This is a genomic window from Luteolibacter sp. (assembly GCF_039920825.1).
GTDB lineage: Bacteria > Verrucomicrobiota > Verrucomicrobiia > Verrucomicrobiales > Akkermansiaceae > Luteolibacter.
Map to the genome: position 1 here is coordinate 1 of NZ_JBDSCX010000016.1, position 57671 is coordinate 57671.

Annotated in this window: 46 protein-coding genes and 1 tRNA gene (1 of these 47 running past the window's edge); 15 read left to right on the top strand and 32 right to left on the bottom strand. The window is 59.1% G+C overall.

Annotated features, from left to right (window positions below; all coding sequences use genetic code 11):
• Positions 1–267 precede the first annotated feature (267 nt).
• From ABIQ96_RS03765 to rsmH, 14 genes are all read right to left on the bottom strand, one after another.
• The gene (locus tag ABIQ96_RS03765; protein WP_348213214.1) at positions 268–858 is read right to left on the bottom strand and encodes a hypothetical protein; all 591 of its coding nucleotides are present in this window, start codon (positions 856–858) and stop codon (positions 268–270) included.
• Between the two features lie 320 nt (positions 859–1178).
• Positions 1179–1760: a type II secretion system protein GspG gene (locus tag ABIQ96_RS03770; RefSeq protein ID WP_348213215.1), complete on the bottom strand. Its 582-nt coding sequence runs from the start codon at positions 1758–1760 to the stop codon at positions 1179–1181.
• Between the two features lie 42 nt (positions 1761–1802).
• On the bottom strand, positions 1803–3089 hold the full coding sequence (locus ABIQ96_RS03775) for a type II secretion system F family protein (protein WP_348213216.1): 1287 nt from the start codon (positions 3087–3089) through the stop codon (positions 1803–1805).
• A gap of 102 nt (positions 3090–3191) precedes the next feature.
• Positions 3192–4862 (bottom strand): GspE/PulE family protein, encoded by a 1671-nt coding sequence (locus ABIQ96_RS03780; RefSeq protein WP_348213217.1) that lies wholly within the window; start codon positions 4860–4862, stop codon positions 3192–3194.
• Positions 4863–4904: 42 nt separating this feature from the next.
• Positions 4905–6584 (bottom strand): ATPase, T2SS/T4P/T4SS family, encoded by a 1680-nt coding sequence (locus ABIQ96_RS03785; RefSeq protein ID WP_348213218.1) that lies wholly within the window; start codon positions 6582–6584, stop codon positions 4905–4907.
• A 269-nt stretch (positions 6585–6853) separates the two neighbouring features.
• Positions 6854–7993, bottom strand: coding sequence for a putative peptidoglycan glycosyltransferase FtsW (locus tag ABIQ96_RS03790; protein WP_348213219.1), 1140 nt, complete (start codon positions 7991–7993; stop codon positions 6854–6856).
• Positions 7994–8011: 18 nt separating this feature from the next.
• Positions 8012–8803: a LysM peptidoglycan-binding domain-containing protein gene (locus tag ABIQ96_RS03795; protein WP_348213220.1), complete on the bottom strand. Its 792-nt coding sequence runs from the start codon at positions 8801–8803 to the stop codon at positions 8012–8014.
• Positions 8804–8810: 7 nt separating this feature from the next.
• Entirely contained in the window at positions 8811–10121 is a 1311-nt protein-coding gene (gene murD, locus ABIQ96_RS03800; protein WP_348213221.1) for a UDP-N-acetylmuramoyl-L-alanine--D-glutamate ligase, read from the bottom strand.
• Positions 10122–10123: 2 nt separating this feature from the next.
• Complete coding sequence (gene mraY / locus ABIQ96_RS03805) at positions 10124–11323, bottom strand: phospho-N-acetylmuramoyl-pentapeptide-transferase (RefSeq protein WP_348213222.1); 1200 nt, start codon at positions 11321–11323, stop codon at positions 10124–10126.
• Complete coding sequence (gene murF, locus ABIQ96_RS03810; RefSeq protein WP_348213223.1) at positions 11323–12690, bottom strand: UDP-N-acetylmuramoyl-tripeptide--D-alanyl-D-alanine ligase; 1368 nt, start codon at positions 12688–12690, stop codon at positions 11323–11325. Before murF ends, mraY begins: the two co-directional genes overlap by 1 nt.
• Entirely contained in the window at positions 12687–14186 is a 1500-nt protein-coding gene (locus ABIQ96_RS03815; RefSeq protein WP_348213224.1) for a UDP-N-acetylmuramoyl-L-alanyl-D-glutamate--2,6-diaminopimelate ligase, read from the bottom strand. The genes murF and ABIQ96_RS03815 overlap by 4 nt, the downstream gene beginning before the upstream one ends.
• Positions 14183–16108: a penicillin-binding protein 2 gene (locus ABIQ96_RS03820; RefSeq protein WP_348213225.1), complete on the bottom strand. Its 1926-nt coding sequence runs from the start codon at positions 16106–16108 to the stop codon at positions 14183–14185. Before ABIQ96_RS03820 ends, ABIQ96_RS03815 begins: the two co-directional genes overlap by 4 nt.
• Positions 16109–16111: 3 nt before the next feature.
• Positions 16112–16468: a hypothetical protein gene (locus ABIQ96_RS03825; protein WP_348213226.1), complete on the bottom strand. Its 357-nt coding sequence runs from the start codon at positions 16466–16468 to the stop codon at positions 16112–16114.
• Entirely contained in the window at positions 16465–17619 is a 1155-nt protein-coding gene (gene rsmH / locus ABIQ96_RS03830; protein ID WP_348213227.1) for a 16S rRNA (cytosine(1402)-N(4))-methyltransferase RsmH, read from the bottom strand. Before rsmH ends, ABIQ96_RS03825 begins: the two co-directional genes overlap by 4 nt.
• On the opposite strand from rsmH, the gene ABIQ96_RS03835 reads away from it, so the two are divergent.
• The gene (locus ABIQ96_RS03835; RefSeq protein WP_348213228.1) at positions 17618–17794 is read left to right on the top strand and encodes a hypothetical protein; all 177 of its coding nucleotides are present in this window, start codon (positions 17618–17620) and stop codon (positions 17792–17794) included. The two genes, rsmH and ABIQ96_RS03835, sit on opposite strands and share 2 nt — an antisense overlap.
• 481 nt (positions 17795–18275) lie before the next feature.
• On the opposite strand, the gene ABIQ96_RS03840 is transcribed toward ABIQ96_RS03835, so the two are convergent.
• Positions 18276–18728, bottom strand: a complete 453-nt coding sequence (locus ABIQ96_RS03840; RefSeq protein ID WP_348213229.1) for a hypothetical protein — start codon at positions 18726–18728, stop codon at positions 18276–18278.
• Between the two features lie 612 nt (positions 18729–19340).
• On the opposite strand from ABIQ96_RS03840, the gene ABIQ96_RS03845 reads away from it, so the two are divergent.
• Positions 19341–20117, top strand: a complete 777-nt coding sequence (locus ABIQ96_RS03845; RefSeq protein WP_348213230.1) for a TPM domain-containing protein — start codon at positions 19341–19343, stop codon at positions 20115–20117.
• On the opposite strand, the gene ABIQ96_RS03850 is transcribed toward ABIQ96_RS03845, so the two are convergent.
• The gene (locus tag ABIQ96_RS03850) at positions 20114–20671 is read right to left on the bottom strand and encodes a DUF2062 domain-containing protein (protein WP_348213231.1); all 558 of its coding nucleotides are present in this window, start codon (positions 20669–20671) and stop codon (positions 20114–20116) included. The two genes, ABIQ96_RS03845 and ABIQ96_RS03850, sit on opposite strands and share 4 nt — an antisense overlap.
• Before the next feature lie 106 nt (positions 20672–20777).
• On the opposite strand from ABIQ96_RS03850, the gene ABIQ96_RS03855 reads away from it, so the two are divergent.
• Entirely contained in the window at positions 20778–21662 is an 885-nt protein-coding gene (locus ABIQ96_RS03855) for an undecaprenyl-diphosphate phosphatase (protein ID WP_348213232.1), read from the top strand.
• 273 nt (positions 21663–21935) lie between these two features.
• On the opposite strand, the gene ABIQ96_RS03860 is transcribed toward ABIQ96_RS03855, so the two are convergent.
• From ABIQ96_RS03860 to ABIQ96_RS03870, 3 genes are all read right to left on the bottom strand, one after another.
• Entirely contained in the window at positions 21936–23210 is a 1275-nt protein-coding gene (locus ABIQ96_RS03860) for a hypothetical protein (protein WP_348213233.1), read from the bottom strand.
• 214 nt (positions 23211–23424) lie between these two features.
• Positions 23425–24243, bottom strand: coding sequence for a hypothetical protein (locus ABIQ96_RS03865; protein WP_348213234.1), 819 nt, complete (start codon positions 24241–24243; stop codon positions 23425–23427).
• A gap of 106 nt (positions 24244–24349) precedes the next feature.
• Positions 24350–25213, bottom strand: coding sequence for an MYG1 family protein (locus ABIQ96_RS03870; RefSeq protein WP_348213235.1), 864 nt, complete (start codon positions 25211–25213; stop codon positions 24350–24352).
• A gap of 137 nt (positions 25214–25350) precedes the next feature.
• Here ABIQ96_RS03870 and ABIQ96_RS03875 point away from each other — a divergent pair, with 137 nt between their 5' ends.
• Positions 25351–26850, top strand: coding sequence for a hypothetical protein (locus tag ABIQ96_RS03875; protein WP_348213236.1), 1500 nt, complete (start codon positions 25351–25353; stop codon positions 26848–26850).
• Positions 26851–26974: 124 nt separating this feature from the next.
• The gene (locus tag ABIQ96_RS03880; RefSeq protein WP_348213237.1) at positions 26975–31828 is read left to right on the top strand and encodes a lamin tail domain-containing protein; all 4854 of its coding nucleotides are present in this window, start codon (positions 26975–26977) and stop codon (positions 31826–31828) included.
• Positions 31829–31979: 151 nt separating this feature from the next.
• Here the strand turns inward: ABIQ96_RS03880 and ABIQ96_RS03885 are convergent, their stop codons facing one another.
• Positions 31980–33098, bottom strand: a complete 1119-nt coding sequence (locus ABIQ96_RS03885) for an endo-1,4-beta-xylanase (protein WP_348213238.1) — start codon at positions 33096–33098, stop codon at positions 31980–31982.
• 108 nt (positions 33099–33206) lie between these two features.
• Here ABIQ96_RS03885 and ABIQ96_RS03890 point away from each other — a divergent pair, with 108 nt between their 5' ends.
• The 4 genes from ABIQ96_RS03890 to ABIQ96_RS03905 all read left to right on the top strand — a co-directional run bounded on the left by ABIQ96_RS03890 (position 33207) and on the right by ABIQ96_RS03905 (position 37458).
• Positions 33207–33458 (top strand): hypothetical protein, encoded by a 252-nt coding sequence (locus ABIQ96_RS03890; protein ID WP_348213239.1) that lies wholly within the window; start codon positions 33207–33209, stop codon positions 33456–33458.
• Positions 33459–33591: 133 nt separating this feature from the next.
• Positions 33592–35433, top strand: coding sequence for a translational GTPase TypA (typA, locus tag ABIQ96_RS03895; RefSeq protein WP_348213240.1), 1842 nt, complete (start codon positions 33592–33594; stop codon positions 35431–35433).
• A gap of 290 nt (positions 35434–35723) precedes the next feature.
• A complete protein-coding gene (locus tag ABIQ96_RS03900; protein ID WP_348213241.1) occupies positions 35724–36437 on the top strand; it encodes a DUF6036 family nucleotidyltransferase in 714 nt (237 codons plus the stop codon).
• Positions 36418–37458, top strand: coding sequence for a hypothetical protein (locus ABIQ96_RS03905; protein WP_348213242.1), 1041 nt, complete (start codon positions 36418–36420; stop codon positions 37456–37458). Before ABIQ96_RS03900 ends, ABIQ96_RS03905 begins: the two co-directional genes overlap by 20 nt.
• A 52-nt stretch (positions 37459–37510) precedes the next feature.
• On the opposite strand, the gene ABIQ96_RS03910 is transcribed toward ABIQ96_RS03905, so the two are convergent.
• Positions 37511–39718 (bottom strand): PQQ-dependent sugar dehydrogenase, encoded by a 2208-nt coding sequence (locus ABIQ96_RS03910; protein WP_348213243.1) that lies wholly within the window; start codon positions 39716–39718, stop codon positions 37511–37513.
• A 166-nt stretch (positions 39719–39884) separates the two neighbouring features.
• Between ABIQ96_RS03910 and ABIQ96_RS03915 the strand changes: the two genes are divergently transcribed.
• The gene (locus tag ABIQ96_RS03915; protein WP_348213244.1) at positions 39885–40730 is read left to right on the top strand and encodes an ion transporter; all 846 of its coding nucleotides are present in this window, start codon (positions 39885–39887) and stop codon (positions 40728–40730) included.
• Between the two features lie 10 nt (positions 40731–40740).
• Here ABIQ96_RS03915 and ABIQ96_RS03920 read toward each other — a convergent pair whose 3' ends face one another.
• Together ABIQ96_RS03920 and ABIQ96_RS03925 are read right to left on the bottom strand one after the other, a co-directional pair.
• On the bottom strand, positions 40741–43245 hold the full coding sequence (locus ABIQ96_RS03920) for a beta-L-arabinofuranosidase domain-containing protein (RefSeq protein WP_348213245.1): 2505 nt from the start codon (positions 43243–43245) through the stop codon (positions 40741–40743).
• 70 nt (positions 43246–43315) lie between these two features.
• Positions 43316–43780, bottom strand: coding sequence for a hypothetical protein (locus tag ABIQ96_RS03925; protein WP_348213246.1), 465 nt, complete (start codon positions 43778–43780; stop codon positions 43316–43318).
• 103 nt (positions 43781–43883) lie between these two features.
• On the opposite strand from ABIQ96_RS03925, the gene ABIQ96_RS03930 reads away from it, so the two are divergent.
• From ABIQ96_RS03930 to ABIQ96_RS03940, 3 genes are read left to right on the top strand one after another with little or no spacing between them, the layout of a single operon-like run.
• Positions 43884–44267: a PadR family transcriptional regulator gene (locus tag ABIQ96_RS03930; protein WP_348213247.1), complete on the top strand. Its 384-nt coding sequence runs from the start codon at positions 43884–43886 to the stop codon at positions 44265–44267.
• Entirely contained in the window at positions 44264–46846 is a 2583-nt protein-coding gene (locus tag ABIQ96_RS03935; RefSeq protein ID WP_348213248.1) for a PEP-CTERM sorting domain-containing protein, read from the top strand. The genes ABIQ96_RS03930 and ABIQ96_RS03935 overlap by 4 nt, the downstream gene beginning before the upstream one ends.
• Positions 46843–47346, top strand: a complete 504-nt coding sequence (locus ABIQ96_RS03940; RefSeq protein WP_348213249.1) for a hypothetical protein — start codon at positions 46843–46845, stop codon at positions 47344–47346. Before ABIQ96_RS03935 ends, ABIQ96_RS03940 begins: the two co-directional genes overlap by 4 nt.
• Before the next feature lie 307 nt (positions 47347–47653).
• Here the strand turns inward: ABIQ96_RS03940 and trxA are convergent, their stop codons facing one another.
• Both trxA and ABIQ96_RS03950 read right to left on the bottom strand, forming a co-directional pair.
• Positions 47654–47974, bottom strand: coding sequence for a thioredoxin (gene trxA, locus ABIQ96_RS03945; RefSeq protein WP_348213250.1), 321 nt, complete (start codon positions 47972–47974; stop codon positions 47654–47656).
• 194 nt (positions 47975–48168) lie between these two features.
• On the bottom strand, positions 48169–48801 hold the full coding sequence (locus ABIQ96_RS03950; RefSeq protein ID WP_348213251.1) for a hypothetical protein: 633 nt from the start codon (positions 48799–48801) through the stop codon (positions 48169–48171).
• 218 nt (positions 48802–49019) lie between these two features.
• Here ABIQ96_RS03950 and proS point away from each other — a divergent pair, with 218 nt between their 5' ends.
• On the top strand, positions 49020–50555 hold the full coding sequence (proS, locus tag ABIQ96_RS03955) for a proline--tRNA ligase (protein WP_348213252.1): 1536 nt from the start codon (positions 49020–49022) through the stop codon (positions 50553–50555).
• Positions 50556–50692: 137 nt separating this feature from the next.
• On the opposite strand, the gene ABIQ96_RS03960 is transcribed toward proS, so the two are convergent.
• Positions 50693–51577: a chitosanase gene (locus ABIQ96_RS03960; RefSeq protein ID WP_348213253.1), complete on the bottom strand. Its 885-nt coding sequence runs from the start codon at positions 51575–51577 to the stop codon at positions 50693–50695.
• 163 nt (positions 51578–51740) lie between these two features.
• On the opposite strand from ABIQ96_RS03960, the gene ABIQ96_RS03965 reads away from it, so the two are divergent.
• A tRNA-Arg gene (locus ABIQ96_RS03965) sits at positions 51741–51812 on the top strand.
• Between the two features lie 76 nt (positions 51813–51888).
• On the opposite strand, the gene ilvC is transcribed toward ABIQ96_RS03965, so the two are convergent.
• From ilvC to ABIQ96_RS03995, 6 genes are all read right to left on the bottom strand, one after another.
• Positions 51889–52935, bottom strand: coding sequence for a ketol-acid reductoisomerase (gene ilvC, locus ABIQ96_RS03970; protein WP_348213254.1), 1047 nt, complete (start codon positions 52933–52935; stop codon positions 51889–51891).
• A gap of 212 nt (positions 52936–53147) precedes the next feature.
• Positions 53148–55106, bottom strand: coding sequence for an autotransporter-associated beta strand repeat-containing protein (locus tag ABIQ96_RS03975; RefSeq protein ID WP_348213255.1), 1959 nt, complete (start codon positions 55104–55106; stop codon positions 53148–53150).
• An 85-nt stretch (positions 55107–55191) separates the two neighbouring features.
• The gene (locus tag ABIQ96_RS03980) at positions 55192–56172 is read right to left on the bottom strand and encodes an AAA family ATPase (protein ID WP_348213256.1); all 981 of its coding nucleotides are present in this window, start codon (positions 56170–56172) and stop codon (positions 55192–55194) included.
• Positions 56169–56822 carry a nicotinamide riboside transporter PnuC gene (gene pnuC, locus ABIQ96_RS03985; protein ID WP_348213257.1) on the bottom strand — a complete coding sequence of 218 codons (654 nt, stop codon included), beginning with the start codon at positions 56820–56822 and terminating at the stop codon, positions 56169–56171. Before pnuC ends, ABIQ96_RS03980 begins: the two co-directional genes overlap by 4 nt.
• The gene (pncA, locus tag ABIQ96_RS03990) at positions 56822–57418 is read right to left on the bottom strand and encodes a bifunctional nicotinamidase/pyrazinamidase (RefSeq protein WP_348213258.1); all 597 of its coding nucleotides are present in this window, start codon (positions 57416–57418) and stop codon (positions 56822–56824) included. Before pncA ends, pnuC begins: the two co-directional genes overlap by 1 nt.
• 9 nt (positions 57419–57427) lie before the next feature.
• Positions 57428–57671, bottom strand: the final stretch of a protein-coding gene (locus tag ABIQ96_RS03995; RefSeq protein WP_348213259.1) for an ADP-ribosylglycohydrolase family protein. The gene runs 791 nt beyond the window's last position; the window shows 244 of its 1035 coding nt (coding positions 792–1035); its start codon lies beyond the right edge, outside the window; it ends in the stop codon at positions 57428–57430.

Sequence of the window (57671 nt, forward strand, 5' to 3'; positions counted from 1 at the left end):
GAGAGCGGTCCGGAGTTCACGGTTTACCGTGCTCTTGAAGAGGCAATCTAAAGATTGAACTCCGGACAGCGAAACGAGGCTCATCACCGGGAACAGGTTTCGGCAATCTATTCTGGCAAACGGTCTATGTCACGGAAAAGGCCGCATTCGCGCGTCTTTCCCCGAGGTGAAAGCATCTCTATCACGGCGGCACGCCGTGCCAAAGCGGTCATCCTCACCGCAGTCCAAAGTTCCCCGGCAACAGGCGAAATGAATTTCGCGGCCCGTTCAGCGCCGCCGCGCCTGCTCTTCGATGAAGATTTCCGCCAGACGGAAACAACGGCGGGAAAGATCCTTCGCATCATTGTCACCGATGAGCGCGACACCTTCCTCGCTGACTTCCGCCAGATAGATTTTCCAAGCCATCTTCGCGAGATGCTCGGGATCGATTTTCGGACGCGGCTGCTGTGGCTGGGGATTCGGACGCGGTCCTTGTTCCCTCGGGGCATCGGCCGGCTTCGGCTCGACCATGCCGCCGGGTTGGAAATCTTCATTCTGCGAGCCACCCGCGTTCGGTGCCGAGGCCTGGCCCTTGCCCTTGCGGCGACGGCGTTTCCGTTTGCCGGACTCGGATTGGGGCGACGCTCCACCGTTGGAAGCGGCTTCGGGTTCCGGCCATTCGCCAGCGGACGGTGCGGAAGGTTCGGCAGGTGCTGACGGGGCGGGATCGGCGACGAGCGGCACGATCTCCTCTTTCGCCGGGGCTGCTGACTTGGCGGCTTTCTTGGGGCGCGGAGTAGCCACTTTGCGGGCACGCGGCGCGGCCTCGGCGGATGACTTCGGGGAAATTTCTGGGGAGGATTCTTGTTCGTCGCTCATGTTGTTGAAGAGAGAAAAGCCCGCAGTCGGACCATGAGTCGAGAACATTCAAGCGCCCGAATGGCGGTATCGCGGATGGTTGTTATTTCCATGCGTGTCACTTTCTCTCAGGTGTTCCCGGCGATAAGCTAACCTTCTTAAAAATGGCTCGAATCGAGCCCCTGTTCAACCCCGTCCCTTCAGGCTCTCTGGAAAATTTCCTGCGGAAGCACTATTTCCGGTATGAGTCGATATTTGTTCCCGGCCCTCGGAAAACCAAAAAAGCCCGCCGAGTGGCGGGCTTCTCGAAAAATGGGCGTTGGGATGTGGAATTCGTCGAATCAGAAATTCCGGATATCGTCGCGGTTCTTGGGGTCTTTGAGGTTTCCGGCGGTTGAACCTCCCTCGGTCACTCCGTCTTTACCAACGGACCAAAGATCGAAATCAGGATTGATGGTGTCGGCGTTGGCTGTCCCGTCAGCTTTCAGCGCCGACCGGTAGCGATATTCATTGCCCCAAGGATCGGTGATTTTCGTGGTATCACTGGGGGTTCCAGTCGTCCATCCTTGTTTGCTGGTGAGGGGATCGAGGTCCGCCAGGTAAATTTTCTGATCGGTATCCGCTGGGACTCCCGTGCCATCATCGTCAGAGTCCCAATACAGGGCCTTGAACAGAAATTTCGATTGGTTTTTCCCATCAGCCGAATTCTCGGACGCGGGGTAGGAGCCGTTACTCAGCTTGTAATCTTCGAGCGCCTTGGTGAGAAGCGCGATCTGAACCCTGGCTTTTTCCTTAGCCTGACGCTCGGTCACAAAGGAGAGTCCGGCGACGACAAGGGAAGCCAGAATGACGATGATGGTGATGACCGCCATCAACTCGATGAGTGTGAAGGCCGGCCTGCCGAAGCGACGGTTGGTTTTCATATTCCTTGGATTTTCAAGAGGATGACGGAGAGCCCCAGCGGATTACTGGTTGCCCATGGTCGAGATCATCTTAATCAATGGTAGGAACAATGCAAATACAACCGAACCGACAATCAGGGCCAGAATGACGATCATGATCGGCTCAAGAATCGAGGTAAGCGCGGTAACGGCGTTATCGACTTCGTCGTCATAAACATCGGCAACCTTGAGCAACATCTCGGGGAGCTGACCGGTTTCCTCACCGACGTCCACCATGGAAATGACCATGTTAGGGAAAACCCCCGACGCTTGGAGAGGAGTCACGATGGTTTCCCCTTCCTTGACGGCTTCGTGGACCTTTTCGATGGCGCGCGAAATAACGACGTTGCCAGCGGTGTCGCGGGTGATGTTGAGGGCTTGCAGGATGGGAACACCGGAGGTGACGAGCGTTCCTAGAGTCCGGGAGAAACGGGACACCGCGCTCTTGCGCTGGATGTCACCGAGGATCGGCATCTTCAGCTTCATCGTATCGATCGCCTTGCGGCCACCGGTGGTGCGTCCCCACATGTTGAAGAGAAAGACGGCGACGATGAAGGCAATGAAGACAAACAAGACGTTCGGCACGAATGGGATCGACTGATGAAGGAAGAACTCCGACATGCCGAAGACGATCTGCGAAATGAGCGGAAGCTCCTGATCCGTGCTGGAGAACATTTCCTTGAACTTCGGAACGATGAAAATCATCAGGAAGACGAGGATGGCGACGGCGATGAACATGACGATCACCGGGTAAACCATGGCGGAAACGATCTTGTTCTTCAGCTTCTGGGCCTTTTCCTGATACTCGGCGAGACGGTTGAGGACGATTTCCAAAACACCGCCCAGCTCACCGGCTTTCACCATGTTCACATACAGCTTGTTGAAAATCTTCGGGTGCTGGGCGAGCGACTCGGAGAAAGTGGAGCCGCCCTGGACGTTTTCAGCGAGGGCACTGACGGTCGCCTTGAGCACCGGATTGGGCTCCTGCTTTTCAAGAACAGTCAGACTGCGGAGCAATGGCAGCCCCGAATCGATGAGGGTTGCCAATTGGCGGGTGAAAATCATGAGGCTCTTCGGCTTGATGCTGCCGCCGGTCTTTCCCTTGGCGACGGTCTTCGCCTTGGCCTTGGCTTTGCTCTTGGCGGGAGCTCCCTTCCCCTTGCCCTTGGACTTTCCTTCTTCGTTGATTTGAGTCGGATAGAGGCCCTTGGAACGAAGCTGTTGGATCGCTTCAGCTTCGGTGGCGGCAGAGATCGCGCCGGTGGTCTGCTCGCCTTTTGCATCAAGAGCGGAATATTGGAAATTAGCCATGGGAATGGATTTTTTTTGGAGGTTTTGGAAAGTTCTGTAAAGGAAACAAGTGGAAGGCGCTGAAAAACGGCATGGCCGATCTCCTGCGCTGTCCGTGGATTATCAGGTATATTTAAGCACTTCTTCGATCGTCGTCGCGCCTTGATAGATGGCGCGCAGGCCGTCCTCGCGCAGGGTGTTCATTCCGAGTTCGACGGCCTTCTGCTTGAGAACGACTGAAGGCGCGCGCGACGTGATCAGTTCGCGGATCGGGTCGGTTACGTTGAGCAACTCATAGAGGCCGCGACGGCCCTTGTAGCCCGACTGGCCGCAGATGTCGCAACCGGCACCGGTGAAGAATTGCTTGTCACCAAGTTCGTGGGCGGAGACTCCAAGTTGATTGAGAATGGACTCGTTCGGCTCGTATGGAGTCTTGCACTCCTTGCAGATGGTCCGGACAAGACGCTGGGCCAGAATTCCTTCCAACGAAGCGGAAACAAGGAATGGCTCGCACCCCATGTCCACAAGACGGGTCACGGCTCCCGGCGCGTCATTGGTGTGAAGGGTGGAAAGCACTAAGTGACCCGTCAAAGCAGCTTGGATGCCGATGGTTGCGGTTTCCTTGTCGCGCATTTCCCCAATCATGATGCGGTCCGGATCCTGCCGCAGGAAGGCGCGGAGAACACGTGGGAAATCGAGACCGATGGCTTCGTTGATGGGGATCTGGATGATACCGTCGATGTCATACTCGACCGGATCTTCCGCAGTAAGAAGTTTGGCATCGATGGTGTTGATACGACGAAGCGCGGCGTAAAGCGTGGTCGTCTTTCCCGCACCGGTGGGGCCGGTGACGATGAAAATTCCGTTAGGCTTCTCGATCGTCTCGGTGATGTAGTTGTAAATGTGGTCGGTGAGGCCCAGATTTTCGAGCGAGAGATTGACCGATGACCGGTCGAGTACCCGAAGCACGATCGATTCGCCGTGGTGGGTGGGGAGCGAGGAAACCCGCATGTCCACCTGCTTGTCGCCGACCTGTTTGACGATCCGACCGTCCTGAGGAACCCGCTTCTCAGCAATGTTCATGTTCGACATGACCTTGACGCGGGAAATGATCGGCCCGGCCAGGTGAATCGGCGGGGGCGCCATTTCATAAAGCGCGCCGTCAACCCGGTAGCGGATCTTGAAGTCCTTTTCAAACGGCTCGAAATGGATGTCCGAGGCCTTTTCCTTGATGGCCTGATAGAGAACGAGATCGACGTAGCGGATGATGGGCGCCGAGTTGGCCTCGGCTTCGAGATCCGCGGCATTCATGCTGTCGCCGCCGACTTCAAGCTGGCTGAGGATGTCCTCCATCGCCTTGCCTTCGCCGCCGTAACACTCGTTGATTTTCGATTCGACCAAGTAATCCGGGGCGACGACGACATGGATTTCACGACCGAGCGCGAAACGAAGATCTTCCGGAGTCTGCGGATTGAGAGGATCCACCAAAGCCACGTAGAGGCCGGTTTCATCGAAACTGACGGGCAGTGCGCCGTGCAACCGGGCAGTTCCGGCAGGCACCAGCGCGAGCAAGGCTTCGGGCGGCGTCCAGTCACGCAGGTCCACCATGCTGGCCCCCAATTCGGAAGCGACTACAGGCCAAATATCATCGCGGCTCTGAATGACTTGGAAGTCCGCCAGGATCTCGGCGATCTCTTTGCCGCTGTGATCGACTTCCGCGAGAATGTCTTGGGCGAGGGACCTGTCGATGAGGCCGCGCGATTGAAAAAGTTCGAGAATCTGTTGATTGTCCATGGGACGAGAAGGTTTTTCGGAAAAGGTCGAGGGTTGGGGCGATCAGTCGAGGTCGGACATGGTGGCGTGAACCACTTCACTTCCGGAGGTAAGTCCGGACAACACCTTGCGGATGCCGTCTTCGCGAAGAGTGCGCATGCCAAGTTCGCGGGCACGGCGGCGGAGTTGGGTGGTAGTGAGTCCGGTGTTGATCATGCTGCGGACCTCGTCATCGATGATGAAGGTCTCGAAAATCCCCATCCGGCCCTTATAGCCATTGCCGCGGCATTTTTCGCAACCGACCGGCCCGAAAATGGTGGCTTCCGTCATCCGGGAGGAGTCGAGCGAAAGCGCGCGCATTTCCTTCTCGGTCAGTTCGGCGGGTCCTTTGCAAATCGGACAGAGTTTCCGCACCAGACGCTGGGCGAGCACCGCACGGACGGCAGAGGCGATGAGGAACGGCTTGACCCCGATGTCCGCGAGACGAGCGACAGCGGACGGCGCGTCATTGGTGTGGAGCGTGGAGAAAACCAAGTGACCGGTGAGCGATGCGTTGATGGCGATGTTCGCCGTTTCCGCATCCCGAATTTCCCCGATCATGATGATGTTCGGCGCTTGCCGCAACATCGCGCGGAGAGCCGCGGCGAAGGTCATGCCGATGTCGGCTTTCACCATGACCTGGTTGATTCCGGGAAGCTCATACTCGACCGGGTCTTCCACAGTGATGATCTTTTTGTCCGGCTTGTTGATGACGTTGAGACAGGCGTAGAGCGTCGTCGTTTTTCCGGAACCCGTCGGTCCGGTAACGAGGAGAATCCCGTCGGGAAGACCGAGGAGCCCCTCGAAAACCTTCTGGTCGTCCGAGAAAAACCCGAGCTCGGGCAAGCCTAACAACAGCGCGGTTTTATCCAGAATCCGCATGACGATGGATTCACCGTGATTCGAAGGAACCGAGGAAACCCGAAGGTCGACTTCCTTGTCGCCCATCTTGAGCTGGATCCGGCCGTCCTGCGGGAGACGCTTCTCGGCGATCGACATCGTGCCGCTCATCACCTTCAAACGGGCGATGATGGCTGGCAGAAGTTTCTTCGGATGGGTATCAACGTGAACCAATTTACCGTCGAGCCGATAGCGGACACGAACTGAGGTTTCCAGTGGCTCGATGTGGATGTCGGATGCCCGCAGCCGGAATGCATCGGTCAACAACTGCATGACCAGCCGGATGATCGGCGCGTCGTTGCTATCAACTCCGGCTTCCGCATCGCCACCGCTCACCGAGTAGCCTTCGGGTGCGGCATCGCCGGTTGAGGCACCAGCATGATAAAATTGTTTGAGGTGATCCTGAAGGTCCTGCTGGGTGACGCAAACGAGATTCAGCTCGCGGCCGATCACGTGCGGCAGACTGTCGAGGGTTTCGAAATCCAGCGGATCGGCGATCGCCACTGTGAGCGTTAAACCTTCGTCCTGCACCGGGATGACGCGATACCGCTTCGCGACGTCATCCGTGACCGTCTCGGTGATGCCCGGATCGAAGGCCACGTCCGCAAGCCGGATGAAAGGGATCCCCGCGTTGGCCGCCAGCGTTTTCGCGACATTGTCCTGCGTCAGCGCGCTGTGCGCCAGCAAGTGCTCGACGATGGTCTCGCCGCCGGAAAGTGAGGCGCGCGCATTGTCGATGTCTTCTGGGCTCACCATTCCGGCTTCGGCGAGCAATTCTGCGAGATAATCTTCGTTGGAAAACACTGGGCTTAGAGTCCTTAAAGGTGGTTTTTTCAGGGTGCAAACCGAGCCATCGCCCGTGTTGCGTCTTCCGCAGATTGGTCAACCCACCCCTCGCTTGTCAACCAGCCACATCGCAAGAAAACGTGATTTTAAGCCGGAATGCCAGGATTCGCGAAATCCCGCATGAAATGTAACCACCATGACCATTCATCCGCAGCGCAATAGCTTGCGTGGCATTGAAAATCGCAATCTTCCCATGAGGAAAAGACCCGCCACCTTCGAGACGGTAATCACAAACGCACCGCAAGCCGAGTCTGTTTCGTCAACGGAAACTCTTGCGAAACTCTCGCATACGAACGGCGATGGATGCCGACCAACATTCCCACCGCTGCGAGACTGAAAACCAGACTGGTTCCACCATAACTGACGAAGGGCAGCGGCAGTCCATCGTTCGGCAGCATCGCGGTGGTGACGGCGATGTTCTGCATCGCCGGGACCACGATCACGCAGGTCAGCCCCAAGGCGACGCAGCGGTTGAAAATATTGTTCGCCTGGAGCGCGATGCCACACCCGCAGACCGCGATCAGGACATAACAAACCACTGCCCCCAAAGTGAATGGCAACCCGAGCTCCTCGCCGATGACTGGGAAAATGAAATCCGTGTAGGCGAAGGTCAGGGTACCGAATTTCTCAACACCGTTTCCAAGTCCCACTCCCCACGGGCCGCCGTTTCCAAGAGCCAGAAGACCGCGCCACTGCTGCATACCCTGATCACGCTGATGATTCGCCAAATCCATCCACACATCGATCCGAGTCCGCCGGACCACGTCGTGCATGATGAACCAGACAGCGCCGGACATTCCTAACAGCGCTGTCGGCACCGCATAGATCAGGCGGGTGCCAATGCAGAACATGATCGCTCCCACCGCCACACAGAGCGAGAGCGCGGTCCCCACGTCGGTCTCGCCGGCGATCAACAAGATCGGAATCCCCGCGATGATCCCCGGCATCACAAAGCCACGCCAAAACGTGCGGACTTCGGTTTGCCACCGGGCGAACCAAGCGGACAATGCCAGAACGATGACGATCTTCGCCGCTTCGGATGGCTGGAAACTTCCAATGACCGGCACCTTGATCCAGCGCTTGGAACCCCATCGGGCATCGGAAATTCCGGGAACGTAACACAGAATCAGCATCACGCAGGCTGCCGCCAGCATCCACGGTGCGAACTTCCTGAGCGTTTCCAACGGAAATCGCGCGGCGACAAGAGCACAGACAAGACCCACTCCCACCCACGCCGCCTGGGCCGTCATGAAATGATAGGCACTGAATCCCGGCACCCACGCCCCCGTGCTCGTCAGCATGATCAGCCCCAGCGCCACCAGTGCGGCGACGGCGGTGCAGAGAAGGACGGAACAGTGGCGGGTCATCGGGGGAGGAAATCTAACTTAAGGAATCACCAGACTCATGCCGACCTTCATCTTGCGCGCGTCGCTGATGCCGTTGGCCTTCATGAGGGTGTCCTGATTCACTTTGAATTTGTTAGCGATCCGCCAGACGCTGTCGCCGTTCTGCACGACATAACTTTTCCCGGAAGCCGTCGTCGAGGCTGCCGCTGGCTGGCTGCTGGGATAGGAAATTTTCGACTTCACCACCTGGGCCCGCGGCGCATTCGCAATATCGACGTTTTCCATCATGCCGAGATCGGGTTCCGCCGCGCTCTTCTCGCGGATCGAGGTGACTTCAGGAAAATCCTGCGCGATAATGCGCTTGGATGGAACCTTGATGCGGAGTCCGGGAATGATATCCGCATTCTTGTTGATCGCCCGCAAATCGTCTTCTTCGACTCCGAGCTTGGTGGCGACACGGGAATAGTTGTCACCTTGGGAAACCATGAACCCCTTTTCACCGGCGGCTAATAGCGGGAGATTGGCACGTGGCTGTGCCGGAGCCAAGGCCACGGCAGCTTCAGCCCTCCCGGTCTTCGCCGTTTTCGCAGTGTCGGGCACCCGGCCATCGAGAAACCTCTGGTGCACGAAAATCAAACCAATGGCGACGATGTGAATCAGGAAGATAATCGTTAGAGCCCGCGAGATTTTCGAACTGCTGTCCTCGATCTCCATATCGGAGGTGGCGGCGGCGGCAACGCGCTGTTTGCGGTTGCCGGTGACAGCGCTCAGGCGCTTGAAAATCCCCTTGGGTGCGGGGCGACGTTTGACAGGCAGAGTTTGCGGTTTCATGGCGGGGTTAGCGGAGTTGGTGGACGAGGTCGCGGAAGGCGTTTCCACGTTGTTCGTAGCCGGTGAACTGGTCGAATGACGAGGTCCCGGGAGAAAGGAGAATGGTGGAGCCGCGCGGCGCGAGACTGCGCGCGGCGGTCACGGCGTCGGCCAGCGTCGATACCGATTCGCACGGCACGGCATGGGCGAACAATTCCGCCAAAGGCCGCGAGATCTGCCCGAAGGTGACGGCAGCCAGCGCCTTTTTCGTTAGAAGCGGCACGACGGGAGAATAATCGAGCCCCTTCTCCTTGCCACCGGCGATGAGGACAACCGGGCGGGTTTGCGAGCGCAGCGCGCTTTCCAACGCATGAAGGTTTGTGGCCTTCGAATCATTCAGATACTCGACGCCGTCCAGCGTGCGGATCAGCTCGCAACGGTGCGGCGGCGGGGCGTAGCCGTGGAGCGCCTCGCGCATGATGTTAGGCAGGATGCCGATGGCGTCACAGGCAGCGAGAGCGGCCATCGTGTTCTCCGCATTGTGAAGACCGCGCAAGGATGTATCCCGTTCCATGTCGAGCCGGGTCTCACCATCGTGTTCGATGGTTCTGCCCTCGGAAAACCAATCCGCCGAAGGATCGGTGGTTGAAAATGTCACGACCTTCGCCACCACGGGGGGAAGGTTTTCACCGGTCCGGACGACCACTGTGTCGGTCGCTGTCTGGTTTTCGAAAATCCTCAGCTTGGCCGCGCGATAAGCCTCGACCGTCGGATAGCGGTCCATGTGGTCGGGCGCGAAATTCAACCAGATCGCAACGACCGGATGCAGCGAACGAATCGTTTCTAACTGGAACGAGCTCAGCTCCAGCGAAACCACATCGGGCGGATTCGATTGGAGAACAACCTCGGCGAATGGCATGCCATAGTTGCCGCAAGCGGTTCCACCGAGTCCGGCGTGGGAGAGGATACGCTCCACCAATTCAGTGGTCGTCGTTTTCCCGTTCGTGCCCGTGATGCCAATGATACGGCCTTTGAACAACCGTGCGGCCAACTCCACCTCGCCGATCACTTCGCCGGATTGCTTTGAAAACTCAGCAACGTAAGAACCATACGTATCGATACCCGGGCTCACGACGAGCAGGTCGGACACCACCGCGCCGCCCTCCGCTTCGGACGCGTTCGGATGAATCTCAACACCCGCCGGCATTCCGTCGAAAGCCTCCGGTCCCGCGCTGTCCCAGGCGGACACGGCCGCACCTTCGCGCAACGCGAGCGCGGCGGCCGCGCGGCCGCTGCGTCCCACGCCGAGAATGGCGACATGTTTTCCAGTTAGACTCATTTTCAGGCGATCTTGAGAAGGGCGAGGCCGAACAGGGCGAGCATGATGGAAATGATCCAGAAGCGGATGATCACCTGATTTTCATGCCAACCTAACAATTCGAAATGATGATGGATCGGCGACATCTTGAAGATCCGCTTCTTGCGCAGTTTGAAACTGCCGACCTGGAGAATGACCGACATCGCCTCCATCACGAACACGCCGCCGATGATGATGAGCAGCAATTCCTGTTTCGTGCAGATCGCCGCGGTGCCGAGCGCGCCGCCGATGGCCAGCGACCCGGTGTCGCCCATGAAAACCTTCGCCGGATGGCAGTTGAACCAGAGGAACCCGAAGCTCGCGCCGACCAACGCCATCAGGAACACCGCCAGCTCGCCGACATAGCGGTTGTGCGGAATCACCAGATACTCGGTGGCCATGTAGAAATGCCCGGCCAGATAGGCGAGGAAGGCGTAGGACAAGGCCACGCTGATCGTCGTGCCCGTCGCCAAACCGTCGAGACCATCAGTGAGATTGACCGCGTTCGAGCAACCGACGATCACCAGCGCGAAGAACGGGATGATTCCCCAGTGCAGATCGAGAATCGGCACCTTGAGCAAAGGAAAAGAAATCGCTCCGATACCGATGGGGTTTTCACCGAGCCGGTATCCCGCGAGGCCATCGGCGATTTGCTGCGGTGAAGCGCCGTAGCCGGAGATCTCCTTCTTGAAACAGAGGAAACCCGCGGCGACGAGGGCGATGACCAATTGCCACGCGAGTTTTTTCCGGCTGCTGATGCCGTCGGATTTTTTCTCCTTCACCTTCTTGTAGTCGTCGCAGAAACCTAACAAACCACACGCGGCCATGGTGCAGGCGCAGACGGCGATGAATGGATTCAAAGGCCGGGCGAAAACCAGCGTCGAGACCAGCACCGAGCCGATGATGAGCACGCCACCCATCGTCGGCGTGCCGATTTTTCCGCCGTGAAGTTCGGCCAGCTTGTGGACTTCCTCGGCGTTGCGGATCGGCTGGCCGAGCTTGAGTGAAATCAACCGGCGGATCACCCGCGGTCCGCATAGCACCGAGAGGATGAATGCCAGCAGACCGGCGCTTGCCGCGCGGAAAGTGATGTATTGAAAGAGATTGAGAAAACGGCAGGACTTAGCCCACGCCTCGCCGTGTTCGAAAGCGTTGAGCCAGAAATCATAAATGGCGGGAAGCATTAGTTTCGGGGGAAAGCAGCGTGCATGACGCGTTCGACAGTGGCGGCTCGACTGCCCTTGAAGAGGACGACGTCACCGGGTTTCACCTCGCCGGACAACCACTTGGCCGCTTCTTCGAGGTCCATGAAATGAGGAGAATGATTCGCGCCTTCCGCGATGCCTTCCGAGCCTTCGCCGACGGCAACGACCGTTAGATGACGTTCGGCGGCAAGCGCTCCGGTGCGCAAATGGGCGGCCGGCGCATGGGTTCCGAGTTCGCCCATCCGGCCGAGAACGATGATGCGGCGGGCGCTGTCATCGACCGGCGTGTCCGCCAGCGTCTCGATGGCCGCGGCCATCGACTCCGGATTCGCGTTGTAAGTGTCGTCGATGACGGTAGTGCCGTGGTATTCGTAACGACAGAGTCTTCCGCCGGTTAGAACCGCGTTGGAAAGCCCCGCAGCGATTTCCACCGGAGAAATCCCGAGTTTCCACCCGGCCGCCGCGGCCAGCAGCGCGTTGGTCACCATGTGGCGTCCGGGCACCGGCAGGGAAACCTGAACCGATTCCTCGCCTTCGATGACCAAGGTGAAAACCGTTCCGTCGGCTCCGAATTTCAGATCTTCCGCACGCACCAGACCGCGGCCATTTCCCACGGCGATCATGTTGGCCTTGGTCCGCTGGCGCAGGTAGTCGCGGAACTCGCAGGTCGCGGGCAGGAAAAGAATTCCATCCGCCGGTAATGCGCGGCCGAGCATTCCCTTCTCCTCGGCGATGGCCTCACGAGTCCCCATGAACTCGATGTGGGCGGTGCCGATATTGGTGATGATGCCGTATTTCGGCCGGGCGATCTGGCACAGCGGCGCGATCTCGCCGGAATGGTTCATGCCCATTTCCCAGACCGCGGCGGTGTGTTCCTCGGTGGTTGCCAGAATTGTTAGCGGAACGCCGATGTGGTTGTTCAGATTCCCGCGGGTGGCAGAGACATTGAACTTCCGCGCGAGCACCGCCGAGGTGAAGTCCTTGGTGCTGGTTTTTCCGTTAGATCCGGTGATGCCGACCACCGGGATGTCGAGCTGCCTGCGCCACCAGTGTGCGAGCCGTTGGAGAGCGAGCAGCGTGTCGTCCACCTCGATGACCGCCGCCGCGTTTTCCGTTACCTTGCCCGCCCACTTGTGGACGATGGCGACGACGGCACCGCCTGCCAGGGCTTGCGCGGCGAATGCATCACCGTCGAAATTCTCACCGCGCAGGGCGAAGAACGCCGAGCCGTCAGGCAGCTTGCGTGTGTCCGTCGAGACACCTCCTGTGACCATGATGTCACCGTTCCCCGCCGCGATGGGCGCGCCGAGGATGGTCGCAAGTTGCTGGGCGGAGATCGGTTTCATCGCATTTCGGAAATGGCCTGGGCGCGCTCGCGAAGAGCCTTGCTGGCATGTTTTCGGTCGTCGAAGTCGAGGGTTTGATCGGCAAACTGTTGGGTCGTTTCGTGGCCCTTGCCGGCAATGAGGATGATGTCGCCCGAGAGCGAGTTCGCGATGGCGAAGTTGATCGCTTCGTCGCGGTCGGGAATGCTGCGCGAGTTTTTTCCACCGAGGCCTTTTTCAATCTCGCTGATGATCGCGAGCGGATCTTCCGAACGCGGATTGTCGGACGTCACCACGCAGGCATCGCTGTGACGCGCGGCGGCGGCGGCCATCAGCGGACGCTTGCCCTTGTCGCGATCCCCGCCACAACCGAAGACGGTGATGAGGCGGCGCGGATCCAGTTCCTTGAGCGTGCGGCAGGCGTTTTCCAACGCGTCCGGAGTGTGCGCATAGTCCACGAAAACCGTCGCACCGCCGGCATTGCCGACATTCTCCATGCGTCCCGGAACCTGTGGCGAATCGACCAGCGACGCGACCGCTTCACGCGGCTTGATGCCGCAGGCGCTGGCGGCCGCGATGGCTCCTAGCAGATTATAAACATTGAAACGGCCGATCAACGGAGCGCGGACCAGGAAGGTCTTCCCCTTGGCGGCGAGTTCGAATTCCATGCCGCGGGCTGACTGGCGGAAATTGTTGGCGCGGAAATCGCAGTGCACACCAAAGCCGAAACGGATCACCGGCATCTTACCATCCAGTGACGCGGCGAGCTCGGCACCGTAGGCGTCGTCTAGATTGATCACCGCCACCGGTTTTTTCCCAAGCGGATCCGCGGCAAGGCTGTAAAACCAATCCGCCTTCGCCTTGAAATAGGCATCGAGCGTGCCGTGGTAGTCGAGATGATCCTGTGTTAGATTGGTGAACACGCAGGCGTCGAAGCCGATCGACGAGATCCGCTTCTGATGGATGCCGTGCGAGGAAACCTCCATCGCCACCCCGCGGCAACCGTTGTCGCGCATGCGGGTGAGCAATCCGGAAAGCTCGATGGAGCCGGGCGTCGTGTGCCTGGCGGTCTCGACGGTTTCGCCGTCATCAACGAGAATCGTGCCTAACAATCCCGCGCGATGCCACGCGGTTTTCATGATGTGGTGCAGCAGAAAAGCGGTCGTCGTCTTGCCATTGGTGCCGGTGACACCCGCGATCGACAATTCCTTCCAGGGATTTCCCGCCAGCGCCGAGGCGAGCACGGATACCGCGTCGCGGCTGTCCGGCACGTGTAGCCAGGTTGCGGGCGCGGTGTAATCCGAAGGCGGCGCGGTCTCCGCCAGGATCGCGGTGGCCCCGGCGGCAAGCGCGTCGTTGATGAAACGGTGGCCATCGAGCGTGGTGCCCCGGATAGCGGCGAAGATCATCCCGGGCGCGACTTCGCGCGACGAGGCGGTGATGGCATGGATTTCCGCATCCAGCGATCCGGCGACCGTGACTCGTGATAGATTCTTAACAAGGTCGCGGAGGATCATCGGGTAGCGGAGGCAAGCGGAGAGGAAATAGGCTCGGTGGGTTGCAAATTCATGTGGGAGGCGATGCGGGTGGCGATCTTGCTGAAGATCGGCGCGGCGATCAGTCCGCCCTGATGTTTCATCGTCGGGATCCGCGGATCATCAATGACGACCAGGCAGACAAAGGCCGGATCCTGGATCGGCATCATCCCGGCAAACGAAGCGATCTTCTTGTCCGTGTAGTAGCCGCCCTTCGGATTGTGTTTATCAACGGTTCCGGTTTTTCCGCCGACGAGATAGCCTGGAACGGCAGCACGGGTCGCGGTGCCGGCCTTGACAACTTTTTCCAAAGCCATCCGCATCTGTTGGGCCGTCTTCGGGGTCAAAACCTCGTCAACAACTTCGGGCTGATAGTCCTCGATGACGGTGCCGTCGTTGGCGATCAGGGACTTGATGATATGCGGTTTCCGGAGCTTGCCATCGCCGGCAATGGCCGAGTAGGCGCAGGCGAGCTGCAGAGGAGTCACGCTGGTCGCATAGCCGTAGCAAGCGTGGGAAAAATCCGCTTCGTTGCCGGTGTTGCGGGCGGTTCCCGCGCTTTCGCCGCTGAGCTGAATTCCGGTTTTGCGGCCGAACCCGTAGTTGTGGAGATAGTCGTAAAAACGCTTCGAGCCGAGCTGACGGCCGAGGCTGTAAGCTCCGTTATTGTTGGATTTCTGAAGCACTCCCTCAACGCTGAGCGAACCGGCCGGATGCTCGTCCCTCACGAAAAATCCTTTGCCCTGATAGAATCCGTTGTGACAGAAAATCGAAGTCTGCGGAGTGACCAGACCTTCGTTCAGCGCACCCGACGAGGCAACAATCTTGATGGTCGAACCCGGTTCGTAGATCGTCTGGATCGCATAGTTCACGCTCGCGCCGTCGCCGTCCTCTCCAAGTCCCTCCCGGAGGTTCAAGTCGAAATTCGGGCGGCTGGCCAAGGCGAGGATTTCTCCGGTTTTCGGATCCATGACGATCACCGCGCCCTTCTTGGCCTGATAGTCTGACAGACCGGCATCAAGCTCATCCTCGACGATCGTCTGGATGCCCATGTCGATGGTGAGCTTGACGTTCAGCCCCGCGCGCGGCGGCTTGAGTCCGCTGGAAGGTCCGGGAACCAATTGGCCCCGGGCATCCCGATAATGTTCGCGCCACCCGTCACGGCCTGCGAGATAAGGCTCCATCGACGACTCGACTCCGAATTTGCCGACGGTCCGCGTTTGTGAAACTCCCTCCGCATCTTTTTTATCCTCTTCGCCGGTGAACCCGGTCAAATGGGTTGCCAGAGTCGGAGAGGTATACCAGCGCCTAACCGAACCTTCGACCGTGAAGCCCTGGATCCGGACCTTGTTGATGGTGTCATCGAGCTGGTCGCCCACATCCTGCGGCAGATCCTTGGCGACGGGAAACCAGTCCCCTTTGGTGTTTTCGATTTTATCGCGAAGTTCGTCGCGACGCATGCCGAGCGGCCGGGCAAGGATGCCGATGGCGTAGGCCAAATGCTTTTGCACGATGTCTTCCGGCGACTCGCGGGCGAGAATCTCGCCGCGCAGCAGGTTGATGCGGCGGCTTTGTTTCGAGGGTTCGAGGTCATTCCAACCGGGTTCCTCGGAAGCTTCCTGATAGGCAAGTCCGCGGCTGGCCTGGGTGGGATCCATCAGGATCTTCCGGTCGAGGAGCACCGTGGACATCGGAATGCTTTTCGCGAGCGGTTCTTCATTACGGTCCACGATCATACCGCGTTGTGCTAACAATTTCTCGGTCGTGTGGCGTTCGCGCTGGGCGCGTTCCGAATAACGACGATCCACGAGCTGGATTTGGACCAACCGGGCCGAAAGCACGCTGAGCCCGACCACAAGGATCGAGCATAGGACGATGCAACGGTTTTGGAAGGAGGATTGCACAGGCTAGGGAACGGCGGAAGCCACGCTGTGGCGGGTGAGGGTGGCGGCATCGATTTCTTCGACCAACGCACGTGGGCCGGCAGTCGAATACATCGGACGCAGTGAGGTGCCGTTTTCTTCGATTTGCTTTCGGATGGCGAAACGGTTGAGCAGCAGATCCATCCGCATTTCGGTGGTGCGGATATCCAGACGGCATTGTTCGACGCGACCGTCGATGGCATCGATCTCGCGGGAAACCTGCACCTGGCGGTTTTTATAAAACGCGTGCAGCACTCCGCCGGCCGCGGCGATGGTGGCGGCGAGAATGAGCGCGAAAAAGATCGTCGCGGGGGTGCGGGATTCGTTGCGGCGGCGGTTCATGGCTTGAGGTCTAAAAGCTGGGCAACCCGCAGTTTCGCACTGCGGGCTCGCGGGTTCAGGGATGTTTCCTCGGCGGTGGGTGCGATGGCCTTGCGGGCCAGCAGCCGGAATTGATAATCGGGATTGGGCCGGGGTTCCGGCCATCCCGGGTCATCGAGGAATTCGGTGGACCGGTGTTTGAGGAACCGTTTCACCATCCGGTCTTCGAGACTGTGGAAGGTGATGATCAACAGGCGTCCTCCGGGTTTCAGCACCGAAGGCGCGGCGGTTAGAGCGGTGGCGAGTGATTCAAGTTCCTCGTTCACCGCCATGCGGATCGCTTGGAATGTCTTGGTCGCGGGATGGGTGCGGCCATGGCGGCCGATGGCTTTTTCAATGCAGTTGGCGAGATCCAGCGTGGTTTCGAAGGGTTTGTTAGCCCGTTGTTTCACGATGGCACCGGCGATCCGGCGTGCTTTCGATTCCTCGCCGAATTCAAACAGGATCCTGACGATATCCGCTTCCGGCCAGTGGTTTACGATGTCCGCAGCGGTGCGCGGGCTGGACGGCCCCATCCGCATATCTAACGGACCTTCCCGCATGAACGAAAACCCCCGCGCCGCGGAGTCGAGCTGGCGGGAAGAAACCCCGAGATCCATCAGCAGGCCATCGGCCCGTTCCCCCCTCTGGATCTCGGGGATTTCCGGGAGGCGTGAGAAGTTTCCTTCCCACGTGGAAAATCGTTCGCCGAATGCGGCGAGCCGGGCACGGGCGTGAGCCAGAGCTTCCGGATCGCGGTCCACGCCTAACACGCGGGCGCCGGCCTTCAGGAAAATCTCGCTGTGTCCGCCACCACCGAGCGTGCCATCGATGATGAATTTGTCGGACGACGGTGCCATCCATTCGGCGATCTCCGCCGGAAACACCGGAAGATGATAGTCACCGGCGGCGATGGATTCGGAAAAATCGACGGGAGCCTGCGCTGACAACCAGCCAGGAGCAGCGCAGGCATCCGTGTGATCGACAATCCGGCGTGCTGTCCCGAGCGCTCCGGTTTGTCCTGATAGAAATCGATGCGATGGTCGCGCTGACAACACCCCTGAAGCGGCGCGAACCATCGTTTCAAATGGCGATTGGAGCAACACCCCTGAAGACTCCATTCGCCCAGCCATGAAATTCGACAGACGCCGCGCCGACAACCAGCCAGGAGCGGTGCGGACGTCCGTTAGTGAGGCGGAACGCGGTGCTGTCCCGAGCGACGCGTTCTGCCTTGAAAAAAAAAATTGCGGCGGCCGCGCTGACAACCAGCCAGGAGCAGCGCGGACCACCGTTTCAAAAAGCGCGTGAAGCTCTGTCCCGAGAGACTTCGTGCGCCCAGCCAATGAAAGCACCAGACGCCGCACCGACAACCAGCCAGGAGCGGTGCGGCAATCTGTTTGGATCGACGAAACGGCGTGCTGTCCCGAGCCAGCCGATTCACCTGAAAGGAAAATTTGCGATGGCCGCACTGACAACCAGCCAGGAGCAGTGCGGACCATCGTTTCAAAAAGCGCGTAAAGCTCTGTCCCGAGAGACTTCGTGCGCCCAGCCAATGAAAGCACCAGACGCCGCACCGACAACCAGCCAGGAGCGGTGCGGCAATCTGTTTGGATCGACAAATAGGCGTGCTGTCCCGAGCCAGCCAGTTCGTCTGAAAAGAGTCCCAATCCTGACACACGGGCGAGAGCGACCGAAGCCGCTGTATTGCGGACCGCCTCGAGTGTCAGAATTGGTGGGGTGAACAACATTGCAGTTGTTGGGTGTGTGGTGGGTGAGTGTTTGGGAAAATTTAGAAAATCCCGAGATCGTCCTCGGTGTCGTCGTCGGTGATCTGTGCGAGGTAGATGTCGAAGTTCGCCTTGCTCCAGATTTCGAAGGCCATGCCGCGACCGGCGAGCATCACGTCGGAGTCCGGAGCGATGCCGGCCTTTTCACTGAGATCTTTCGGAACGAGGAGCTTGCCTTGCTCGTTGACGGTGGCCTCGCGTGAAAGCAGCGCGAGTTTCGCAAGCAGCTTGGTCTTCTCCGCCGGGGTCTTGTCGCTTTCGTTGATGGTGACGACCTTGTGGTTGTAGGCCTCTTTGCTGAGAACCCGGACGAGCGGCAGGCCTTGGTCCTTGGCAAACAGCAGATAAAGGGAAGCTCCCGCCTCGGGACGCCAGGACGCTTGGACCGAAACCCGGAACTTCGGGTCGATCTTATACGGGTGGAATCCCGTGTAGCGTTGGTTGTCGATTTCCACTTGGGCGAGGAGGTGATTGTGTCAGCGGCAATAAAGTACACTGAAATACACTCAACTCGCAAGATTAAATTGGGACATTTTTACTAAATACGCAACAGCCACATTATCAACGATTTCCACTATATGCCATCTCGGTTTTTTGGGAAATTTACCCAGTCTCCCTGCCGTTTTCGGCTTAATTATCGAAAAATTTTGGCAAAAAAGGACCAATTTTCGGCGGATTTTTAATTATTTGAAGGAAGGTGTACTTCGGTGCGGATTTTTCAGTCTCGGTGTACTTGATCTTAATCCCAGTCTCCGGCTTTGATTGATCCGGAATTCCATCGGAAACGTTCTTGCCGAAAAAGCGGATAGTTCAAATCCTGCGGAGCTTCAGGCATGCGTGTCACACGAACCGCCAACCGCCACTCATTTTGATGGATCGAGTGCCGAGCCCGCCGACCCAAAATGCCACCCGGGAAACCGTTTTGCGCGACCTCACCGTCCAGTCGCATCCGATGCCCCGCGATCCGCGAATTTCTCGCCGATTGCCTCAGCTCCCCGTTAAGCCCGGAAATCCGTGCTGCAATCTCACTTGTCTTTAATTAGGAAATATTAAAGAGTTCCTGCCTCGTGATCCGGTTCAAACAATGGTTGGCAATCCCGCTTCTGATGGCGGTCTTGGTCCTGAGTGGCCAGGGTCAATCGCTGCCGGAGTGGTTGGCGAAGAACCCCGGCAAGAAACCGCCGGCGGGCGGAATTCTCGATGAAAGCCGGATTCTCGGTCGCGACACGGAACTGGCCAAACGGATTTCCACCAGGATCCGGAAATTGGAAAGCGAACACGGCTACAAGCTCTACGTGGTGGTGGAGCCGGTGCTGATCGGCACTTCCGCCCAGGAACAGGCGACCGACCTGCGGCGGAACTGGCTGCCGGACGGGGACGGGCTCGTCATCGTTTTCGAGTCCGACAGCCGCACGCTCGGGATCGGTCAAGACATGGTGGGAAATCCCGATCAAACGGAAAATCCGCACCGCGTTCCTTCCTACGAAACGACCGCCATCATCAACCGCGCACTCGGAGCTGTGGACGGCAAACTCGGCCCCGAAGGCTATCTGGAAGCCGTCGTGGACAAACTCGCCGGGGAATTCGACGGCTATTTCGTCCGCCGTGAAGCACCGCCGCCGCCGGAGAGATCCGTTAGAATCGTATTGGTCGTCGTGGGCGGATTGGCGCTGTTAGGACTCGGCTTGATCGGCGCGGGCGCGCTGGTCCGGCATTCGAGCATGGCCCGGGTCCGCACCTTCCGTTTCCCGGTGGTGGACCGTCCCGAACGACTGGGCGCTCCCTGCGGTGCGGATGTCACGGCCCGTCGCTTCGCCCGACCAGTGCCGCGGCAGCAGGCCTAACGGGCTGGAGCTTCGCCCAGCGGCCTTTGCTTCCGTTTTCTAACCGGCAGATGGTGCGGCAGGATCGCCGAAAACAAATGGACCACCGGATAGGCGCACAAGGCGACCACCACTCCCATCGTGAGCATGCCAAGAATATAGCTGGCGGCATTGAGGTCCCCCACCTGCGGAACGTCGAAATGCACGTCTTGAAGGAACTGCGGCATCGGCACTCCGAGCGAATGACGCATCCAGTTGCCGATGGCGAATTGCCCGTACATGATCGGCGGCGTGGTGAACGGATTCGTCAGCCAACAGGCGGCGATGGCGAACGGCACGTTCGCCCGAGCGCGCATCGCGAAAACCGCGGCGGGCAGCATTTGGAACGGCATCAACATCATCGAGAAAAACAACCCGATGGCGAGACCGGTGGCCACCGTGTCCCGGCACGGCACCCACAAGCTGCGGTGGAACAACGGCTTGGAAATTTTCTGCCACCACGGCCGGTGGCGGAGTTTCTTATGGCGCAGGGCACGAAACGCCCGACGCACCATTCTGAGGTAGTGGACTTTCATGGGTGAAACAGCATCGGGCGGCACCATCCGCCACTCCTCACACCGAATCAACCGCAAATGCCTTGCTCACCCGCCAGCCCTTACGCAGCTTCGTGGAAATTTCACCATGCATCCTTGGCAAGCATTCATCCTGGGCGTGATCGAAGGGATCACCGAATACCTCCCGATCAGCTCGACCGGGCATTTGATCGTCGCACAACGGCTGATGGGGATCGGCACCGGCGGCCTCCAAGCGAAGGAAGCGGCCGACGCTTTTGCGGTATGCATCCAAGGCGGCGCGATCTTGGCGGTGCTTGGGCTTTATTGGAAACGGGTCATCCAGATGATCCAGGGCGTGCTTGGAAAAAATCCGGAAGGACTGAAACTCGCCATCAACATCATCGCCGGATTCCTACCCGCAGCGGTTATCGGTGTCATCCTCAGCCACAAGATCAAGGAACATCTCTTTGGTTTGTGGCCGGTCGTCATCGCCTGGTTCATCGGCGGAGTCGGGATTCTGGCCGTTTCATGGTGGAGGAAATCCAATCCGCCCCGGAGCGGAGGCGTCGAGCTTGCCGGACTAACTCTCAAGATGGCGCTAATCATCGGCCTGCTCCAATGCGTGGCAATGTGCCCCGGCACCAGCCGCAGCCTGATGACCATCTGCGGCGGACTGCTCGTCGGACTCTCGATCCGCGCGGCGGTGGAATACTCGTTTTTGTTAGGTGTCCTCACACTCACGGCGGCGACCGCCAAGGATGCTGTGGGAAAAGTGAAGGGCCTCGACCCGATGTATGACAAGCTCTTCGGCGGCACCAAGCTGATGCTCAACGAATACGGTGCGGTGCCCATGATCATCGGCATTGTCGCCGCCGCGATCTCCGCGGCCATCGCGGTGAAATGGCTGGTTTCCTACCTCCAAAGCCACGGACTTTCCGTCTTCGGCTGGTACCGCATCGGCATCGGCCTGATCATCGGCAGCCTGATCGTGGCGGGGACATTGCAGGCTTGAGATCCCATGATAAGGGAAGGGATCTCCGGTCCCTTCCTCTTACGGCGCGGCCCCCCTGAACATAGGGAAGAAATTTGCACAGGCTGACGGCAGCGACGACCTTTTCCTCCGGGTGCCAGATCAGCATGCTGAGGAAAAATGCTTCGTCGCAAAGGGAGTAAGATGGAATCCGCCCCTACGCGCACGCCCGACCCGACGATGTTTGCTAGTCAGGATGATCTCCTTGATGACCCCCTCTGCGGTTGCGACCGCTTTCAATCCTCTATCAAATGGCTATGCCAATACGGATTGCAGCAAATCGAGGACGGCCTGTTCTTTTTTGCTGATTTTCGGGCCAAAGCCAAACAGCCCGCTTGAGGATTTCGCCACCGCCGTTGCGATGGTTAGAAAACCCGAGCGGATTTGGGCGGCTTCCTCTTCCGGGAATTTCTCGAGAACGCTTTTCAAAAGCGCAAGATACATCAAAGCCGGCATCGCTTCCGACTGCAATTCACTGGCGATCATTTCCAACGAATGATGAGCGATTCCCAAAATCTTGGCTACGACCGGGTAAGGGCAGGACTGATGCTCTTTCAGTAAATTCGCAATCGCCACGCTCTCTTTGCGATCCACTTTTCCATCGGCGCTCGCCACCAAAAACGGACAGAAGACGGCCATTTTCGCGAGAAACATCCAGTCATTCCCGGTCAGCTCACCGGCCTTGGATTCGCCGGATGATGGCGCCGCCACGCCCGTCGGCAGCGGCAGGCTGCGGGGGGCGGACTTCAATTTCGCAACGAGTTCCGGCTCGTTGGAAAAATCAATCGCAGCCACGAATTTCCAGGCACCGAGATCTTCCACACGCCCTTCAAGGATCTCACAGAAACGTTCCATTGGGACAGGGACGCCTTCGGTGATGTCGCCATGCTCACCGTTCAGTATGACCATGTCCGCCTCAGTGGAAAGGAGTGTGGGAAGGTGATGATAGTTCGAGACCACCTTTTGCACCCCTCCGAAGTTCCCCTGCATGAGCGAAGCCACAAACGCCTCCTCATAGCGTTCCATCTTGGCCAGTTGTTTTTGCTCCAGCTCGTCCCAACGGGCATCCCCCCGCTCTGATGGATCGATTCGTAAATTGAGCATTCCTCCAATCGGCAAAAACGATTCTCCATCTGCCAATCCGTGGCAGATCGCCGACCAGAAAAATCGTCGATATTTCGCTCCCAGCTCCCGCATTTGCTCATCGGATCCGGTAAGAATGTCCCCTTCTTCATCTTCGACCACGGCGCCACGATTCGCCGCCGCCCGGATCAGCGTACCCGCGAGCAGGAAATCCGCTTCGGCGACACCCGCGGGCAGGCTTAATTCCGCACCATCTTCCCTCTTCCTAACTGTTATCCCCCGGATACCGCCACACGGATGCAGCCACATTTCTTCAATTCCGTCTTCCGCAAGCATACCGGCGAACTGCCTCCCCATGGAGGAGATATTGAGATCCAGCTGCCCCAGATCCTCCACCCAGCCATCATGATCAAAAGAATCGCCCTTCAGAAAGATGTTGTAGCCCATGGGGTAAGCCCAAAGCTTTGGAAGTTAGGAGTCAAATTCAAAATCCTGTCCCTGCATTCAGTTCGACGGTTTCTCTTGGACACGACTGAAAACCACCCAGCGTCCACTCTTGGGTCCGAACCACTTCGATGCCCGTGGTTTTCCATATTTCCAAGCAATCGACGAAGGTGGAAATGAACCCTGCGCGACGATCACCGCCCGGGCGCCTTCCCGCCTAACAAAGCCGGACCATGTCCTTGATGAACTGGCCCCAGAGGAAGAACAGGCCGCGTTTCGAGTATTGGAAATGGCCATCACCTGTTAGCTCAATGAGTCCGGCCGCGAGGTTGTGATCCACCTGCCTGCGCATTTCCTGTTCGATGGAATTTTCGATTTCCTCGGGGTCCGGCATCCGCAAACGATCCGACGGGATGTTCACGCGGTTCAGGTATTTTTTGTGATCCTTGAGGATCTGATGGAAGCAACTCCGCTCGCAAGGCACATGGTTCCACTTTACGTTAGGCGGACATTGCAGCGTCGGCGCGAAAGGGAAATTTGTCGTCCGCCAGATGCCGCCGCCGTCGTCCTGCGAGGTGATGGAAATGAACGCGAACGCAACGTCGCTCTGCTCGCATAGGCAAACCGCGGCGACCGCGCGTTCTTCCGGATGCCAGAAGAGCCGGAAAAACTGCTGCATGCCCGCCCATTCCCAACCGCAATCGGACACGTGCTCGAAGCCCGCCTCCTCCATCGCCGCCGCGGCTTCGATGGCGTTCGGGAAAAACGACGGGTTCGGGACTTCGCGATGTTTCAGCCGGTTGTCCAGCGGCAACCGCATCGAGCGGATCCGCGTGAGCAGTTCGACCCACGGCAGGAAAAACCACAGCACGGTCCCGAGGACACCGGCCCACAGGCGACCCGTTAGAAAATAGAACAGGCAGAAGGATGCGGAAAGGAACGTGATCGCCCCGAGTTTGCGCAGGCAGTTGGTTCGTGCCGAACGCAGAGCCACGGCAAGGACAAATAAGCCGATGACTATGAGAGTTTCCCGCATGAGAGTGCAATTAATTACAGCGTGCCGAATTGGCACTTGCTACGAGTCCCACGCATACCGGAGCCGCGCAAGGTGTTGTTTTTCGGGCGAAATTCAAAATGCCGCTTCAGATCCAGGATTTCCCCAAAAGCTCCCGCAACCGTGCCGGATCGGTCGCCGTGGTTTTCGCTACGAACCCGCGGGCGTGGGCGAAATGGACGTCCTCGCAATCCCCGATCCGCGTGAAATCCAACCCGGGATGATCGTTGTGGCGGGACAATCCGAACCCCACTCCCCGGCGATCCGGATAAACGAGCCCTGCGACGTTGCTCGCATCGGGATGGGATTCGATAAACCGCGCCAACCCGGACGATGGCTCGTCGGGAAGCGGGTCGGTGCGCGGCATGAAGAGAACCTTGAACGGCCCTTTCGGCGTTTCGATTTCCCAAAACTCGCCGACGTCGCCGATGTAGTTCAGCCGCTCGCGGAGGTTTCTCAAATAGCTGAGTAAATCCTCGCCGATCCAGCGCATGACCTCCCACAGCGGCTCACCGGGCTTCAATTCCGACGCCGCGGCAAACCGGCGGAGCAGCGTGGTGTCGATGGGTGAGTTGAGTTTGAAAAGCGTTTCGCGTTCCACCCCGAGCCACTTGGCGGTCTCGACCGGCCCGCGGGTGTCGAACCATTCCGCCGGCTCCAGCCAGTCGCAGAACTGCCGCGCATCCTCGTAAACTCCGAGCTGTTGCAGCACCAAACTCAGCGAACAAGTCGGCGGGTGGTCTTTCGGAAACTGGTGGTGATCGAAATTTCCACGCTCCGGATTGTGTTCGTGACCGACATCGACGACGGCGGTCGAAACGTCGGCGAGGTCATCCGCCGTCGGCTCGCGGCGAATGATCGGCACGGCGTTCTCGGCGAGCAACAGGCAGCAGGCCAGAAACTCGTCTTTATGCGAGCCGCCGGGATGGGTGAGAATTTTGGAAAAAGTCATGGCAAAGGTGCGCGCACCGTAGGCAGTCGCGCCCTGTTGGGAAGTTTTTTGGCAAATGTGCGCAATCGACGTGCGCGGCCGCAACTGGGGATTTCACTTCCTGCGAGGATATCCGCCTGCTAACCCATATTTCCACTATGCAGGAATATCGGGCCATTCTCATTTCGCTCCTCCTTGGCTCGGGTCTCGCCTGGGGCCAGAAACCCCCGATCGCCGACCCGAAATCGCCACCGAGGGAATGGACCAGCACCGATGGCAGGAAAATCACCGCCACTTATCTCGGCGTTCAAAACGCCAGCGTCGCCCTTAGGCTTCCGGGCGGAAAAATCACCTTTGTCCCGACTTCCAAGTTTTCAGCGGAGGACAATGCCTTCGTTCAGGCAAATCTGTTCGACTACCGCGCGGCGTGGCAGGCGTGGCCGCCGGAGTCCAAGGAAGCAATGGCCCTCGTGCCCGTGGACGAGGACAAGAACGACCCGAAGTTCCCGGGCGCCTTCATTTACAAAACTCCGCACTTCAGGTTCATCGCGGATGTAAATCTCGGGACCGCGCTGATGAAGGACTTGGCCCGCGTGTTTGAACTCACCTATCACCTTCACTCCACCTCGCCGCTCGGCACCCTCGCCAAACCCGAGAACAACGGATTGTTCGATGCGAAACTATTCGGCAAGACGGAGTCCTACCATACGGCAGGCGGACCGGAGAGCACCGCCGGAGTTTATCTGCTCAAGGAAAAGGTCTTCCTGGCACCCCTCGATCTCATGGGAGTGCGCGAAGGTTCCACTGGCTGGCGGAAGGACTCGAATTACTACGATCTTTCCACCATCATCCACGAACTCACCCATATGCTCACCCACGGCATGCTGGACAATCTGCCAACATGGGTGAACGAAGGTTACGCCGAGTACGTCGCGAATATCCCGATGGAGAAAAACGCCTTCATGACCGCGGATGGCAAGATCCGCGACGGCGTGCTGGATGTGTTGATCAACTACACGGACAAGATCCACGGAGCCAAAAAGATCCGGACAGGCGTATTGTCGAAAGCGGATCACATCAATTTCGCCAAACAGGATAACGGCCCGGTACTTTTCAAAGTGGAGGATGTCCTCATGATGAACGACGTCCTTTGGTCGACTGGATCGAAGACACCTCCGCCCCCGGGAACCGCATTTCCACCGCCTAAGCCACCTTGGATCCGCTTTCCGGGGACCGTCGTTACCGGTGAGGAGAGCTACCTCCGGCTGCCAAGGCTCTACCGCACCGCCCACCTGATCATCTATTATTTCATCCAGATCGAAGGCGAGAAAGGCGTGCTCAAGATCCGCCGATTCCTGGAGGAAAATCAAAAGAACATGGCCCGCTACCAAAAGTATCTCGAGGATTTCAAAGCCTATCAAACCAAGGTAGCGGCCTTTATGAACCTGCCGGGAGTAACCAAACTGGACGACGGGCGAATTCAATATCCCTCCAACTTGACCCCTCCGGTATCTCCGCAGGCTCCATTCACCGATCCCGACACGTTGAAACTGGGCGGGGTCAACGCGCTGCTTGGCGGAGAGTCCGCGAGTGTCGTCGGCGCGAGGATCGAAGCAGCGCTCATAGAGGATCTAGGCGTGAAGTTGCAATTCAAGTGATCTTGTCCGGCATAGAGTGGTGATCGAACTGCGGGTTTTTCACGGCATCTTCACCACGAACTCAGTGACTTGTCCCCGTAATTGGTGATTGGCGGAGTTCGAATCCTCCCGTAATGGATCGCAAATGCGTTTCCTCGCCCGCACCGGTATTTTCAGCATCCTTCTCGCTTGGCAAGTTTCGGCCAACCCGGTGATCACCGAGTTCATGGCGGACAACGAGACCACGCTCCCGGACGAAAACGGTGACTTTTCCGACTGGATCGAAATTCACAATCCAGCCACCACGCCCTTCGCGCTCGCCGGTTGGTATCTCACGGATTCCGCGACGAATCTGACGAAATGGCAGTTTCCCACAGTCTCCTTGCAACCTGGCGAATTCCTTGTCGTCTGGGCATCGAGCAAGAACCGCCGCGTGCCCGGCGCGCCGCTGCACACGAATTTCTCTCTCTCGAAAGGGGGAGAATTTCTCGCTCTGGTCCGCCCCGACGGCACCACCGCCGAGCAATCCTTCGCTCCGTCGTTTCCCGCCCAGGCCGCCGACGAATCCTACGGTTTGCGGTTCCTGAGCACCACGCTCGTCCCCGGAAACGCGACAGGCCGCTACAAAATTCCGACCAGCACCACCAATCCGACCGCTTCGTGGAATCAGGCATCCTTCAGTCACGCGACGTGGGCGAGCGGTCCGGGCGGCTTCGGATTCGGCATCACCGTGCCGGGAATCACCGTCAGGCAGGTTTCCAAAAACGGTTCCATGGGTGGCCTGAACGACGCAATAGCCCTCATCGCCCTGCCGGAGACCGATCCTACCGTCCTCAGCTCCCACACCGCCGTCTTCGACATGGTCAATTTCCTCGGCGAAGGATCGGACGGGCGTTACGCCCAAAACAGCATACTCCCAGGTGGCGGTGGTGACAATTACGCGGCGGTCGCCACCGGATTCGTGACCATCCCAACTACCGGCACCTACACCTTCGGGCTCAACTCGGACGACGGCGGACGCATCCTCATCGACGGCACGGAAATCATGCGCGATGACAGTTTCCACGCTCCCCAGGACGCATTCGGCAGCATCTCGCTCACCGCCGGCACCCACACCTTCCAAGCCCTCATGTTCGAAGGTGGATACGGCGACTGCTTCGAATTTTTCGCCGCACCGGGTAACCTCACCTCGTTCGACCCAGGCGTCTTCCGACTGGTCGGCGACGTGGCGAACGGCGGACTCGCCGCCACTACCACACCGCCCGGAGCGGGCGGACTGATCGGCACGGATTTGAAAACCCTGATGGCCGGCCGCGCGGATGCTTTCGTTAGAATGCCGTTCACCGGCACCGGCCCGGGCACCGCCACCACGGGGTCGCTCGTCATGCGCTACAACGACGGCTTCGCGGCTTGGCTCAATGGCAACGCCGTCGCTTCGGCAAACGCGCCCGCTAGCCCGGCTTGGAGTTCCCTCGCCACGGCCACCCGCACGAACGACCAGACGCTCCGCAAACAGGCATTCAATCTAACCGCCGCCTTGCCGCTCATCCTCAACGGCTCGAACGTGCTGGCGATCCAAGGACTCAATTCCGCCACCACCGACACGACCTTTCTCGTTTCCCCCGAGCTCGTCATCGGCAGCCTTGACGCCGCGGCAGCCCCGGCCTCCTACGGCGGCGGACTGGCCACCCCGGGCTGGATCAACGGTGCGCCCAGTTCGTTAGGAAATGTCGCGGACACCCAGTTCAGCGTCAAACGCGGCTTCTTCACCGCTCCCATCAGCGTCGCCATCACCAGCACCACTCCCGGCGCGGTCATCCGTTACACCACCGACGGCTCCACGCCGAGCGACACGAACGGCACGATCTACACCGCGCCGCTTGCCATTTCCTCGACCACCGTGGTCCGCGCCCGCGGCTCGCTAACAGGCTGGGTCCCGACCAACCTGGACACGCAGACCTATTTGTTTCCAAACGACATCCTCACCCAGTCCGCCGACGGCTCGCCTGCGCCCGGCTGGCCCGCCACCAGCGGCACCTCGCAGGTCCTCGACTTCGGCATGGATCCGGACATCGTGAATCACACGAATCCGGAAATCGGCGGCGCGGCTTCGGTCAAGGCCGCGCTGTTAGCCCTGCCGTCCATTTCCGTCACCACGGACCTGCCAAATCTTTTCGACATCAACGGCTCGCAAGGGATCTATGCCCATCCCGACGCACGCGGATTCGCTTGGGAGCGGCCGGCATCAATGGAATGGATCACCCCGCCGGACGCCGCGCATCCCAACGGCACCAGTGAATTCCAGATCAATGCCGGCGTCCGCCTGCGCGGCGGATTCTCCCGCTCTTCGGAAAACCCGAAACACGCGTTCCGGTTCTTCTTCCGCGAGGAATATGGATCATCGAAGTTAAAATACCCGCTCTTCGGCCGGGATGCCGCGCAGGACTTCGACAAGATCGACCTCCGCACCGCGCAAAATTATTCCTGGTCCTTCGGCGGAGATGATCGAAACACGTTCCTCCGCGAGGAATCCTGCCGCCAGGCCCTGCTCGATCTCGGCCAGCCGGGTTCGCACGTACGCTACGCCCATCTCTATCTAAACGGCCGTTACTGGGGCCTTTACGTGCTCGACGAGCGCACCGAGTCCGCGTTTTCCGAATCCTACCTCGGCGGCAACAAGGATGACTACGATGTCGTGAAATCCGAAGGAGAGGCGGGCTTCGTCACCGGTGCGACGGATGGAAATCTAACTGCATGGCAGGAATTGTGGAGCAAGGGAGAAACCGTGCGGGCGTCCCCCACGAACGAAAATTACTTCCGCCTGATGGGCTTGGCCACCGACGGAGTGACGCCCACCGCGGATCCGGTGTTGCTGGATGCTGACAGCCTGATCGATTACCTGCTTCTCACCTTTTGGACGGGAAATCTCGATGGCTGCGTCTCGGCGTTTCTCGGCAACGAATATGCGAACAACTGGTATGGCAGCCGCCGGCGTGTTGGAAATCCGCGACAGGGCTTCCGTTTCTTCGTGCACGATTTCGAACACACCATGCTCGATGTGAACGAGAACCGCACCGGGCCTTTCACCAGCGCGAATGAATCGAACGTCGTTTATTCAAATCCACTCTACCTCCATCAGGACCTCATCGGAAACGAGGAATACCGCATGCGATGGGCGGACCTCATTCACTGCCACTTGTTCAACGACGGCAGGCTCACGCCGGACGCCTGGCACAACCGCATCAACAAGCTCGCTGCCGTGGTCGATACCGCGATCATCGCCGAGAGCGCGCGCTGGGGTGATTCCAATCCCACCGTGCTGCGGACCAAGCAGGACTGGCTCAACGCGCAGAACTGGCTGCTCGGCTATCTCAGCCCGAGAAACGCCGTGATCCTCGACCAGCTCCGTGCGGACAATCTCTATCCGAATCTCGACGCGCCCGTCCTCAGTCCCTACGGCGGCCACCAGCCGGTGGGTGTGGAAATTTCCGTGCAAGGTCCGGCCAGCTCGACGCTCCATTACATGGCAGACGGCAGTGATCCCCGCGCCATCGGCGGCGCGCTGCGGGCCGGAGCTCTCACGTATAACGCCTCAACGACGAACGAAGCGCTCGTCCCGATGTCCGCCAGCGGCTGGAAATATTTAGGGAATGGCAGCGACCTTGGCATCGTCTGGCGAATGGATGGGTTCAACGACAGCGCCTGGCCGACCGGCACCGCTGAGCTCGGCTATGGCGATGGCGACGAGACGACCGCCGTTCCCATCGTGGATGTGAACCCTGGCAGCGCCGGCGTGCAGAAGGCGGCGACCTGTTATTTCCGCCGCACGTTCACCGTCGCGAACGCCAGCCAGATCACCAGCCTCGCCCTCAGCGCGGAATACGACGATTCCTATGCGGTCTATTTGAACGGCACCCGCGTCGCAGGAAATCTTCCGATCGATCCCGCCTACAACTACTACTCAGGAAGCGCCATCGAGGACACCATCACCAACACCGCCGTCTCCCCCGGACTGTTGAGAAACGGCACGAACACGATCTGCATCGAAGTCCATCAGGCGAACGACTTCAGCAGCGATCTGAGCATGAATCTTTCCCTAACCGGAACCCGCGCTGCCACTGCCACGCCGCTTTTCCTCACCGGCACCGGGGAACACACGCTAAGGTTCCGCGCTCTCAGCGGAACGACATGGAGCGCCTTGTCCGAGTCCACCTATCAGGTCGGCACCGTCCTTCCCACCGCGGCGGAACTGGTCGTTTCGGAAATCTCGTATTTCCCGCAGGATCCGAATGGCGCTGCTGAATTCGTCGAACTGCTCAATACCAGCACCACAGCGACGCTCGATCTGGGCGGCGCGCGCTTCACCGACGGCATCGATTTCACCTTCCCTGCTAACACCAACCTCGCACCCGAAGGCCGGGTCCTCGTCGTGAAAGACGTCGCCACCTTCGAGGCGCTTTACGGAACCGGAAAACCCATCGCCGGGATTTTCCTGAACGGCTCCGCCCTATCAAACACCGGCGAGCATCTCAGGCTCGAAGCCGCCGACGGATCGCAGCTGTTGGATTTTTCCTACGCCGCCGCTTTCCCGTGGCCGGCTTCCGCGAACGGCCTCGGCCGTAGCATGATCCTGACAAACTACAGCGATCCATCCGATCCGCTTTCGTGGCGGCCCAGCGCCGGGGCGAATGGCAATCCCGGCAACGGCGATTCCTTTGCCCGCGCCCCCGGCCAAAGCCTGCTCGACTACGCCCTCGGCGGATCGCTGCCGTCATTTGATGCGGCCAACGGAAATTTCTCCGCCACCCGCCGCCTCGGTGCCGACGCCGCCACGCTCCGCCCGGAATGGTCAACGGATCTCGGACAGTGGTTCACCCAATCGCTAATCCTAACATCCGAAACTCCGGATGCCGCAGGAAACTCCACCCTCCAGTGGAAACTCGATCCCGTTCCTCCAGGGAAGGCCTTCATCCGCCTGCGGGTGGCGGAAAAACCGTAGCAGACAAAAGCGTCCGGCACATCAGTTAGCCTGCCATCAGATTTGATCGATCTTGCGAATGACGGAGCTTTAAACAAGGTGCGGCGATCTCCGAATCGCCGGAGCCCATGGAAAGTCAATGAACCGCGGCAAGCCGCTTTTCATGGGCTGCTCATGGGCTGGGGCGATTCGGAGATCGCCCTTCCTTGGGAAGAGCGAGCGCTTTGATCACCGCATCCAACGCCGGCTTCGGCTGCAATTTCCGGTCGAAAAGCAGCGGATGGTTCGTCCGGGATTTGACAGGGTAGTCGTTCAGCCACGAGCGGCCGTCGTGGGTGCCCCAGAAGCCGATCATCGTGACGGCAGGGTGACGGACGAGTTCGCTAACAATTTCGCCATAACGTTTGGCGAGCTTTTCCTGCATCTCGGACGGCAGGGTCTCGGGGTAGGGATTGGCGCCTTTTTCCGACTGGCTCATGTCGGCACCGCTGCTGTCGCGGGGGAGCGGATCGATGTCCATCTCGGTGATCATGACTTTCACTCCGGCGGCTGATAGAGCCTCAACGCCTTTGCCAATCATGCCGGCGGGCGGCCAGTCGAGAAGCCAGTGACCCTGGATGCCGACGGCGTCGATTTTCACGCCTTTTTCCCGCAGGGAATGGATGAGCTTAAGAGTGCGGTCGAGTTTACCGGGCTGCTCGATGTTGTAGTCATTATAATAGAGCGCGGCTTGGGGATCGGCGGCTTGGGCGAACTGGAAGGCTTTTTCAATGTAGTCCGGGCCGATGGCGCGGAGGGCGGGCGTGTCCTTGAGATACTCGCCGTCCTTGTCGCTGATGGCTTCGTTGACGACGTCCCACGCCTTGATCCGGCCCTTGTAGTGGCCGACGACGGTGTCGATGTAAGTCTTGAGATTTTCGAGGGCCTTTTCGCGCGGCAGCGGTTTGCCATCGGGGCTTTCGAAGAGCCATTTGCGGGTGATGAAATGCCAGACCAGCATGTGGCCGATGACGGGCATCTTGTTCTTTTCGGCAAAGCCGACGACGCGGTCGGCGGTGTCGAAGGTGAACTTGCCGTGGTCGTCGACGAGTTTTTCCGGCATCATTTCATACTCCGGGGTGATGCAGTTGAATTGCTGCGTGATGAGATTTGTTAGTTCCGGATCGTCCAGATCGCGGGTGGCGATGGCGCAGCCGATAAGCAATTTCCCGCCGGCAGCTTCACGCAGGGTTTCCGCCTGGACGGGCAGGACGAGGAACAGCAGCGGGAAAAGCAGGCGAAGGTGGAGCATGGAATGAGGCTACGGGTGGCGGCGGGTGGGCTTTTCGAGATCGAGGAATGATCGTGGAAAATCGATGTCCTTGCGCGGAGTCGGCATCCGAAGATCATGAGGACGAACATGACTTTGCGCTCTCCTATTGCTATTGTCAGCATCCTCAATCGGGTCTTCAGCCTTTTTGGAGCAGTCAACCCCTCTCTATTCAAACCTCGCCCGGTACGAGACATCGCAGGATTTTTCCGCATCTTTGCCACCACCCTATTTGAAGGCTTCATCCTCTCCTTTTTCCTCATCATGATCTCCTTCTGCGCGCTGATTTACCTCCAAACGTGCGATCGCAAGCGGATCTTTGCGGTTGCCGATCCCGGCTGACGAGACGACGGGTAATCCGAAGCTCGGTCGCTTCGGCAAAATATTCTACCGAATCCCGCCTTGCCATCCCGGCAAAAACCGTGCATAGCCCGCCCCCCTTCCCGCGGAGGCCGTCCTTTATCCATTTGTTCCCATGTCCTTGAAAATTCGCAATCTCGCCATTATCGCCCACGTTGACCATGGGAAAACCACCCTCGTTGACCAGCTTCTCCAAGCCGGCGGCACCTACCGTGACAACCAGGCGACCACCGAGCGCGCCATGGATTCCATGGACTTGGAGCGGGAAAAAGGCATCACCATCAAGGCGAAAAACACCTCGATTCTCTGGGAAGGCTACACCATCAACATCGTCGACACCCCGGGCCACGCCGACTTCGGCGCCGAAGTGGAACGCGTGATGAAAATGGTCGATGGCGTGCTCCTCGTCGTCGACGCATCCGGCGGCCCGCAAGCGCAAACCCGCTTCGTGCTCCGCAAGGCGATGCAGGAAGGCCTCAAGCCGATCGTCGTCGTCAACAAGATCGACCGCCCGCTGGCCACACCCGACAAAGTTCACGACCAAGTCCTCGAACTCCTTCTCGACCTCGATGCCGATGAAGACCAGTTCAACGCTCCTTTCTGCTACGGCTCCGCCCGCGACGGCTATTTCATGGACCACTGGGACGACGAGCGGAAGGACTGCATTCCCCTTCTCAAGAAAATCATCGAGCACATCCCCGCGCCGAAGGCCGATCCGGACGCTCCTTTCCTCATGCTCGTTTCCAATATCGAGTGGGATGAATACGTCGGCCGCGTCGCTGTCGGCAAGGTTCTCGGCGGCAACGTCAAGAAGGGCGACACCGTCTATCTGATGCGCCAGGACGGCACCAAGGTGCAGTCGAAGGTCTTGAAAACCTTCACCTACTCGGGCCTCGCCACGACCGACTCCGATGGTTGCGGCGCAGGCGGCATCGTCGGCATCGCCGCCGGTATTGAAAACGTCGATATCGGCGAAACCATCGCCGGCAGCCCCGATCAGGAGCCGCTTCCATTCGTCGCCATCGACCCGCCAACCGTTTCGATGCAGTTCTCCATCAACGACGGCCCGCTCGCCGGCAAGGAAGGCAAGCACGTAACCACCCGCGCCATCCGCGAGCGTTTGATGCGCGAGTTGAAGACCAACATCTCGATCACCGTCGAGGACACCGACATTTCAGGCGTCTTCAACGTCTCCGCCCGTGGCTCCATGCAAATCGCCGTTCTCGTCGAGCAAATGCGCCGCGAAGGATTCGAAGTCCTCGTTTCCCGTCCGGTCGTGATCTATCGCCGCGACGACGCGGGCAAGCTCCTCGAACCATTTGAAACCCTCTACGTCGAAGCTCCCGGTGACTACACCCAAGGCATCCTGAAAATCCTCATGAACCGCAAGGGCCTCATGGAGCACATGGACACCGAGGCATCCGGCCGAGTCTTCATCCAGGCGACCATCCCGACCCGTGGTCTGATCGGTTTCGAAACCGAACTCGTCAACCTGACTTCCGGCCACGGCATCATGTCCCACTTGTTCAAGGAATACGCCCTCCACGCCGGCGACATCCAGAACCGCACCACCGGAACGCTCGTTTCCATGGACGCCGGCACCGCCACCCCGTTCTCCCTGCAAACGCTCGAAGACCGCGGCATTCTCTTCGTCGCTCCCGGCGATGCGGTTTACGGCGGCATGCTCGTCGGTGAAAACCCGCGCGTCGGCGATCTTCCCGTCAACCCGGTGAAGGAAAAGCACCTCGACAACATGCGTTCCTCCGGCAAGGACAAGACCTCGAAGCTCACCCCAGCCCTACGGTTCTCGCTCGAGCGCGCCATCGAATACATCGATGCCGACGAACTCGTCGAAGCCACCCCGCAGAACATCCGTCTCCGCAAGCGCATCCTCGACGCCAACGCCCGCAAGCGCGCCTCCAAAGGCCCGAGCGTCGAAGACCGCAGCGGTCGCTAACACCGGGAGCGCGGAATTCATTCCGCCCGTCTCATTTCAAAAAAGCCTCTCGTGAAAACGAGGGGCTTTTTTGCTTTATCACCGGATTGCCATCGGAGCTGAAAGCAACCCACCAATCAACGTTAGTAGATTGTGACGAGCAATCCCTGCCAAGCACGTGTCCTTTATCCCACAAAAACAGGATCACTGGACATCCCAACGCCAGCCAGAACATCTCAACGATCTCCCTTCCCGCTGCCTATATCCGCCCATGAATATCGGTGCCAGCACCACTCCGGCTCCCGCCCGAATTGGACAACGTTGGCGATTTCATCAGCTTTTTCATTTCCGACTTTGTTTTTCTTCCAGAGCAAGAGCAAAAACGGATTGCTAAAACATCCATTATAGATATTTTAGCACTCATGTTGAGCTTGGATAGGCAACGCTTGGAAACAGCCTTGGGACTTTTGGGCGAGCTGCTGGCTGCCGGAAAGAAAGACGCCTTCCATCTGGTGGTCTGCGGTGGATCGGCCTTGATCGCCCAGGGAGTGGTCTCTCGCGCCACCCAAGACGTTGACGTGTTGGCTCAACGAAACTGGGATCATGAGATCCAGCGAGTCCATCCTTTACCTCCGGTTCTCGCGGAAGCGGTGCGGCAGGTTGCAGACGAACTGGATCTGCCCGAAAATTGGCTGAACAGCGCGGCCTCGTTTCATTTTCCCGATTTCCATGCCCTGCCCGAGTCCTTTTGGACTGATCTGGAAACCCGGGACTACGGCAGATGGTTGCAGGTCGCCTTCGTGGGAAGATCGGGCCAGATTCTGCTGAAACTCTACGCGTCCCTGAACCGAACGGAATCGAGGGATTTTGAGGATTTGAAAGCGCTCGCGCCGGATGCCCGGGAAACCGAAGATGCGCTGCGCTGGGTGCTCCGTGAGATTCCCGGCCTGACCCATCGCGAACGGCTTCCCGAACTTGTCACCTACCTCGGCCATGCAGGACTTGATGAACGATTCCAGAAGTAAACTGCTCGATCAGTTGCTCGGATTTCTCTGGCGTCAGTGGACTTCACTGGGCGTGCCGGGAAACCGTGTGTCCGCGGGAGGATGCCTCATCGACCCGGAAGCGTTGGTGCTGATCACTACCGAGCTAGGGCGTTACGACGCACGCCTGCTGGATTCGTCGCTCGACTGGCTCCATGCCAACGGCCGATGGGTGAACCTGCAACGACTGAAAACCCTGCACGGACAATGGCCGAGCGCGGACCCGAGGGTGCTGGGCTCTTTCGCCACCGTGTTGGCGGAGCAGTCCACCCTTCGAAAATGGGAAACACTGAAAGAAAAATGGCCGCAATTCGCCGACGATGATGAAGAGCTTCTATCAATCTCCCGCGACGGGACCGCCGTGCCAATCCTTGGCGATCCGGATCCCCGTTTCCGGCGATTCGGTCTGTTGCGTTCGCAATGGGAACCGAGGGGGAATTGCCGCTTCCCGCCACCGGATCGGGTTGAAAACCTATTGTTCATGCTCCGCTCGCTTTTCGGCGTGAACGCGCGCGCCGAAATCATGGCCTGGCTGCTGACCCATGATAGCGGGCATCCTGCCGAGATCTCCCGGGCGATCGGGTATTTTTCCAAATCGATCCAAACGACGTTGAACGAGATGGAGGAGTCAGGTCACATCCGCTCGGCACGGGATGGCCGTGAAAAGCGTTTCTGGCTACAGCGCGGCGACTGGGACTTTCTGATGCCATGGAGAGAACCCTTGGTGCTTCCGTGCTGGGTGAACTGGCCGCCGGTTTTTTACTACTCAAAGCGAATGCTCGATCTGCTGAAGGAGCCCGTGGGCCCATCCGCTTCGGAAAATCTGAGGGCTATTCAACAAAGAGGCTTTCTGGATGAAATCCTCCCGCGTCTCGGCCTGTCTGGTTTTCTTACCGCAATGAGCGCCCATCGTGGAATGAAGGGGAGCGAACTCACTCAGGCGATTCTGAGGGATGTCGAAAAACTCGGCATTCTGCTGGATGGCGACTTCGCGGAGGAGTGAACGGCCTCATGAAAAGGAAAAGCCGATAGGCGTCCACTCTGCTCAGAAGACGTTAACGATCTCCCTTAACAGCGTTGATCCATTTTTCAAGAACCTCCAACGCCACAGCATCCGGCACATTCCTCGTGACCGGCGGCATCCGTTCGGCGATGCCGGTGGCGGCCATGCGGGTGTGCATGATGGATTTTGAAATGTCGCCGGGGGCCACGATTTTCGCGCCTTCGAGGCCGAGGGTGTTGCGAACCTCGCCGCCGACGATGCCTTGGGCGGAGAGCGGGATTTCATAGCGGGCGTCCCATCCGGCTCCGGTGCCGCCGGGGCGGTGGCAGTGGGCGCAGTTGCCGTCCAGATAGGAGCGGACACGGTTCTCTAACGAATCGGCGGAATTGTCGATCGCGCAGGTTTTCGGATAGGATGAGATCAGTTTCTCATCCAACGGCGGGTCGAACATTTTCAGGCGGTTCCAAGCGTGGAGCTGGTTGTCGGAATTTCCTGCGGGATAGGTGAAATCGCCGTTGAGCTGGCGCGTCTTGGGGCCTAACACGAATCCGGCGTTAGGCGTGTGGCACATGAAACAAAGGCCGCTCGACGGATACATCCAGGTCTGCTCGCGGGTGCCGGTTTTCAACACCTCTTCCTGTCCGGCGGGATCGACGAGATCGGCATCTGAGCTGTCGGCGCGCCAGCGGTAGTTCGCGCCGTAACCAAAGCTGCCGGTGGCATCCAAGACCAGCAGGCGCGTTTCCAGACGGCGGTTGGTTCCGCCGGTTGGCATTTCAAAATGCTGGATGAAAACCGTGCCACCCGGCCACTTGAATTCACCGGTTGGGGAAAAGCCGATCTTTTTTCCATCAGGCAGCGCGACCCAGCGCCGGATCGTCGCGCCGTCCGCCCAGATCGTGCTGTTGAGTCCGTAGCCGACGATGCCGACGCGTGGTGTTAAGTTCCGGTCGGTGAAAATTCCGGTGGCCGAGAGCGTCGTTGGAAGAGGTTCCTCCGCAGTGGCGGGGAGTTTGAGTCCAGCGAGCAGTTGCGCCTTCTCCGTGGGCTTCGTCGCCTGATTTCCCCCCTGCCCTTCCCCGGTCCAGCGCACCCGCCAAAGCGAGCCGTCCTTGCTGGCGGAGTTTGCTTCATCAGAGCCGCCGGGAATGCCGGCGCGCTCGATATACCACAGCGACCCATCCGGCGCGGTCTTCACGTCGATGGGCCGGTTGATGCCGGTCGCAAAATCAAGCCGCGTGTCCGGCTTGGTGGGATCGATGAACTTGATCCAACCGCCGTAGTCGCTGAAGAAATATTTCCCCATGTAGCTGGCAGGAAACGCATCCGCACCACGGCTAAACGGTTGATAGAAATCGCCGCCGCACAGGGCGACGCCCTTGCCGCTGCCGTGGTCGTAGGCATATTCCGGCGCGCGGTATCCCTGCGGGGTTGGGTTGTTCTTCGGCGGGCCGTCGATGTCCGGCCAGCCGTAGTTCACCGCTTCCGGCGGCTTTCCGGTTTCGTAGCGTTCGATCTGCTCGTAGTTCGCGCCGACCATATTCAGATAGAGCAGGCCGGTGGCCGGTTGCACGGCGATCGCGAATGGATTGCGCAAGCCGAGCGCGACGATCGCCCGGTTGTTGCCTTTATATTCTTGATAGAATGGATTGTCACTCGGGACCGATCCGTCTTTGTTAAAGCGCAGCAATTTCCCCAGCAGGTTGCCGCCATCCTGCGCGTTGGGTCCCTTGGCGTTCTCGCCGGTGCTGACGTAGAGCTTGCCGTCCTTGCCGAAGGCGAGCCCGCCGCCGTTGTGCCAACCGATTTTCGAAAGGTTGTCGATTTCGACGATCACCTGTTCGCTGCCCGGATCCACCACATCGCCTTTCAAGGTGAAGCGGCTGACACGGTTGTTGCTGGACTCGTGACCTGCGTCCTTCGGGTCACGGTTGTGGGTGTGATAGACGTAGATCCAGCCATTGCGGGCGAAGTCGGGATCGAAACAAACGCTGATCAAACCGCGTTCGTTCCAACTGTCCACCCGGTCGGTGAGATCGAGCGCCGGTTTTTCCAACAACTTGCCGCCGGAGACCACGCGCAGCAGGCCCTGTTTCTCGCACAGGAAAAGCCGTCCGTCCGGGGCGAATCTCATGGTGACGGGATTGAGTCCGGAAGCCACCTTGGTCTCCGCGAAACCGGGCGGCAAACTGGCGGCGTGGGCGAAACCCAGCGGAAGTAGCGCGGCTAACGCGGACAGATAATACGAACGAAGGGTCATGCGGATGGATCGGGTTTTGGTGGGCCAAAGGAATTCGGACCACTCGCGAAGATGCTTACAACTCATTTAGAGTAGTCACGAGAAAACCACTCGATCGGGTAGCCGGCCGCACTGGAAACCGGAACTCGACCCGCCCGTTTCACTTCGATAGTTTTCCAGAATGCCGATGCCTGATTCATCCTCATCGCCGGGCCCACAGTTCAGTCCGTGGCGCGAGAAATCATGGCGGGTCATTTTCCTATCAGACACTCCGGCCGGCCGCGCGTTCGACGTGGTCCTGTTGGTTCTGATTTCCGCGAGCGTGCTGGTCGTGATGATGGAAAGCGTCGAACCGCTTCGGCTAGAGCACGCACAGGCATTCCAAATTTCAGAATGGATCTTCACCCTGCTTTTCACGATCGAGTATATCGTCCGTGTCCTCGTGGTCCGGCAGAAGCGGCGCTATGTGCTGAGCTTCTTCGGAATCGTCGATCTGCTTTCGCTGCTGCCCACCTACCTGTCCCTTTTCCTCGTCGGATCACATTACCTGATGATCATCCGCGTGCTGCGTTTGCTGCGGATGTTTCGGGTTTTGAAAATGGCGCGGCATTTCGGCCAGGCCAACGTGCTGCTTAACGCGCTGCGCGCCAGCAGCCCGAAGATCGCCGTGTTCCTCTTCGCCATCCTCACGCTGGTTTCGATCGAGGGCACCGTGATGTATCTCATCGAGGGCGCGCACAATCCCGGTTTCAGCTCGATCCCGCAATCGATCTACTGGGGCATCGTCACCATCACCACCGTCGGCTACGGAGATGTCGCACCGCTAACAGTCATCGGGAAAATTCTCGCTTCGTTCATCATGCTCACCGGATTTTCCATCATCGCCGTGCCCACCGGCATCGTCAGCGCGGAACTCGGCAAGGAACTCAGCCAGGTGCGGATGGACCGCCGTCGTTGCGGGGAATGCGGATGGACCGGCCACGACCCCGCCGCGAAATTCTGCAAACACTGCGGTCACCAACTCGGCGACTGAACAAGTCGCCTCAAAGCTCCCGCGCCTTAATCGCGGAAAATCCCGCCCGGTTCTTCTGCGTGCGGGTGGTGTAGCGGCGCACGCCGATCATACCTTCGGAAAAGCTTCCGTCCTCAGCCTCGATTTTTGGTGTTGTCATGTCATCAACGAAAATTTTGATCGATTTCCCCTTCGCTTCGATACGAATGACATGCGGCTTGGAGGGATCAATCTCCATGGGTGACGTCTTGAGTTCCGTCCATCCCTGATCGGACTTGCCGAGCGATACCTGCTTTTTCTCCGCACTGATCCCCGCGTAGTAGCCGCGGTAGGCGTCCGCTCCGATGGTGGCGTCCGAGACCCGGAAAATCACTCCGCTGTCGCCCGCATCGTCGAGCATGATCTTGGCCTGATAGACGAGATCCTTGAAGTCGGTCGCCGGAACAATCGCTTTCGATCCGGCATTGCCGCCTTCTCCGGTATTCAGGTGAAAAACGCCGTCACGCACGAACCAGCCGCCGCCGTAGGTGATCCAGTTCTGATAGTGACCGTCCGAGAAGTCATCCGCGAATGATTTCGGCGCAGGCGCGGGCTTGCCGATGACCGGAAAACTAGTGACGCGCAGCATCCCCGCACCGAATGGAACCAGAGTGATTTCCTCCTCCGGCGCATCCGACGCGACCGGGCTGAACGGAGGATCGTAGGCGACGCGGCCGTCGTTCGCGATCGTCCAGCCGGGGATCTTTTTCGCCCGCGCAACAAGAGTCACCGGCGTTTCCGAACGGGTGAACGGGTGATCTCCCACCTTGCCGATCTTCACCTTGATGCTCGCGGCCGGGTTTTCCGGGTTGAGGACGAGACCATAGTTCCATGGGCCGGTCGGCTGGATTTCATAGGATTCGAAACCCGGCTTCGCGGCTTCCTCAAAGGTCTTTTGCTCGCCGGGAACGCCATAGGAAAACACCAGCGGACCCCGACTGATAGAAATGCTGTTGCTGATTCCAGGATGTGTCTTCAACGGCATGGGCAGCATCACCTTCACCTCGTCGCCCGATTTCCAGGTGCGGCTGATTTTGGCGAATTCTCCTGCTTTCGCGGCAGGCACCTTGCCACCATTGACTGTGATTTCCGGCGCTTCACACCAGCCCGGAATGCGCAGGGAAAGCGGGAACGCGACTTCCTTTTCCATAGTCACCTTCAAGCGGATCGTTTCGCCGAACGGATAGTCGGTGGTCTCATTGATGGTCACGCCATTCGCGGTGACGGTGCTCGGACCGTATGCCAGCACCGCAAGACCGTCGCCGGGAGCGGCGGCCCACATGTTCTGCACAAACTTCGGAAAACCCTGGTGTAAATTATAACAGCAGCAGGGAAAGCCGGACAAATGTGAGGGTGTGGTGCCGTTGCCGTAGTCCTGGTTGAAACCCTTTCCGCCGCGAACGGCGGCGACATTGTTAGGAACGCAATAGTAAACGTGCTGATGGATGTCTTCCGAAAGCGATCCCGGAAGCGCATTGAAAGCCATTCGCTCGAGGCTGTCGCCGATTTTCCCCTCGCCGAGAATCCGCAGCACGGTGGCGTCGCTTAGCATGCGTTCAACGATCGAACACAGCTCGATGCCCTCGGTGGTGGATGAGCCGGACAACTGCTCCGTGCCCGCGTTGATGCCCACGGCGAGACCGTGATCGCGGTCCAGATTTGTCACACCGGCGGCGTAGGCGTTTCTATCAGCATCCGAATTCGAACGCTGTGAATAAACTGCCGGCATCTTGAGCGCTTGCGGGATGTTCACGTTATGCTTCGGCTGGAAATCCGCACCGAATTCCAGAAACCGGTTGTTCGTGAAAATATCAGTCCATGGATAGGCCTGCTTCGCCAGCTTGTCGGCGAGCGTGAGGAGGAACGAATCGCCGGTCCTATTATAAAGCCAGAAGACCGTGTCGATTTCATCGCCGGCTCGGGATTTTCCCCAATCCTTGAGCGGGCGGCCATCGATGGCGCCGTTCATGTGCTGATAGTATTTCGTGAGAAACGGGATCACCCGCGCGTCGCCGGTGGCTTCTTGGAAATCGCGCAGTAGATAATTCGTCACCATCCGCGGCCACCAGTCGTCGTTGGACTTGGGTCCGTAGAATCCATCCTCGCGCTGGCTTGATAGAATCGCATCGGTCCAGGTTCGGGCGCGTTTTTGCAACTCCACGTCATCCAGCGCCCACGCGAGCGGGACAAGGCCTTTGACATAATACGGCCCCTTTTCCCAATCCTCGCCCTTGCCACCGAGCCACGCGCTGTCGGATTTCACCGCGTCCAACAGCTCGGGCGCGTGGCCGGTGAGCCCGTCGCGCTGGAGTTCCAGCTCGTGCCGCAGCCAGCCAGTCGGTTTCACACTGCCCAACGGAAGAGCGGTGAATTTCGCTTCACGGAGTGGTTGGCGGTTAGAGAAGACTGCGGTTGAAGCCTCGCCGGCAACCAGGGTGGCAACCAGGGTGGCAAGCAGGCAGGAAGTTGTGAGAAGCCAAGCGGCGGATTTGCTCATACAGGGAGAAGAATTTTCGATTATGCGAAAATTAGGGAGTGGAATCGTCATTTCCACCCTTTTGGGGGGATCAATCGCCCAGGCCCGCCGAGCGCATGATGGCTTCCTGCTCCATCGGCGCGTCGGGATAGCCGGATTCGATGCACTCTGTGAAGTAGGACTTGAGGAATGCCGCGACCGATCCGCAGCGTTCATACTGTCCGGTGTGGACACATTCGTGGGCAATGAGATGCCGGTCATTCCAATATCGCGACCGGATATAGATGCCATAGCGAAGTGACAATCCGACCGTCTGACAGGAGACCGAAGGAATCATGGCCGACAGCCATTTCATGAAAACCCCGTTAAGCATCGGGATCCGATCCACCTTCACTAGCCGGATTTTTTCCGGATGCGCGACTCCCATGCGGGATGCGTCCATCAACCCATCCGGAGACAATGGGACGCCATTTTTCAAAATCCTCCGCTCCTCCCGCACCACCCATTTCACGGCGAGAGGAAGCAACACGAGGAGCAATTTCAACAGCAGCTTCATCTGAATTTCGACTTCAGGACTGTGGCACCGCGAAGAGTCTCGTCCACCCCAAGCGGAGAAACCTTCTTGACAGCTACCTTGCAATGCAAGATACATCCCGGCGATGGCAGATCCGAAACCAGAACCCGGATTTTCGAAGGAATTGTTCGAAAACTGGACAGTGCAGATGCGCAAGGGCGTGCTGGACCTCTGCATCCTCCAGGCACTGGCCGCCTCCGAGTGGTATGGCTACGCGCTGGTGAAAGCCCTGGTGGCGGTGCCGGGCGTGGGCGTGGCGGAAGGATCGATTTACCCGCTGCTCTCCCGGTTGAAACGGCAGGGACTGGTGACGACGCGGCTGGAGGAATCCTCGGAAGGCCCCGCCCGGAAATACTACTCGGCCACGCCGGAGGGAAAGGCTCTGGCGCAGGAAATGGAGCTCTACTTCGCCGACATGTTGCGGGGAGTCACAGGATTGCAGGCGGCCACTAAAGAAATTTCATCATGAAAAAATGGACGACACAGGCGGAACAGCGGTTGGTCGAATACCTTCAGGAGCGGGCCGTCCGAGAAGGCTTCGAAGGCGAGGAGGCCGCGGAGCTGAAGGATGATTTGCGGCGACACGTCCACGAGGAAGCCGAGCAAACGACAGGCGACTCGGTCGGCCTGATGCACTTGGAAAACATCCTCGGCAAACTCGACGCGGGATACCAGCCGATGCCACCCGCCGGACCGCCGCCGCAAATGAAAGGCGGATTTCTGCGTTGGACCTGCGGTGTCGTGCTCCCCGTCGCCGTTCTGCTGCTCGAACTTTTCACCTCCTTCTGCGGCGCGGTATTTTTCTCACCCATCCCGACCTGGTGGCATGCGGTGCTGGTCGCCACAGTCCCGCTGGTGAACGCCTGGCTGCTTTGCGGTGGCCGTGGTACCGGAGAAAAAACGCGGGGAGCGGCGGCGGGATTCGCCCTGGTGACCGCGGTTTTCTACGCGGTGTTGTTTTTACCACTGCTTCCGCTGTCTCTCATCGCGCTGATTGCCTACGGACTCGGGCTACTGTCGCTGACACCGATTCTAGCAGCCTTTGTGTCATGGAGAATTGGCGGAAGCGCGCGGAGGGAATCCTTGCAGCCCGCCCGTTTCAAAACCGGCTGGCGGCTTGGAGCATTGGCCGCAGTCGCCGTGCTTGTCATTCTGGAAGCGCCGGCCGTCTGGACGCGCGTCAATCTATCAGAAGCGACCGGGGATAGCGCGGGAGCGGCTCCAGCCATCGAACGGCTGAGAACATTCAGTTCCGAAAAGACGTTGTTGCGGGCCTGTTATGAAGGCAACCGCGGGATGGCGATGGGCACCGATATTTCCGGCTGGGTCTTCAAGGGATGCGACTTGTTTCTGGTTTTCTTCTGCGTCGATCAACCTGAAGCCATCAGCTCCGAAAGAGCCCGCGACGTCTTTTTCCGCGTGACCGGCAAGCCCTTCAACTCGCTCGAGCCGCCTTCGAGTGTGCGCGGAAATTCCATCGTCGGACGGGGTGACTCCTTCGAGGATTTTGAAATCGACGAACATCGCGGCGGCGACGAAGTAGCGGTTAGGCTCAAGAAGCTCGATCTCGCGGAGTCGCGTTTTGACGGGCATGTCGATGGCGTTTCACGGATCGGCTACGGCGAGTGGACGATGGTTTTCCGGAATGGATCCGGTGCGCAAAAGGAGGCCCGCTGCCAGGTGAAACTACCACGCGACGGCCGCGTTTCCCGCCTGACCTTGTGGGTGAACGGCGAGCCGCGCGAGGCGGCTTTCAGCACAGTTTCCAAGGTCAAGGCCGCCTATAAATCGGTGGCCATCGTGCAGAGGCGAGATCCGGTGATGGTGAACATGGTCGGGCCGGATACGGTGATGGTGCAGTGTTTTCCGGTACCCGCGCACGGCGAGATGAAGATCCGTTTTGGCGTGACCGCGCCACTGGACGGCACGCGTTGGGAACTGCCGCACATCGTGGAGCGGAATTTCGGAACACTGTCCGGCCTCGAACACGCGATCTGGATGCAGGGCGATCCCGCTTTCCAACTGACAAATACGGAGAAGTCCGTTTCATCCACCGCCGACGGCGAAGGGCAATCTCTATCAGCCACGCTCGGGGAAAGCGGCCTGATGAACCCCGGCGTCGCACTGAACATTTCCGCTCTGCCCGCCGAACCGCCGGTGGTATGGTGCGAGGACAAGTTCGCCAAAGCGGAGGAACGTTTCCTGATCCGCGAGACCGCGACGATCACCCGCCCGGCGGCCGGAAAGACGGTGATTGTGATCGACGGCTCGCTTTCCATGGCAGTAACGAAGGATTGGCTGGTCAAGGCGATCGGCAGCCAAAAACCCGATCAAATCCAACTGATCCTTGCCGACGATCACGCGAGACTCATCACCTTGAATGAGGTGAAATCCTATCGCTTCACCGGCGGCAGGAACAACGAGCCGGCGTTGCGCGAAGGCATCCGCATGGCGAGGGAAAACAGCGGTCCGGTCGTCTGGATCCACGGCCCTCAAGCGGTGGGACTTGCCCAAACGGAAGCGCTGATCCAGCTGTTGGAACGCGGAACCGTGAAACCGGACATCCACGATATCGAAGCCGTGGCCGGACCGAACCGGCTCGCGGAGGCCATCTATCAAACCGGCTGCCTGCACCGCGGGCCGTCGCTGGTGAGCCCCGGGCAGGATTTCTCCCGTTTTCTCAACGGGCTCCAAACCGAGCGTCAGGAAATCTCATGGAACTGGAAACGCGCGGCGACTTCCGAAAATCTGGCAGGCGTAAAAGTCTGGGACCAACTCGCCCGCTCGTGGGCGGCAACAACGGCGGAAGACGCCAAGTCCGGCCTAACCGACACCGCGCGCTCCGAACTGGCGGCCCGCTATCAGATGATCACTCCGTTTTCCGGTGCGGTGGTTCTGGAAACCCAACGGCAATACGCCGAGAACGGCTTAACTCCGGGCGACCCCAGCGCGTCCCCAGGCATTCCTAACGTCCCGGAGCCATCCACAGGATTGCTGGTGATTCTAACCACCGCCGCCGCGCTGATGCGGAGAAGGAGGACGGAGTGAAAGACACAACTGTTAGCGATATTCGCTGGAAGGTGGCGCTTTGGATTTCATGGATCATCACCATTGCCGTCTTCGCGTTCGGCGCAGCGGTGCAGGTCGATTTCGTGGATCCCTCGGTGCCGTTCTCCAAGGCGTGGAACAGCATGACTTGGGCCCACGTGTTTGGATCATTTCAACAGCGGGAATATGCGCTGATTTTCGTCGTTTCGGCAGCTTGCGTCATCCTTCTCACGTTCCTGCGGTCTTGGAAAATCCGCCTCGGCGTCCTGGCCACCGGATTTCTAACTCCGATGGTGGCGATCACCCCCATGATGGCCTGGGCGATGTTCCTCATGCCGTGGATGGTTCTCAGCGCCCTGATAGGAAACATGGACGGAGAGTTTTACGAAGAGGGAATGCTGATGTTCGCCGCTTGCGGGTTGTGGATGCTGCTGTGCCTGGTTTTCGCGGTGAGGGAAGCGTGGGGAATGTGGCGCGCGTCGAAGAACCTTGATCACTGAATGAAAACGCGGATGAATCCCTGATTGGGGTGAGGGGTGCTGTCACACTTTGGACTGCGGTGGGAATCGCCGCTTTGAGGGAGAGCTCCGACATTGTTTGATGTTCGATCCTTCGCGGAAACGGGGGGAATGCGGGAGTTTTTTCTTGGCTTGGGGGGCTGCGTCAAAACCGGCCTGCCCCTCAAAGCGGTGATTCGCTATCGCTTTCACCGCAGTCCAAAGTTTCCGCCTGCGGCGGGGTGGGGGCGCAAAAAAACCGCGCCGGATCTCTCCGGGGCGGCCTTTTGAAATTTCGTTAGAAGAGAACTCAGGCGAGCGCCTGGAGTTTCGCTTTGAGCTGGTCTTTGGTGATGCTGGCACCGACGATCTGGTCCTTCACCTCACCGTTCTTGAAGAATAGGAGCAGCGGGATGGAGCGGACGTTGTATTTCACGGCGAGCTCGCGGGCATCGTCCACGTTGACCTTGCCGACCTTGGCAACACCTTCGAGATCGGTAGCGACTTGATCGATGACGGGGCCGATCATTTTGCACGGGCCGCACCATTCCGCCCAGAAGTCCACGAGGACGGGCTGGTCGGAGTCGATTACTTCGGATTGGAAATTTGCGTCGGTAAGTGTCAAAGCCATGCGCGGACTTTGTACCAGATTGCCGAAACGTCAAGAGCCGCCCTGCATTCGCGGGGCGGCTCTTGTTTTGAAATCAGCGGATGGATCCTTATCCGATCAATGAAGGCCGCAGGCCGTCATCGCGAAATACAGCGCCGCAGCGGCGAAGAGGATGTTGAAAATAGGAACGATCATAAGTTTGGAAATTCAGGGTTTCAGTTCATCAACTGCGACCAGTCACCGGGATTCGGGCTGTCCGGTGCGCTAATCCACGTGTTGGCGGTCATCAGTTGGAAAGCCAGCACGATGAGCGCGGCGGCGAATCCAACGATGGAGAGGATGTTGACCAAGCCTTCTTTGCCGTCGTCATCATCGTCATCGTCCGCTTGGAGCGTCGCCATTTGCGAAGGTGAGGAGAAGGAAGTGCCGAGCGGTTGGGTCGGAGTCTGAAGCTGGACCGTGGCTTTCGGCAGGGCGATGGTCGGCGGAGCACCGGCACCCGGAGGTCTGCCGGGAGATGTCGGCGCACCGGAAGTCGCAAGGCGGATCGTCGGAGCAGGTCCCATGGCAGGCGGTGCGCCTGCGGTACGGAGAGGAATGGTAGGTGCCGGAGCGGGCGGACGTGGAGGACCACCGGCGGCGGTCGGTGTCGGAGGAGCCGTCGGTACGGGCGGCCGCACAGGAGGAGCCATTGGCACGGTGGCCGAAGGGACTGCGGGTGGTGCATCGGCCGCCTTCAAGGTGACACGAACGGTTTCCTTCTTGAGAGGCACACTCGAGGTTTGCTTGCTCAGTGGCACGCTCGATGTCTGCTTGGACGGGGATGGTTGGTTTTCGTTTTCGCTCATGCGCTCGCAGGGTTTTATATCCTTAGGAGAACGAGTAAGGCAACTTGCCCCCCCGCTGTCAAACCCCCAAACCGGGATTTCTTGAAAAATGAAACGACCGCGATTTTCAGGGACATCCCAGTGACCGGAAGCGGATTCCAGAGGGACGAAACTCCGGGGACGGGCGAAATTTTTAATGCTCTTTCCGCCGCTCCATGATTCCTATTCGTGCAGCAACCATGTCAGCCGAAAAGACCGCCATCACCCCCACCCGCGCTCAGGATTTCCCCGAGTGGTACCAGCAAGTCATCAAAGCCGCCGATCTCGCCGAGAACTCGGAAACGCGCGGCTGCATGGTGATCAAGCCTTGGGGCTATGGCATTTGGGAGCTGATCCAGCAGCAGCTCGACCGTCGCTTCAAGGCGACCGGCCACCAGAACGCCTATTTCCCGCTGCTCATTCCCCTCTCCTATTTGGAAAAGGAAGCCGAGCACGCCGAGGGCTTCGCCACCGAATGCGCCGTGGTCACGCACCACCGCCTCGAAGCCGTGAAGGATCCCGTCACCGGGAAAACCAAGATGATCCCCGCCGGCGAACTCGCCGAGCCCTATGTCATCCGCCCGACTTCGGAAACCATCATCGGCGCCGCCTTCGCCCGTTGGATCGAGTCCTATCGCGATCTTCCCCTGCTGATCAACCAGTGGGCCAACGTCATGCGCTGGGAAATGCGCCCGCGCCTTTTCCTGCGCACCGCCGAGTTCCTCTGGCAGGAAGGCCACACTGCCCACGAGACCATGGAAGAGGCCATCGTCGAAACGAAACTGATCCACGGCCAATATGAGGAATTCCTCCGCGACCACCTCGCCATCCCGGTCGTCCCCGGTAAAAAAACCGAGAACGAGCGTTTCCCCGGCGCGGACATGACCTTCACCGTTGAAGCGATGGTGCAGGACAAAAAAGCCATCCAGGCCGGAACCTCGCACTACCTTGGTCAGAATTTCTCAAAAGCGCAGAACATTTCCTTCACCGGTCGCGATGGCACCGTCCAACACGCCCACACCACGTCATGGGGTGTTTCCACCCGGCTGATCGGCACGCTGATCATGGCGCACTCGGATGACGACGGCCTCGTCCTGCCGCCGCGCGTCGCCACCCAACAGATCGTCATCCTGCCCATCACGCCGAAGGAAGACACGAAAAAGCCCGTGCTCGACGCCTGCCAGGCGCTCGCCGAAACCCTGCGCCACCAGCTCTATCAGGGCGAGTCGCTCCGCGTCCACGTCGACACCCGCGATCTATCAGGCGGCGTGAAGAAGTGGGATTGGATCAAGAAAGGCGTGCCCATCCGCATCGAAATCGGCCCGCGCGACATCGAGACCCGCAAGGTTTGCGTCCAGCGACGCGACCAACCTGTTAGCGCCAAGGAGTTTGCCGACAAGGAGGAATTTATCCAACAGGCCAAGGACATCCTCGGCGAAATCCACGACTCCCTGCTCGCCCGCGCCACCGAGTTCCGCGATGCGAACATCGCGCCCTGCTCCAACCTCGAAGCCTTCCACGCCCACTGGGCCACTGAAAATCCCGGCTGGCTCTACACCCCGTGGGCAGGCACTTCCGAGCAGGAGGAAACGCTCTCCAAGCAGCATAAAATCACCATCCGCTGCCTCCCCATCCCCGAAGCCAGTTTGCCGGCCGAGCTGGATGCGGTGGGCCACGAATGCATCCTCACCGGCAACATCACCCCCGTCCGCGCGATCTGGGGACGGAGTTACTGATCGAGGTTGAGAGTTGGCGAAATCAAATATCGCGGCAGTCCACACGGACCGCGAAATTCATCTCGCCCGTTTTCATCCAGCGCCAGCGTCGATGAAAACTCTCCGCCTGCAGACCCATCAGCTACTTTTCACACCGGCTACTTCGCAGGAGCCGGTGCTTTGATTTCAAACGGCGTACCGTAGACCTCGAACACGAGCGGCGGGGTCAGCGTGAGATTACCCTCTAGCAGGAATTTCCGCTGCATCGTATCGACCCGGGTGGTGTCCTGATGTCCCTGCTCGGCTTTCATGGCAACCTTGCGTGCGTCAAGAAACGCGTTGAGGTAGGCGGTTTCGTCGCCACCTTGAGACGGAGCTTTGGCTTTCTTGATAGCTGCGTCCCGGATGCCTCCGAAACTGTTAGCATCATCCCCTTCGCCGTGCATGACGATCGCATCGTAGTAAGCGAACTGGCCAAGCTCACGAAGCCCGTCCGCGATCGCCTGATCGACTGCGGGTGTGAAATAGACACGGTCGCATTCGTGATCCTGGGCTTTGCGAAACTTCGGATCCTTCGCCGCTTGTTTCCATGCCCCCGCGAACTCTTTTCCCAGTCCTTCGCGTGAAGCGGATCCGTCCACTTTCCTGAGGGCCGGCAGATAGCGGACCAAGCCATTGTCAGAAGCGATCCGCCGATAGTATTCCACCAGCTGCAGCATGTCGTGGGTGCGCGACGTGAAACCGATAATGCCCGCCGTATAGCCGCGGTTCTCCTTCGGGTTCCCTTCCACGTTGTATTCGATGTAGCCATACTGCGCCTTCCAGTTGAGCGACGAGTTCTCGGCGGCGGAGACAAGCTGCCTGGCAATCTCCTTTTTGACCGGGTCACGCAGACTCGCAGGGCGGATTCCCGCCGCCACATTCGGATCGTCTTGAGCGCTCACGAACGCCAGTCTACCCACCACGAGCAGGATCGATAGATTCCGGGTCAAACCGAAAACAGGCCACATCGAACCGGCGGAATCCTGACGGAGAAATTTCATGCGGCAGGATGACATGTCGAAACTCACGAGGAAAGACGCGACTTCACGATTCCAGCGGTTCTTGAAAAGAGGCGTGGCTGGCAGGATCGCTAATGGCCGAATACAAGTGACTTGCCAGCATCCGCCGGGGCGGCTATTTCCTCCCCGCCTTCCGGCATCCCAAGCCCCCGTAGTTCAATGGATAGAACAAGGGTTTCCTAAACTCTAGATTCAAGTTCGATTCTTGACGGGGGCATTTTCCACGACGCGGGCAAAAAAACGCCCGCCTCCCTTGCGGGAAACGGGCGTGGTGAATTTTCCAGTTCCGAAGCTTAGTTCGAGGAGGAAATCAGGCTCGCCTGGCTGGCGCCCTTCTTGATCTTGGACTGCTTGATCCAGCTCATCGTGGAACGGAGCTTTTCACCGACCTTTTCGATCTGGTGGTTGGCGCCTTCCTTGCGGAGCTTGTTGAAGACCTTGTAGCCGCCTTCGTATTCGGCGATCCACTCCTTGGCGAACTTGCCGCTTTCGATTTCCTTAAGCTGCTTGACCATGCGCTTCTTGACGGAGGCATCGATGATCTTCGGTCCGACGGAAACGTCGCCCCACTCGGCGGTTTCGGAGATCGAGAAACGCATTCCGGCGATGCCTTGCTCGTTCATCAGGTCGACGATGAGCTTAAGTTCGTGGAGACACTCGAAGTAGGCCATTTCCGGTTGGAATCCGGCTTCAACGAGGGTTTCGAAACCAGCCTTCACAAGGGCGGTTGCGCCGCCGCAGAGGACGACTTGCTCACCGAAGAGGTCGGTCACGGTTTCTTCACGGAAGTTGGTTTCAAACACGCCGGCACGGGCGCAGCCGACACCACCGGCCCAGGCGAGCGCGGTTTGCTTGGCCTTGCCGGAGACGTCCTGATAGACTGCGATGAGGCCGGGAACGCCTTTGCCCGCGACGAATTGCGAACGCACGGTGTGGCCCGGGCCTTTCGGAGCGACGAGGATCACGTCCATATCCTTCGGTGGAACGATGGTCTTGAAGTGAACGGCGAAGCCGTGGGAGAAGAGGAGGGTCTTGTCCTTGGTCAGGTAAGGAGCGATGTCCTTCTTGTAAACGGCGGGAATGACGGTGTCCGGAGTGGCGACGAAGATCACGTCGGCAGCCTTGACGGCCTCGGCGGTGTCCATGACCTCGAAGCCGAGTTTCTTGGCAACTTCGCGGGACTTCGACTTCGGATAGAGGCCGATGATGACCTTGAGGCCACTGTCCTTGAGGTTCAGCGCGTGGGCGTGGCCTTGCGAGCCGAAGCCGATCACGGCGAGGGTTTTCTTCTTGAGAGGAGCGATCGGGGCGTCCTTGGTGGTATAGATCTTCGCGGCCATGGCTGCTCGGTAGGTTGGTTCGATTAGGGCACACCGCTGCCATCGGGGCATGCGGCGGGGCGGCAAGTTGGAGGGCTGGCGGGGGCGGGTCAAGCAACAACAGGGAAAATGCCGGGAGCCGGACGATTCATTTTTCCCGGACTAAAAACGAAAATGGCGGACCGCCGGAGCGATCCGCCATTCGTGTCATGAACAGGATGTCCCAGGGAAGATCAGGCGCGGCGGCGGCGGAGCAGGGTGAGGAAACCGAGCGAGCCGAGAAGGACCGCGGCGGGCTCCGGGATGACGACCACTTGCAGGCTGCCGGCTTGGAAATAGGCGCTCTTGCCGCCGCCGAGGTCATAGGCATTCGCGGCCCCGAAGTTCGCAACGTTCGCGAAACTGAAGTTCGCGGCCCCGTCGATGAGCGTGTAAGTGCCCTCTGCGACGGTCGCATCGAGGCCGGCAAGGTTGGTGATTCCGAAATTGTCGAAATTAATGACATTCCCGGATCCGTTGACGGTGAAAATGCTTAACGGGTTGAAAAGGAAGTTCGCCCCCGAGTCGAAGTGCAGGCTTCCGGCGATACTGCCGTCGCCACCCAGGGTGCCGCCATTTTGCACAGTGACGGTGCCGGCTCCCGTTTGAAAGCCATCGATGATCAGCCGGCCCGCGCCAACCGTGGTGGTGCCGGTGTAGCTGTTAGCGCCACCGAGTATCTGAGTGCCGTCACCGATTTTCGAAAGACTGACAGCACCGCTGATGATGCCGGAATTGGCGTTGGTTCCGACGCTGTAGGTGTAGCTGGTGCTGGTGCTGCAATTGATGGTGAGCGTCGATGCGGTGGCCGAGGTGACGACGTTGGTGGAGGCGGTGGCGTTAGTTCCCGCCGTCGATTGCAGGCCTCCGATTTGCTGGTTCCTGCCGTTCAGATCCAGCGTGCCGAGGTTGGTGCTCGCCGTCTGGCCGAGAGAAACCACGGTGCCGGTTGGCAGGCGGTCGTTGCCGGTGGTGAGCCGGAGAATGCCGTTGTTGATCGCGGTACTTCCGGTGTAAGTGCTGACACCACCGAGGGCGAGCGTTCCGCCGCCTTGTTTGGCCCATGCGCCTGTCGTGCCCGTCTTGTCGGCGATAATGCCATTGTAGGTCAGGACCCCGGCACCCGGAGTGCTTATCGAACTGCCTGCCGCCGCCCCGACTTGGATACCACGGTTGGCATTCAACGTATAAGTTGCGCCGCTAAGCGTGGCAAATCTGCCGCCATCGATGACGATGCTGTTGCCGGTGACCGCACCGGGAGCGGTTCCGAGGCTGCCATCGGCCGTGAAGCGAACTTCTCCAGCGGTAATGGTGGTGGTGCCGATATAAGTATTGGAGGAATTCGTGATGTCGAACCGCCCCGTACCGCCCGCCGTGGCGGCGAAGCTGAGGCCGACTCCGCCCGTGTTGGAAATAATACCGCCAAGCGCGACATTGCCGCCGTTACCCAGCGTGAGCGTGCGGGTCGCACCACCAAGCGACATGTTGTTGCTGAAGGTCAGGTTGCCGGTGTCGCTGGCCAAGGAGAGATTTGCCGCCAACTCGCCAAACTGAACGTTACCCCCAACAACAATGCCGCCGGTGTACTTCCCGGTAAGGTCGCGGGTAGCGCTGCCTGCCACCGTGCCACCGTTGAGAGTGAGCGCGCCACCGGCACCCATCGCATTCACTCCGCGCAGGATGACGGTTCCCGCGTTGAGGGTGAAGCCACCCGTGAAGCTTCCTCCCGCACTGGCGTACGCTCCGTTGCCATTCTTGATGAAACCGGTGCCTGCGGCGGTGGAAATGGATAGCGAACCGAGATCAAGAATCTTGCCGGTGAACACATCGACCGTTGCAACGGTGCCTCCGGTGGCGAGTGTCCCGCTTGGCGAGTTAAGGATGAAGTTCTCCTCCGCTCGAATCCCTGCAACCGTAATGCCGCCCGCACCGGTGCCGGTGCCGTTGACTGTGGCAAAAACGGCGGTGTTGCCAGTGGTGAAGGTACCCGTAAATGGTCCTGAATTGGTTCCTGCCCATTTGGCTGCGGTTAAAGCGTTGGTTGCGGTGCCGTCGAAGTATTGATCGGCCGCCCTTGAACCGGTTGCAAAAGCTACGGCGAAAGTGATGGCGAAGCTGAGAATCCTTTTTGAGGACAAGAGTTTTGGTTTCATGGCTCGTGCGGCTTTCATGGAAATTGCTGGCAAGTAGGTATGGCCCACCACAGTGCCCCGGCAGGTAATCCCGGTGACAGTTTCGTCAGCTCGCCATAAACGAACACGCCGCCACCGCTTGTGCCAACCGGGTCTCTGCCGGGCCACGCACAAGAATCCAGGGACTCCCCTTCTGTCCAATGAGACCCTCTTCAAACCACCGGTGCATCTCGTGACGGATGGCTTCCCCATCTCGCAGCCCGTCCTGGACGAAGGGAATTTCGTCACCCGTCAGCAGATACAAATCCGCCCGGCAGTGCTTCGCCAAATCATTGAGTGCGGGTGAATCGAAGCCCATGTAACGCCGGTGCCACAAGGTCGTGACGAAAGAATTCGTGTCGCAAATGAGGATGCGGTTCGCCTCGCGTGCTGCTAGATCTTCTCGCCGCGTCTGCTCTCTAGCAATTTCCATAAACTCCTCCGTCCTCCAATTTGTCTCACCCCGCGATTGCTTTTCGAAACTGTATTCCCGGCCGTACTCGGCGACCCACCACGTTTTGAAATACTCTGAAAGCGCTTTCGCCAAAGTTGTCGTGCCGGTGGATTCCGCGCCGAGCACCACGATCCGCTTCGCATACCAACCTCGGACCGGCGGTGACAAATGCTCCCACTGCGCGAATGGATCATTTCTAACAATCGTTCCGCTGCACGGCACAGCCTGCCGCGGTTGATCCACCATGACATGACGGCAGCCCATGTGCGCGGCGTAGGCATCGCCATAATGCTCGGAGGTGAATACAGCATCCGGCGCGCGGCCCAGCCAACGGATCGTGTTCTCGGCCCAGACACGCGAATCGTTTTCGTCGTAGCGGTCGTCGATCAGGCGGACATCGGCAGCGGGATGCATTTCCTGAAGCCACGCCTGCCGGAGAGCGCCGGGAACAGGATCGCCCGGCTTTTCACAAACGATGACGACCACCGCCGCGCATCGCGAAATCGCGGTATCGATGAGAAAATGATGGCCGCGATGGGGCGGCAGGAATTTCCCGATCACCACGCCGAGGCCGAATTCTTTCTGCGGATTCATGGCCGTGAAATTTGAAGTTCCTTCTTCCAACGGCAAAGCCCGATCACGCACAGCACGATGAAGCCCGCGTAAAGCACCGCCGTGAGCTGCAGGTGTTTTTGGAAATACAACGGCACGTAGATGAGATCCGCAGCGATCCACAGCCACCAGTTTTCAATCCGTTTCCGACAGAGCAAATACTGCGCGGCCAGGCAGAGCGTGGTGGTTAGAGAATCCAAAAACGGCGCGGTTCCGTTGACCGAGATCAACAATTCACGCAATCCCCACGTTCCGAAAACCAGGAACACCGCGATGCCGATCCATTCATTCCGGGTGCTGCGGGTGACTTCCAGACGCGAGTGATTTTCCCCGCCGCGCAGCCATTGCCACCATCCCCAGATTCCGAGGATGAGATAGACGCCCTGCAATCCCATGTCCGCGAACAGCCGTGTCCGCCAGAACAGGAGTGCGAAAAACAAATTGTTCGCGAGACCGATCGGCCAGTTCCAGATGTTTACGCGCGTGACCAGCCAGACGCAGACCGCTCCCGTCACAAAACCGCACGCTTCCGTGAAATCGATAGAAGCCCACCGAAACCATGATGCTAACAGCAGCAATACGGAGGGCAGAACAAGCAAAGCCGTCTCAAGCCGCTTCGGCTTAGAATTCATCAGGCGATCACCGCCCCCCGTTCGCGCATTTCGGTCACCGCCTTTTCGCAATCGCCCGCCTGCAAATCCACACCTCGGCAGGCAGGGAGATGGAGATTCACCTTGAAGGCACATTCGAGCGCATCAAGCGCCGTGAACTTCACGCAGTAATCCGTCGCCAACCCACAAAGTGTTAGCTCGGTGACGCCCTGGTCACGCAGCCACGCCGCAAGTCCGGTGTCGCCGCGATGGCCGTTGTCGAAGAATCCGCTGTAGCTGTCGATCCGCGCATCGGTTCCCTTCGGAAACACCCTAGCGATCCGCCGTGTCTCCAGCGCTGGAGCGAACAACGCACCACCGGTATTCTGCACGCAATGCACCGGCCACAACGTCTGCGGCAGGCCGTGGAGATCGGCCGGCTCGAAAACATTTCGTCCCGGATGATTCGCCGCGAAACTCCCGTGATCCGCCGGATGCCAATCCTGCGTCGCCACGATCATTTCAAACCGCGGCATCAGCGTATTGACGATCGGGATGATTTCGTCGCCCCCGGAAACCGCGAGCGCGCCGCCGGGCAGGAAGTCGTTCTGGATGTCGATGAGAAGGAGTGCGTGCATGATATTTTGTTAGTAGGGTGGAAAGATTCTGCGAAAGCCGTGAAACAACACGGCGATGAAAAAGAGGATGTTGCGCGGGATGATCAGATAGTTGGCGACGGAAGGAGCTTTCACATGGCATCCTCCACCCGACTCTCCCAATGCGGCTCCAAGCCGCGAGATGTAGTTCACGGTGTAAGGTCTGTCAGAAAGCCTGCACAGCCATTGCGGATTGAATGCCTCCGTCTCGGCTCCCGCGATTCCTCCGGCGATC

Bases quoted from the DNA above. Each gene is read 5' to 3' on its own strand.
- pncA (WP_348213258.1), bottom strand. From the start codon at position 57,418: ATGCACGCACTCCTTCTCATCGACATCCAGAACGACTTCCTGCCCGGC.
- ABIQ96_RS03855 (WP_348213232.1), top strand. From the start codon at position 20,778: ATGCATCCTTGGCAAGCATTCATCCTGGGCGTGATCGAAGGGATCACC.
- ABIQ96_RS03850 (WP_348213231.1), bottom strand. From the start codon at position 20,671: ATGAAAGTCCACTACCTCAGAATGGTGCGTCGGGCGTTTCGTGCCCTG.
- mraY (WP_348213222.1), bottom strand. From the start codon at position 11,323: ATGCTTCCCGCCATTTATGATTTCTGGCTCAACGCTTTCGAACACGGC.
- ABIQ96_RS03915 (WP_348213244.1), top strand. From the start codon at position 39,885: ATGCCTGATTCATCCTCATCGCCGGGCCCACAGTTCAGTCCGTGGCGC.
- ABIQ96_RS03920 (WP_348213245.1), bottom strand. From the start codon at position 43,245: ATGAGCAAATCCGCCGCTTGGCTTCTCACAACTTCCTGCCTGCTTGCC.
- ABIQ96_RS03950 (WP_348213251.1), bottom strand. From the start codon at position 48,801: ATGAGCGAAAACGAAAACCAACCATCCCCGTCCAAGCAGACATCGAGC.
- ABIQ96_RS03795 (WP_348213220.1), bottom strand. From the start codon at position 8,803: ATGAAACCGCAAACTCTGCCTGTCAAACGTCGCCCCGCACCCAAGGGG.
- pnuC (WP_348213257.1), bottom strand. From the start codon at position 56,822: ATGAATTCTAAGCCGAAGCGGCTTGAGACGGCTTTGCTTGTTCTGCCC.
- ABIQ96_RS03870 (WP_348213235.1), bottom strand. From the start codon at position 25,213: ATGACTTTTTCCAAAATTCTCACCCATCCCGGCGGCTCGCATAAAGAC.
- ABIQ96_RS03860 (WP_348213233.1), bottom strand. From the start codon at position 23,210: ATGGGCTACAACATCTTTCTGAAGGGCGATTCTTTTGATCATGATGGC.
- typA (WP_348213240.1), top strand. From the start codon at position 33,592: ATGTCCTTGAAAATTCGCAATCTCGCCATTATCGCCCACGTTGACCAT.
- trxA (WP_348213250.1), bottom strand. From the start codon at position 47,974: ATGGCTTTGACACTTACCGACGCAAATTTCCAATCCGAAGTAATCGAC.
- murF (WP_348213223.1), bottom strand. From the start codon at position 12,690: ATGAAACCGATCTCCGCCCAGCAACTTGCGACCATCCTCGGCGCGCCC.
- ABIQ96_RS03835 (WP_348213228.1), top strand. From the start codon at position 17,618: ATGAAATTCGACAGACGCCGCGCCGACAACCAGCCAGGAGCGGTGCGG.
- ABIQ96_RS03765 (WP_348213214.1), bottom strand. From the start codon at position 858: ATGAGCGACGAACAAGAATCCTCCCCAGAAATTTCCCCGAAGTCATCC.
- ABIQ96_RS03825 (WP_348213226.1), bottom strand. From the start codon at position 16,468: ATGAACCGCCGCCGCAACGAATCCCGCACCCCCGCGACGATCTTTTTC.
- ABIQ96_RS03960 (WP_348213253.1), bottom strand. From the start codon at position 51,577: ATGAAATTTCTCCGTCAGGATTCCGCCGGTTCGATGTGGCCTGTTTTC.
- proS (WP_348213252.1), top strand. From the start codon at position 49,020: ATGTCAGCCGAAAAGACCGCCATCACCCCCACCCGCGCTCAGGATTTC.
- ABIQ96_RS03925 (WP_348213246.1), bottom strand. From the start codon at position 43,780: ATGAAGCTGCTGTTGAAATTGCTCCTCGTGTTGCTTCCTCTCGCCGTG.
- ABIQ96_RS03910 (WP_348213243.1), bottom strand. From the start codon at position 39,718: ATGACCCTTCGTTCGTATTATCTGTCCGCGTTAGCCGCGCTACTTCCG.
- ABIQ96_RS03880 (WP_348213237.1), top strand. From the start codon at position 26,975: ATGCGTTTCCTCGCCCGCACCGGTATTTTCAGCATCCTTCTCGCTTGG.
- ABIQ96_RS03980 (WP_348213256.1), bottom strand. From the start codon at position 56,172: ATGAATCCGCAGAAAGAATTCGGCCTCGGCGTGGTGATCGGGAAATTC.
- ilvC (WP_348213254.1), bottom strand. From the start codon at position 52,935: ATGGCCGCGAAGATCTATACCACCAAGGACGCCCCGATCGCTCCTCTC.
- murD (WP_348213221.1), bottom strand. From the start codon at position 10,121: ATGAGTCTAACTGGAAAACATGTCGCCATTCTCGGCGTGGGACGCAGC.
- rsmH (WP_348213227.1), bottom strand. From the start codon at position 17,619: ATGGCTGGGCGAATGGAGTCTTCAGGGGTGTTGCTCCAATCGCCATTT.
- ABIQ96_RS03770 (WP_348213215.1), bottom strand. From the start codon at position 1,760: ATGAAAACCAACCGTCGCTTCGGCAGGCCGGCCTTCACACTCATCGAG.
- ABIQ96_RS03865 (WP_348213234.1), bottom strand. From the start codon at position 24,243: ATGCGGGAAACTCTCATAGTCATCGGCTTATTTGTCCTTGCCGTGGCT.
- ABIQ96_RS03890 (WP_348213239.1), top strand. From the start codon at position 33,207: ATGACTTTGCGCTCTCCTATTGCTATTGTCAGCATCCTCAATCGGGTC.
- ABIQ96_RS03815 (WP_348213224.1), bottom strand. From the start codon at position 14,186: ATGATCCTCCGCGACCTTGTTAAGAATCTATCACGAGTCACGGTCGCC.
- ABIQ96_RS03775 (WP_348213216.1), bottom strand. From the start codon at position 3,089: ATGGCTAATTTCCAATATTCCGCTCTTGATGCAAAAGGCGAGCAGACC.
- ABIQ96_RS03905 (WP_348213242.1), top strand. From the start codon at position 36,418: ATGAACGATTCCAGAAGTAAACTGCTCGATCAGTTGCTCGGATTTCTC.
- ABIQ96_RS03930 (WP_348213247.1), top strand. From the start codon at position 43,884: ATGGCAGATCCGAAACCAGAACCCGGATTTTCGAAGGAATTGTTCGAA.
- ABIQ96_RS03975 (WP_348213255.1), bottom strand. From the start codon at position 55,106: ATGAAACCAAAACTCTTGTCCTCAAAAAGGATTCTCAGCTTCGCCATC.
- ABIQ96_RS03790 (WP_348213219.1), bottom strand. From the start codon at position 7,993: ATGACCCGCCACTGTTCCGTCCTTCTCTGCACCGCCGTCGCCGCACTG.
- ABIQ96_RS03885 (WP_348213238.1), bottom strand. From the start codon at position 33,098: ATGCTCCACCTTCGCCTGCTTTTCCCGCTGCTGTTCCTCGTCCTGCCC.
- ABIQ96_RS03935 (WP_348213248.1), top strand. From the start codon at position 44,264: ATGAAAAAATGGACGACACAGGCGGAACAGCGGTTGGTCGAATACCTT.
- ABIQ96_RS03875 (WP_348213236.1), top strand. From the start codon at position 25,351: ATGCAGGAATATCGGGCCATTCTCATTTCGCTCCTCCTTGGCTCGGGT.
- ABIQ96_RS03780 (WP_348213217.1), bottom strand. From the start codon at position 4,862: ATGGACAATCAACAGATTCTCGAACTTTTTCAATCGCGCGGCCTCATC.